62 protein-coding genes (2 of these 62 cut by a window edge) are annotated in these 57,671 nt (G+C 33.3%); 34 read left to right on the top strand and 28 right to left on the bottom strand.

Going from position 1 to position 57,671, the window contains the following annotated elements; translation table 11 throughout:
• Window positions 1-356: the final stretch of a deoxyguanosinetriphosphate triphosphohydrolase gene (locus AC1QSP_RS06580; protein WP_484080313.1), read on the top strand. 1,012 nt of this gene lie to the left of the window's left edge; only the last 356 of its 1,368 coding nucleotides appear in the window; the start codon falls outside the window, past its left edge; the stop codon is at window positions 354-356.
• A 26-nt stretch (window positions 357-382) separates the two neighbouring features.
• Entirely contained in the window at window positions 383-835 is a 453-nt protein-coding gene (locus AC1QSP_RS06575; RefSeq protein ID WP_322969095.1) for a GNAT family N-acetyltransferase, read from the top strand.
• 44 nt (window positions 836-879) lie between these two features.
• Here AC1QSP_RS06575 and rodA read toward each other — a convergent pair whose 3' ends face one another.
• The 6 genes from rodA to sppA form a co-directional block, all read right to left on the bottom strand.
• A complete protein-coding gene (gene rodA / locus AC1QSP_RS06570; protein ID WP_484080312.1) occupies window positions 880-2,424 on the bottom strand; it encodes a rod shape-determining protein RodA in 1,545 nt (514 codons plus the stop codon).
• On the bottom strand, window positions 2,393-4,303 hold the full coding sequence (locus tag AC1QSP_RS06565; RefSeq protein ID WP_484080311.1) for a peptidoglycan D,D-transpeptidase FtsI family protein: 1,911 nt from the start codon (window positions 4,301-4,303) through the stop codon (window positions 2,393-2,395). The genes rodA and AC1QSP_RS06565 overlap by 32 nt, the downstream gene beginning before the upstream one ends.
• Window positions 4,300-4,815 (bottom strand): rod shape-determining protein MreD, encoded by a 516-nt coding sequence (locus AC1QSP_RS06560; RefSeq protein WP_484080310.1) that lies wholly within the window; start codon window positions 4,813-4,815, stop codon window positions 4,300-4,302. Before AC1QSP_RS06560 ends, AC1QSP_RS06565 begins: the two co-directional genes overlap by 4 nt.
• Complete coding sequence (gene mreC, locus AC1QSP_RS06555) at window positions 4,805-5,653, bottom strand: rod shape-determining protein MreC (protein ID WP_484080309.1); 849 nt, start codon at window positions 5,651-5,653, stop codon at window positions 4,805-4,807. The genes AC1QSP_RS06560 and mreC overlap by 11 nt, the downstream gene beginning before the upstream one ends.
• Before the next feature lie 26 nt (window positions 5,654-5,679).
• A complete protein-coding gene (locus tag AC1QSP_RS06550) occupies window positions 5,680-6,705 on the bottom strand; it encodes a rod shape-determining protein (RefSeq protein WP_177708569.1) in 1,026 nt (341 codons plus the stop codon).
• Between the two features lie 167 nt (window positions 6,706-6,872).
• Window positions 6,873-8,642: a signal peptide peptidase SppA gene (gene sppA, locus AC1QSP_RS06545; protein WP_484080308.1), complete on the bottom strand. Its 1,770-nt coding sequence runs from the start codon at window positions 8,640-8,642 to the stop codon at window positions 6,873-6,875.
• 27 nt (window positions 8,643-8,669) lie between these two features.
• Between sppA and folK the strand changes: the two genes are divergently transcribed.
• Window positions 8,670-9,080 carry a 2-amino-4-hydroxy-6-hydroxymethyldihydropteridine diphosphokinase gene (folK, locus tag AC1QSP_RS06540; RefSeq protein WP_484080307.1) on the top strand — a complete coding sequence of 137 codons (411 nt, stop codon included), beginning with the start codon at window positions 8,670-8,672 and terminating at the stop codon, window positions 9,078-9,080.
• Window positions 9,081-9,155: 75 nt separating this feature from the next.
• On the top strand, window positions 9,156-10,559 hold the full coding sequence (locus AC1QSP_RS06535; protein WP_484080306.1) for an OmpA family protein: 1,404 nt from the start codon (window positions 9,156-9,158) through the stop codon (window positions 10,557-10,559).
• An 85-nt stretch (window positions 10,560-10,644) separates the two neighbouring features.
• Here the strand turns inward: AC1QSP_RS06535 and AC1QSP_RS06530 are convergent, their stop codons facing one another.
• On the bottom strand, window positions 10,645-11,175 hold the full coding sequence (locus AC1QSP_RS06530; RefSeq protein WP_484080305.1) for an RNA methyltransferase: 531 nt from the start codon (window positions 11,173-11,175) through the stop codon (window positions 10,645-10,647).
• Between the two features lie 79 nt (window positions 11,176-11,254).
• On the opposite strand from AC1QSP_RS06530, the gene mutS reads away from it, so the two are divergent.
• The 5 genes from mutS (at window position 11,255) to AC1QSP_RS06505 (ending at window position 18,194) form a co-directional block, all read left to right on the top strand.
• Window positions 11,255-13,810, top strand: coding sequence for a DNA mismatch repair protein MutS (mutS, locus tag AC1QSP_RS06525; protein ID WP_484080304.1), 2,556 nt, complete (start codon window positions 11,255-11,257; stop codon window positions 13,808-13,810).
• Between the two features lie 4 nt (window positions 13,811-13,814).
• Window positions 13,815-14,615 carry a M48 family metallopeptidase gene (locus AC1QSP_RS06520; RefSeq protein WP_322969105.1) on the top strand — a complete coding sequence of 267 codons (801 nt, stop codon included), beginning with the start codon at window positions 13,815-13,817 and terminating at the stop codon, window positions 14,613-14,615.
• Between the two features lie 97 nt (window positions 14,616-14,712).
• The gene (acs, locus tag AC1QSP_RS06515; protein ID WP_484080303.1) at window positions 14,713-16,614 is read left to right on the top strand and encodes an acetate--CoA ligase; all 1,902 of its coding nucleotides are present in this window, start codon (window positions 14,713-14,715) and stop codon (window positions 16,612-16,614) included.
• A 174-nt stretch (window positions 16,615-16,788) separates the two neighbouring features.
• Entirely contained in the window at window positions 16,789-17,436 is a 648-nt protein-coding gene (locus tag AC1QSP_RS06510) for an O-methyltransferase (protein WP_484080302.1), read from the top strand.
• The gene (locus AC1QSP_RS06505) at window positions 17,433-18,194 is read left to right on the top strand and encodes a C40 family peptidase (RefSeq protein ID WP_484080301.1); all 762 of its coding nucleotides are present in this window, start codon (window positions 17,433-17,435) and stop codon (window positions 18,192-18,194) included. Before AC1QSP_RS06510 ends, AC1QSP_RS06505 begins: the two co-directional genes overlap by 4 nt.
• 27 nt (window positions 18,195-18,221) lie before the next feature.
• Here the strand turns inward: AC1QSP_RS06505 and AC1QSP_RS06500 are convergent, their stop codons facing one another.
• The 8 genes from AC1QSP_RS06500 to hemH all read right to left on the bottom strand — a co-directional run bounded on the left by AC1QSP_RS06500 (window position 18,222) and on the right by hemH (window position 25,718).
• Window positions 18,222-18,767 carry a hypothetical protein gene (locus tag AC1QSP_RS06500; RefSeq protein WP_484080300.1) on the bottom strand — a complete coding sequence of 182 codons (546 nt, stop codon included), beginning with the start codon at window positions 18,765-18,767 and terminating at the stop codon, window positions 18,222-18,224.
• Window positions 18,757-19,554 carry an alpha/beta fold hydrolase gene (locus AC1QSP_RS06495; protein WP_484080299.1) on the bottom strand — a complete coding sequence of 266 codons (798 nt, stop codon included), beginning with the start codon at window positions 19,552-19,554 and terminating at the stop codon, window positions 18,757-18,759. The genes AC1QSP_RS06500 and AC1QSP_RS06495 overlap by 11 nt, the downstream gene beginning before the upstream one ends.
• Before the next feature lie 63 nt (window positions 19,555-19,617).
• Complete coding sequence (gmk, locus tag AC1QSP_RS06490) at window positions 19,618-20,187, bottom strand: guanylate kinase (protein WP_484080298.1); 570 nt, start codon at window positions 20,185-20,187, stop codon at window positions 19,618-19,620.
• Window positions 20,188-20,194: 7 nt separating this feature from the next.
• Complete coding sequence (locus tag AC1QSP_RS06485; protein ID WP_484080297.1) at window positions 20,195-21,055, bottom strand: YicC/YloC family endoribonuclease; 861 nt, start codon at window positions 21,053-21,055, stop codon at window positions 20,195-20,197.
• 134 nt (window positions 21,056-21,189) lie between these two features.
• Entirely contained in the window at window positions 21,190-22,416 is a 1,227-nt protein-coding gene (hutI, locus tag AC1QSP_RS06480) for an imidazolonepropionase (protein ID WP_484080296.1), read from the bottom strand.
• A gap of 69 nt (window positions 22,417-22,485) precedes the next feature.
• A complete protein-coding gene (locus AC1QSP_RS06475) occupies window positions 22,486-23,535 on the bottom strand; it encodes a DUF3078 domain-containing protein (RefSeq protein WP_484080295.1) in 1,050 nt (349 codons plus the stop codon).
• A gap of 16 nt (window positions 23,536-23,551) precedes the next feature.
• A complete protein-coding gene (locus AC1QSP_RS06470) occupies window positions 23,552-24,652 on the bottom strand; it encodes a DUF3078 domain-containing protein (protein ID WP_484080294.1) in 1,101 nt (366 codons plus the stop codon).
• A gap of 79 nt (window positions 24,653-24,731) precedes the next feature.
• Window positions 24,732-25,718 (bottom strand): ferrochelatase, encoded by a 987-nt coding sequence (hemH, locus tag AC1QSP_RS06465; protein ID WP_322969116.1) that lies wholly within the window; start codon window positions 25,716-25,718, stop codon window positions 24,732-24,734.
• A gap of 111 nt (window positions 25,719-25,829) precedes the next feature.
• Between hemH and ruvB the strand changes: the two genes are divergently transcribed.
• The 3 genes from ruvB (at window position 25,830) to AC1QSP_RS06450 (ending at window position 28,567) form a co-directional block, all read left to right on the top strand.
• Window positions 25,830-26,867, top strand: a complete 1,038-nt coding sequence (gene ruvB / locus AC1QSP_RS06460) for a Holliday junction branch migration DNA helicase RuvB (protein WP_484080293.1) — start codon at window positions 25,830-25,832, stop codon at window positions 26,865-26,867.
• A 190-nt stretch (window positions 26,868-27,057) separates the two neighbouring features.
• The gene (queG, locus tag AC1QSP_RS06455; protein ID WP_484080292.1) at window positions 27,058-28,005 is read left to right on the top strand and encodes a tRNA epoxyqueuosine(34) reductase QueG; all 948 of its coding nucleotides are present in this window, start codon (window positions 27,058-27,060) and stop codon (window positions 28,003-28,005) included.
• Window positions 28,006-28,051: 46 nt separating this feature from the next.
• On the top strand, window positions 28,052-28,567 hold the full coding sequence (locus AC1QSP_RS06450; RefSeq protein ID WP_484080291.1) for a hypothetical protein: 516 nt from the start codon (window positions 28,052-28,054) through the stop codon (window positions 28,565-28,567).
• 47 nt (window positions 28,568-28,614) lie between these two features.
• On the opposite strand, the gene AC1QSP_RS06445 is transcribed toward AC1QSP_RS06450, so the two are convergent.
• Complete coding sequence (locus AC1QSP_RS06445) at window positions 28,615-28,767, bottom strand: DUF5694 domain-containing protein (protein ID WP_484080392.1); 153 nt, start codon at window positions 28,765-28,767, stop codon at window positions 28,615-28,617.
• 183 nt (window positions 28,768-28,950) lie between these two features.
• Here AC1QSP_RS06445 and AC1QSP_RS06440 point away from each other — a divergent pair, with 183 nt between their 5' ends.
• On the top strand, window positions 28,951-29,121 hold the full coding sequence (locus AC1QSP_RS06440; RefSeq protein ID WP_484080290.1) for a LytTR family transcriptional regulator DNA-binding domain-containing protein: 171 nt from the start codon (window positions 28,951-28,953) through the stop codon (window positions 29,119-29,121).
• 31 nt (window positions 29,122-29,152) lie between these two features.
• On the opposite strand, the gene aroC is transcribed toward AC1QSP_RS06440, so the two are convergent.
• Together aroC and AC1QSP_RS06430 are read right to left on the bottom strand one after the other, a co-directional pair.
• On the bottom strand, window positions 29,153-30,211 hold the full coding sequence (aroC, locus tag AC1QSP_RS06435; RefSeq protein WP_484080289.1) for a chorismate synthase: 1,059 nt from the start codon (window positions 30,209-30,211) through the stop codon (window positions 29,153-29,155).
• Window positions 30,212-30,219: 8 nt separating this feature from the next.
• The gene (locus AC1QSP_RS06430) at window positions 30,220-31,293 is read right to left on the bottom strand and encodes a 3-oxoacyl-ACP synthase III family protein (RefSeq protein WP_484080288.1); all 1,074 of its coding nucleotides are present in this window, start codon (window positions 31,291-31,293) and stop codon (window positions 30,220-30,222) included.
• 114 nt (window positions 31,294-31,407) lie between these two features.
• Between AC1QSP_RS06430 and AC1QSP_RS06425 the strand changes: the two genes are divergently transcribed.
• The 10 genes from AC1QSP_RS06425 to AC1QSP_RS06380 all read left to right on the top strand — a co-directional run bounded on the left by AC1QSP_RS06425 (window position 31,408) and on the right by AC1QSP_RS06380 (window position 38,930).
• Window positions 31,408-31,965, top strand: a complete 558-nt coding sequence (locus AC1QSP_RS06425) for a hypothetical protein (protein ID WP_322969123.1) — start codon at window positions 31,408-31,410, stop codon at window positions 31,963-31,965.
• A 23-nt stretch (window positions 31,966-31,988) separates the two neighbouring features.
• Window positions 31,989-32,723: a bifunctional demethylmenaquinone methyltransferase/2-methoxy-6-polyprenyl-1,4-benzoquinol methylase UbiE gene (ubiE, locus tag AC1QSP_RS06420; protein WP_322969124.1), complete on the top strand. Its 735-nt coding sequence runs from the start codon at window positions 31,989-31,991 to the stop codon at window positions 32,721-32,723.
• Between the two features lie 27 nt (window positions 32,724-32,750).
• Window positions 32,751-33,509, top strand: coding sequence for a type IX secretion/gliding motility protein PorT/SprT (porT, locus tag AC1QSP_RS06415; RefSeq protein WP_484080287.1), 759 nt, complete (start codon window positions 32,751-32,753; stop codon window positions 33,507-33,509).
• 31 nt (window positions 33,510-33,540) lie between these two features.
• The gene (locus AC1QSP_RS06410; RefSeq protein ID WP_322969126.1) at window positions 33,541-34,683 is read left to right on the top strand and encodes an acyl-CoA dehydrogenase family protein; all 1,143 of its coding nucleotides are present in this window, start codon (window positions 33,541-33,543) and stop codon (window positions 34,681-34,683) included.
• A gap of 96 nt (window positions 34,684-34,779) precedes the next feature.
• Entirely contained in the window at window positions 34,780-35,640 is an 861-nt protein-coding gene (locus AC1QSP_RS06405; RefSeq protein ID WP_484080286.1) for a fumarylacetoacetate hydrolase family protein, read from the top strand.
• A gap of 175 nt (window positions 35,641-35,815) precedes the next feature.
• A complete protein-coding gene (rplM, locus tag AC1QSP_RS06400; protein WP_322969128.1) occupies window positions 35,816-36,271 on the top strand; it encodes a 50S ribosomal protein L13 in 456 nt (151 codons plus the stop codon).
• Between the two features lie 8 nt (window positions 36,272-36,279).
• Complete coding sequence (gene rpsI, locus AC1QSP_RS06395) at window positions 36,280-36,666, top strand: 30S ribosomal protein S9 (RefSeq protein WP_121933518.1); 387 nt, start codon at window positions 36,280-36,282, stop codon at window positions 36,664-36,666.
• Window positions 36,667-36,790: 124 nt separating this feature from the next.
• Complete coding sequence (rpsB, locus tag AC1QSP_RS06390) at window positions 36,791-37,531, top strand: 30S ribosomal protein S2 (RefSeq protein ID WP_484080285.1); 741 nt, start codon at window positions 36,791-36,793, stop codon at window positions 37,529-37,531.
• A 118-nt stretch (window positions 37,532-37,649) separates the two neighbouring features.
• A complete protein-coding gene (gene tsf, locus AC1QSP_RS06385; protein WP_484080284.1) occupies window positions 37,650-38,474 on the top strand; it encodes a translation elongation factor Ts in 825 nt (274 codons plus the stop codon).
• A 126-nt stretch (window positions 38,475-38,600) separates the two neighbouring features.
• Complete coding sequence (locus AC1QSP_RS06380; protein ID WP_484080283.1) at window positions 38,601-38,930, top strand: T9SS type A sorting domain-containing protein; 330 nt, start codon at window positions 38,601-38,603, stop codon at window positions 38,928-38,930.
• A 251-nt stretch (window positions 38,931-39,181) separates the two neighbouring features.
• Here the strand turns inward: AC1QSP_RS06380 and AC1QSP_RS06375 are convergent, their stop codons facing one another.
• Both AC1QSP_RS06375 and AC1QSP_RS06370 read right to left on the bottom strand, forming a co-directional pair.
• Entirely contained in the window at window positions 39,182-40,234 is a 1,053-nt protein-coding gene (locus tag AC1QSP_RS06375) for an endonuclease (protein WP_484080282.1), read from the bottom strand.
• 81 nt (window positions 40,235-40,315) lie between these two features.
• Window positions 40,316-41,197: a helix-turn-helix transcriptional regulator gene (locus AC1QSP_RS06370; RefSeq protein ID WP_484080281.1), complete on the bottom strand. Its 882-nt coding sequence runs from the start codon at window positions 41,195-41,197 to the stop codon at window positions 40,316-40,318.
• Between the two features lie 197 nt (window positions 41,198-41,394).
• Between AC1QSP_RS06370 and hemA the strand changes: the two genes are divergently transcribed.
• From hemA to AC1QSP_RS06345, 5 genes are all read left to right on the top strand, one after another.
• Entirely contained in the window at window positions 41,395-42,642 is a 1,248-nt protein-coding gene (gene hemA / locus AC1QSP_RS06365; RefSeq protein WP_484080280.1) for a glutamyl-tRNA reductase, read from the top strand.
• Between the two features lie 6 nt (window positions 42,643-42,648).
• Window positions 42,649-43,572 (top strand): hydroxymethylbilane synthase, encoded by a 924-nt coding sequence (gene hemC, locus AC1QSP_RS06360; protein ID WP_484080279.1) that lies wholly within the window; start codon window positions 42,649-42,651, stop codon window positions 43,570-43,572.
• Entirely contained in the window at window positions 43,572-44,249 is a 678-nt protein-coding gene (locus AC1QSP_RS06355; protein ID WP_484080278.1) for a uroporphyrinogen-III synthase, read from the top strand. Before hemC ends, AC1QSP_RS06355 begins: the two co-directional genes overlap by 1 nt.
• A complete protein-coding gene (hemE, locus tag AC1QSP_RS06350) occupies window positions 44,236-45,264 on the top strand; it encodes a uroporphyrinogen decarboxylase (RefSeq protein WP_484080277.1) in 1,029 nt (342 codons plus the stop codon). The genes AC1QSP_RS06355 and hemE overlap by 14 nt, the downstream gene beginning before the upstream one ends.
• 142 nt (window positions 45,265-45,406) lie before the next feature.
• Window positions 45,407-46,204, top strand: coding sequence for a superoxide dismutase (locus tag AC1QSP_RS06345; protein ID WP_484080276.1), 798 nt, complete (start codon window positions 45,407-45,409; stop codon window positions 46,202-46,204).
• Window positions 46,205-46,327: 123 nt separating this feature from the next.
• Here AC1QSP_RS06345 and rplI read toward each other — a convergent pair whose 3' ends face one another.
• From rplI to rlmD, 6 genes are all read right to left on the bottom strand, one after another.
• On the bottom strand, window positions 46,328-46,966 hold the full coding sequence (gene rplI, locus AC1QSP_RS06340; RefSeq protein ID WP_322969139.1) for a 50S ribosomal protein L9: 639 nt from the start codon (window positions 46,964-46,966) through the stop codon (window positions 46,328-46,330).
• A gap of 25 nt (window positions 46,967-46,991) precedes the next feature.
• Window positions 46,992-47,294 (bottom strand): 30S ribosomal protein S18, encoded by a 303-nt coding sequence (rpsR, locus tag AC1QSP_RS06335; protein ID WP_072930426.1) that lies wholly within the window; start codon window positions 47,292-47,294, stop codon window positions 46,992-46,994.
• Between the two features lie 8 nt (window positions 47,295-47,302).
• Entirely contained in the window at window positions 47,303-47,650 is a 348-nt protein-coding gene (gene rpsF / locus AC1QSP_RS06330; protein WP_322969140.1) for a 30S ribosomal protein S6, read from the bottom strand.
• A gap of 389 nt (window positions 47,651-48,039) precedes the next feature.
• Window positions 48,040-48,663, bottom strand: a complete 624-nt coding sequence (locus AC1QSP_RS06325) for a DUF6048 family protein (RefSeq protein ID WP_484080275.1) — start codon at window positions 48,661-48,663, stop codon at window positions 48,040-48,042.
• A 7-nt stretch (window positions 48,664-48,670) separates the two neighbouring features.
• Window positions 48,671-49,225, bottom strand: a complete 555-nt coding sequence (locus AC1QSP_RS06320) for a DUF6452 family protein (protein WP_484080274.1) — start codon at window positions 49,223-49,225, stop codon at window positions 48,671-48,673.
• Between the two features lie 13 nt (window positions 49,226-49,238).
• Window positions 49,239-50,657, bottom strand: coding sequence for a 23S rRNA (uracil(1939)-C(5))-methyltransferase RlmD (gene rlmD / locus AC1QSP_RS06315; RefSeq protein ID WP_484080273.1), 1,419 nt, complete (start codon window positions 50,655-50,657; stop codon window positions 49,239-49,241).
• Between the two features lie 157 nt (window positions 50,658-50,814).
• On the opposite strand from rlmD, the gene AC1QSP_RS06310 reads away from it, so the two are divergent.
• Together AC1QSP_RS06310 and AC1QSP_RS06305 are read left to right on the top strand one after the other, a co-directional pair.
• A complete protein-coding gene (locus tag AC1QSP_RS06310) occupies window positions 50,815-51,462 on the top strand; it encodes a carboxypeptidase-like regulatory domain-containing protein (protein ID WP_484080272.1) in 648 nt (215 codons plus the stop codon).
• Between the two features lie 72 nt (window positions 51,463-51,534).
• Entirely contained in the window at window positions 51,535-52,137 is a 603-nt protein-coding gene (locus AC1QSP_RS06305) for an NAD(P)H-dependent oxidoreductase (RefSeq protein ID WP_484080271.1), read from the top strand.
• Between the two features lie 36 nt (window positions 52,138-52,173).
• Here the strand turns inward: AC1QSP_RS06305 and AC1QSP_RS06300 are convergent, their stop codons facing one another.
• Together AC1QSP_RS06300 and AC1QSP_RS06295 are read right to left on the bottom strand one after the other, a co-directional pair.
• Window positions 52,174-52,833, bottom strand: coding sequence for an SCO family protein (locus AC1QSP_RS06300; RefSeq protein WP_484080270.1), 660 nt, complete (start codon window positions 52,831-52,833; stop codon window positions 52,174-52,176).
• The gene (locus AC1QSP_RS06295) at window positions 52,826-53,128 is read right to left on the bottom strand and encodes a YHS domain-containing protein (RefSeq protein WP_322969147.1); all 303 of its coding nucleotides are present in this window, start codon (window positions 53,126-53,128) and stop codon (window positions 52,826-52,828) included. Before AC1QSP_RS06295 ends, AC1QSP_RS06300 begins: the two co-directional genes overlap by 8 nt.
• 146 nt (window positions 53,129-53,274) lie before the next feature.
• On the opposite strand from AC1QSP_RS06295, the gene ppk2 reads away from it, so the two are divergent.
• The 4 genes from ppk2 to AC1QSP_RS06275 form a co-directional block, all read left to right on the top strand.
• The gene (gene ppk2, locus AC1QSP_RS06290; RefSeq protein WP_484080269.1) at window positions 53,275-54,093 is read left to right on the top strand and encodes a polyphosphate kinase 2; all 819 of its coding nucleotides are present in this window, start codon (window positions 53,275-53,277) and stop codon (window positions 54,091-54,093) included.
• A gap of 2 nt (window positions 54,094-54,095) precedes the next feature.
• Window positions 54,096-54,329, top strand: coding sequence for a putative signal transducing protein (locus AC1QSP_RS06285; RefSeq protein WP_322969149.1), 234 nt, complete (start codon window positions 54,096-54,098; stop codon window positions 54,327-54,329).
• Between the two features lie 86 nt (window positions 54,330-54,415).
• A complete protein-coding gene (gene rplS, locus AC1QSP_RS06280; RefSeq protein ID WP_484080268.1) occupies window positions 54,416-54,769 on the top strand; it encodes a 50S ribosomal protein L19 in 354 nt (117 codons plus the stop codon).
• A 121-nt stretch (window positions 54,770-54,890) separates the two neighbouring features.
• Window positions 54,891-57,671 carry the 5' portion of a SusC/RagA family TonB-linked outer membrane protein gene (locus tag AC1QSP_RS06275; RefSeq protein WP_484080267.1) on the top strand. Its footprint extends 168 nt past the window's final position, so only the first 2,781 of its 2,949 coding nucleotides appear in the window; it begins with the start codon at window positions 54,891-54,893; the stop codon falls past the right edge of the window.

The following is a 57,671-nucleotide window of genomic DNA, read 5'->3' as shown; positions in this document are numbered from 1 at the left end:
ATATTATAAAAGATGAAACGGTAAATGAAACGAAAAAAGTTTTAACTGAAATTCAACGTTTCTCGCGTGAGAATATCTATAATCACCGTTCGGTATTAGAAATTGAAAATGCGGGTTATAATGTAATGTCAGAATTACTTTCTCAATTTATTCCTCCTATTTTAAAGGAAGAATCAGAACGTAAAAATTTTGAGAAAAAAGCATTAAAATTAGTACCTAATCAATTTCTGTATGAAAAGGGGTCGAAATATCAAAAGGTGATGGGAATTTTAGATTATGTATCTGGAATGACAGATAATTACGCAACTGAATTATACCGTCGTATTAAAGGAATAGAAATTGGGATGACCATTTAAAATATATAAAAAATACTAAATATAACATGGACAATGTAGTGATAAGAGCGGCAAGAAAAGAAGATTGTCCTCGTATTTTAGAATTAATTAAAGAATTAGCACTTTACGAAAAAGCACCAGATGAGGTTACTGTAACTTTAGAAGAAATGGAAGCATGCGGTTTTGGGGAGAAACCTGTTTGGGGTTCATTGGTTGCTGAAGTGAATGGTGAGATATTAGGAATTGCGTTATATTATGATCGCTATTCGACATGGAAAGGTCGACGTTTATATTTAGAAGATTTAATAGTTACCGAATCTGCACGTGGTTTAGGTTTAGGTAAAAAACTTTTGGATGAATTGATTGTTTATGCAAAAGAAAATAAATATCACGGAATGGTTTGGCAAGTTTTAGATTGGAATGAACCAGCGATTAATTTTTATAAAAAATACAATGCTGAATTTGATGGAGAATGGGTAAATGTGTCACTCAATTTCTAAACAGAGAAAAAAAAAGCCTCACTAATTATTGAGGCTTTTTTATATTAAATTAAACTTTGATTTTGTTTATAATTGATGATTAAAAAGATTCCGATCAATATTGTAAATCCCCATAATGAACTTCCTCCATAACTAAAGAAAGGCAAAGGAATTCCCACCGTAGGGAAAAGTCCCATTACCATGGCAATGTTTATAAAATAATGGAAGAATAATATAGCTGCTACAGAATAGCCATAGAAACGTGCAAATCGATTCTTTTGCATTTCGGCCAAATAAAATAATCGTCCAATAAATAGAGCATATAAAATGACAAGACCCACACTTCCAACAAATCCCCATTCTTCACCTACCGTACAGAAAATGTAATCGGTCCATTGTTCAGGTACAAAACGCCCCTTTTTAATGGTTCCTTGATTATATCCTTTTCCCAATAATTCTCCAGAACCAATAGCTGTTTTTGAATACAATAAATTATAACCTGAAGTATCTCGGTATTTAGCTTCTCCTTCATACAAAACCATCACACGTTCTTTTTGGTGCTTTGGTAATTTTTCGAAGATAATTGGAGAAATAAAACTTATTGTACTTGTAAATAATAACGCTACAATTGAAGCAATAATACTTACTGTCATAACATTAGCTGCCACTCCCGATTGTAATTTAAAGGGAGATGAGCTGGTTTCTTTTTCATAAGAGAGTTTCATTAATACTACTGGAACTAATGACATAAATGCTCCAACCCCTCCAAATAAAAGAGTATTAAAAAAGATAGGTTCTTCAAAAAATAAAGCACTATTTGGAAATAAATGTCCAAATCCTAAACGTGTTTCTTCATCCAATATTCCTAAAATATATGAAGCACCTATTAAAAGTAAAAAGAACAAAAATAATCCGATTAATACGCCGTAACAAGCATCTTCTATTTCTTTATTGTAATTAAATGATAAAACGATTAATGTGACTACTAATACGATGAATCCAAAAAATAGTAAAACGTAAAAAGGGATTTGAACAATCGATATTAAAAAAATAATTAATGCAATAATAGGACTTAAAATCACCCAAGGATGAAATCCTTCGCGATATAACGGAATCGATAATGAACAGAAAATAATTACTGATCCTAAATCGGGTTGCATTAAAATTAATGCAATAGGAATGATAACGATTAAGGCAATTTTCCCTAGAAAGCCAATGTCTTTTAAGTTTGCATTGGAGTGATTGATCAGATTTGCAATCAATAAAGAAGTCCCAATTTTAGCAAACTCAGCAGGTTGTAAAGAGACAGGACCAAAACTATACCAGGCTTTAGCACCATTAATTTCTTTTCCAATGACTAATACTCCAACGAGCAAAAGAACGGAAATGGCATAAATGACAGGGGAATAGGTCTCAAAAAAATTTCGGTTATTACCACTAAAAATCACCAATGAAAAAATCATGACCATTCCTAGAGAAAACCAAATAATTTGTTTTATCCCACGTTCACTATCCACACTGTAGACGTTCATGATTCCAAAGATTAATAGAATTAATCCAAGAATTATGACAGTCCAATCAATTCCTTGCAACAATCTGTTTTGGCTCAATGCTATCTTTCTTTACTGGTTCTACGTATAATCCTTTTCTCTTCAAATAATTGATCCATTGGCGATGATATTCACCTTGGAAACTTTGATTTTTCATTCGCGTCAACATGCTTTGACGTTTTATCGTATCTGTTAAGTACAACTCTGCCACTAAACTAGACATAGGTCCCGCCCAAGTTGCTCCATAATGCGCATTTTCAACAATTGCTGCCACTACAATTTTTGGATTTTCAGCGGGAGCAATTAACACGAATAAGGAGTGGTCTTGCCCTTGTGAGTTTTGTGAGGTACCTGTTTTTCCTAACTGTGTAAAATCTTTTACTTGTAATGCTCGTGCAGTACCCATGGTAAATACGTTGCGCATTCCTCGTAATATTATTCCAAAGTGTTTTTTATCAACCAATGTTTTTTTAGGAACAATAAAATTTGAATCTTTTATCGGTTGACCTTCTACTTTATGAACTATATGTGGAGTAAAAAAATATCCTTGATTGGCAATTGCTGCAGTGTAATTAGCCATTTGTAACGGCGTCGTATTAATATCACCTTGCCCCATTCCATTAAAAATAATACGGTAAGGGTTCCACACACCTTCACCAAATCGATCATCATAGAAATTACCAGTTGGTATAAGTCCTTTATTTCCTACAGGTAAATCAGTTCCCATAAATTTACCTAATCCAAAACTGTTCATGATGTTTGCCCATTCGTCTATACCAGAATTTAGATTATTAGGATCTTTACGTACAATATCGCGATAGGCTTCAGAAAAATAGTTATTACAAGATTTACCAATAGCATATTCTAATCCTTGAGGAGCATAGTAGCGTCCACAGTGACAACCAATTTTCATTCGACCATATCGGAACCCATGTTTACAAGTATATGTTGTAGAATCAGTCATTGTTCCCATTTGCATTCCAGCAAGAGCTGTCAATAACTTGAATGTAGAACCTGGAGGGTATGTACCTTGAAGAGCACGATCAAATGTTGGTTTACTGATCGAATCATTAATTAAAGCATTACGTTTTTTAGAATCTAAAAAATCACCTGGATTAATGGTTGGAGCAGAAGCTAAAGCTAAAATTTCACCTGATTTAGGATCTAAGGCTACAATTGCACCACGTTTATTTTGGAGCATTTGTTCCGCTAACTCTTGTAAGCGATAATCGATAGTTAAATGAATAGTTTTACCACTTTTTACTGGACGGTCATATTCACCATCTTTATAAGGACCAACAATATTCATTGTTCGGTCAACAATCCAGTTTTTTACTCCTTTTACCCCACGTAATTCTTTTTCATAGGATTTTTCTACACCTGAAATCCCTACAAAATCTCCTGGTTGGTAATACGTCGAATCTGTTTTGATATATGCAGGACTCGCTTCATTGATATATCCTAAAATATTACCAGCGGTCTGAACCATATATTTACGTTCTGGACGTTTGATAATGCTGAATGCTGGATATAAGTAGAGCTGCTCTTGCATACGAGCATAATCTTCCCTTGATATATTTTTTTTGAAAGGATAAGGTGATAACTTCTTATAACTATCCGATTCAGTAATTGAAGTAATAATTGAATCAAATTCTTGCGTAGTCACATTTACCAATGCACAAAATTTCTTTTTATCAAAGTCTTCTGAAATTTTAATTGGAATAACATTGAGTTCGTAAGAATAGGTATTTGATACTAATAATTTACCATTACGATCCAAGATATCTCCACGGTTAGGGTAGATGATTTCTTGCTTAATGGATGTATTAAAAGCATTTAATTTGTATCGATCTGTGAATAATTGTAAGTATGCTAAACGACCTATAAAAAGAAAGACTATAAATAGGATCATGACATACACGACCGCTAATTTTTTCATACCGAAATTTTATTTTTGAATAAAATCTTATAAATAATAACAAAAATAAATGTAATACCAGAACTAATTAAGGCATTGTTTAATACGGTTAAAATTCCTGTGAATTTGAAATTTTCTAACAGTAGTAAGATCGAGTGATGAAAAAGAATAATGATGGCCATATAGAAAATCCATTGCGAAATGCTAAACGTATTAAAATTAAAATACTCCATTTCGAAATTGACTTTTCCTGAAAGCAATTTAATGATTAAATTACGATAGAAGGCAACAAAAGTTAATGTAAAAGCATGTATTCCTCCCGTATATTCTAGGATATCAATCATTAATCCCATAAGAAATGCAAGAAAAACGAAAAGATATCGGTTGGCATAAGGAGGATAAAATAGGATAAAAACAATATAAATGTACGGCTGATAGCTTCCAAGAAAATTAATATGGTTAAATATAAAAACTTGGGCTAATGCTAACAGAATGATGCTTGCAATATTTACAAATAAATCTTTATTGTACATTGTTGATAATTGTATCCGATTTTTCGACTTGTTTTATTTCAATCTTGTTTAGGTTTGTTACCACGTAAGCGTGTGATAAATTTCCAAAATCTTGTTTTAGTTTTACTTGAATTTTTAATTCACCTGTTACATTGTCATTCGCTTTGCTTACAACAGTACCGATCATTAAGCCTTCAGGGAAAACGGGCGATTTTCCATCCGTTTCGATGGTATCACCTTTATTAACCTTGATGTATTTTGGTATTTCTGTTAATTGCGCAAAACGGGCATCTTTACCATCCCAAACTAATGTTCCGAAATATTCATTGCCTTTGATACGCGCATTTACTTTGATGTCTTTATTCAGTAAAGAAATTGCACGAGAGTAGTTTGCTCCAGCATATGTTACAATTCCTAAAACACCCTTATTGGAGATTAAACCATCACCTTTTTCAACCCCATGGTTACGACCTTTATCAATCGTAATATAGTTTTGTGTTTTGATGATTGAATTGTTAATCACATCAGCAGGTACAAAAGTATACGTTTGCTGATAACCTAAAGAATCCGTTTTTGTAAATTTCTTTGTACGCGCATTCTTAATTCCTAAATGAACTAAGCGTTCACGTAACATAGCATTTTCTTCTTGTAATTCTTGATTTGTAGCAGGTAAGTTGATAAAATTTGTAATGGCTGAAATTTTATCATTTGTAAATCCTGTAAAAGAAGTACTTGCTTCAGCAAGTAATGTTTCGTGATAAATATTTTTTCTAAAAATAAGAAACAATGCAAAACATTCTAAAAAGATAAAAATAATAAATACACCATTTCTTCTAATAGCATTTAGAATATATTGCATTGCTCTAGATCTTTATTTTAAAAATATTATTTCATTAAGAATGTAAACTTATCGATGTTTTTTAAGGCAATTCCTGTACCACGTACAACTGCTCTTAATGGATCATCTGCTAAGAAAACTGGTAAACCTGTCTTTTTAGAAATACGTTGGTCTAAACCTCTTAACATAGAACCACCACCGGCCATATAAATACCCGTGTTATAAATATCAGCTGCTAATTCAGGTGGAGTTTGAGATAATGTTTCCATCACACCATCCTCAATACGTAAAATGGATTTATCTAACGCACGAGCAATTTCTTTATAGTTTACAGTGATTTCTTTTGGTTTACCCGTGATTAAATCACGACCTTGTACCGGCATGTCATCAGGAGCGTGTTCTAATTCCTCAACGGCAGCACCCACTTCAATTTTCACACGTTCAGCAGTACGTTCACCAATGTATAAATTGTGATGTGTTCTTAAGTAATAAGCTATATCGTTAGTGAAGACATCACCTGCAATTTTTACAGATTTATCACATACAATTCCTCCTAAAGCTACGACAGCAATTTCTGTTGTACCTCCACCGATATCAATAATCATGTTCCCTTTTGGTTGTTGGATATCAATACCAACCCCAATTGCAGCTGCCATTGGTTCGTAAATTAAACGAACATCTTTGGCGTTGACACGAGCACATGAGTCTTTAACAGCACGTTTTTCAACTTCAGTAATACCAGATGGGATACAAATCACCATACGTAAAGATGGTGAAAATAATTTCCCTTGAATTCCTGGGATTTTTTTGATGAATTCTGTTAGCATAAATTCCGATGCTTCGAAATCAGCAATAACCCCATCCTTTAACGGGCGGATGGTTTTGATATCATCGTGAGTTTTACCTTGCATGTGTTTTGCTTGTTCTCCAACAGCAATCACTTTATTTGTTCTTCTATGTATAGCGACAATCGATGGACTATCTACAACGACTTTATTATTATGAATAATTAGCGTGTTCGCAGTTCCTAAATCGATTGCAATTTCTTGCGTGAAAAAATCGAATAATCCCATTTTTTAGATAATATTCTGGTATTTATTTAACGAATTACAAAAGTATGATAAATTTAGTCATTTATAATACTTCTAAATGGATTTATTTCGGTATAAATCCTGCGCTAAAGTAAAAAGTTTTCAACAAAAAAAAATGGTTAAAATAATTTTAACCATTTTTTAAGTTTTTAATAGATTTTTATATCGAAGGGTAAACGTGCCTGAACTCCTTTTTGTTCATTCATTAATTTTAGGTTTTCATAAACCTTAGCAGCATCAGTACCAAGTTCTTCCTTGATTTTAGATGTAATAGAATTTCCTTGTAATTTCTCCATCAATTCTTCAAAACTATCTTTTCTTTTTGGGAAAGCTTCGGAAGAATAATTTTCTAATTTCGCCAATTTCGCTGCATAGGAAATGGCATCTTTTAAATTTCCGAATTCATCAACTAATCCGATTTTTTGTGCACTTAAACCAGACCAAACACGTCCCCCTCCAACAGCATTCACTTGATCGAATGTCATTTTACGGTTACGCGCTACGTGATTCACAAATTTTTCATACACCAAGACGACTGATTTATTCATTAATCGATTGGTATCATCCGATAAAGGATTGAATATCGACTTTAATTGGTCGGCATTGGCATTGGTCTTTACACCGTCTGTTGTAATTCCAATATTATTCACTAATGTTTTCGCGTTTGGAATCATTCCGAAAACGCCAATAGAACCTGTAATGGTATTTGGTTGTGCAAATATACGATCAGAATCTTGTGCAATATAATATCCACCAGAAGCAGCTACATCACCAAAAGAAACAACAATTGGCATTTTCTTTTTAAGACGGCTTAGTTCAAATAAAATTTCTTCTGATGCATTTGCACTTCCGCCTGGTGAATTTACACGTAATACTAATGCTTTAATGTTTTTATTTTTCGAAATTTCTCGAATTGCTTTAACATAGGTTTTCGATTGAATTCCATCAAATCCATCTCCTTCAGTGATGGCACCCGAAGCATACAATACAGCAACTTTATCTGAAGCATTTGTTTCAGCAAATGAAGTGTAGTAATCTTCTACTGAAACAAGATGTTTAGCTAATATTTCATCAGTGGTTTTACTTTTACTTTCTTTTAATTTTAGACGATTAAAAATAAGTTCATCATATTCGGCTTCGTGAATAATTTTATCATATAACTTATGTTTCAAACCTGATTCAGGAATATAAGAATATAAACTGTCTGTAATGGTTTGAAAAGTAATAGGATCTATTTTACGAGATTTAGAAATATCATTTGAGATATTATTCCATAGATCTCCTAATAAAGCATTCAACTGAATTTTATTTTCTTCAGATAAGTCAGTTCTAAAATAGGGTTCAACCGCACTCTTAAAATCACCGTATCGTATCACTTGGAAATCGACACCATATTTGTCACCGGCGTTTTTATAGAACATGACATCAGAACTCATCCCTTGTAATAAAATTCCTCCCAAAGGATTTTGATAAACTGAATCAGCAACTGAACTTATATAATAGGAAATTTGAGTGGCATTGTTTGAATACGCATAGATGAATTTTCCAGATTTTTTAAAATCTAATAACGCGTTTCTGATGTCATTTGCTTGAGTTAACCCCCCATTAAATGCTTCAATTTTTAAACTGATTCCTTTAATTTTATCGTCCGTTTTTGCATGTTCAATAGAAGCCAAAATATTTTCTAAATAGAAATCTTCAGATTCTTCAAATGAAAATAGTGAAACTTCATTATCCATACTACTCTCTTTAATTGGACGATCAAAGGTTAATTCAAGAACCGCTTCCTTTTGAATAGAAGGTGATGTTGTGCCTAAAGTAGACAAGATAAGTAATGCAATCAATAAAAATGCAAAAATACTAAGGGTAACCATGTTTCCCACAATTGTGGATAATACTCGACCTAAAAAACTTTTCATTTATAAAATTTAATCTAATTTTGTTATATGTCGTTATATAATACTGTTTTGTTACTTGGAACTAATCTAGGTGACAAAAAAAATAATTTAGAAGTAGCTAAATCCCTTATTACACAGCAGGTAGGAGAGATTGTTAAAGTTTCAAATATTTTAGAAAATGAAGCCGATGGATTTACTTCGGATGAATTATTTTTAAATCAGAAACTTTTAGTTACAACTAAATTAAGTCCTATACAATTGCTAAAGGTAATAAAAACTATCGAAAAAAATATGGGTCGAACATACACTCAACCTCGTGATGGAGAGAAATACGTCGATCGAATTATTGATATTGATATTTTGCGATATAATAATATTACTTTTTTAAGTGAGTCGTTAACAGTACCTCATCATCAATTGGTTACAAGAGCTTTTATAAAAGAATTATACTTTAATTAAGATTTTGTTAGAATATTTTATTATTTTTGTAAAATAATTCCAATTAATTTATTGTGTAAATAACATTAAAAACCTATGAAAAAATATTTATTGACTTTTTCATTGTTGAGTATATTTACTGGTTCCGTTTTTGGTCAAACAGAACAGAAAAGACACTTTACAAATGAAGACAGAAAATTCAACGATTGGTCTGTTTCGATCTATGGAGGTGGAAATCTATTACAAAACTCTGACCTTACTTCTTGGTCAGGAGGATGGTTCACACCAGGATATGATTTACAATTTCAAGTAAATAAACAAATTTCACACGCTTTTGGACTTTCGTTACAATATCAATATGGTAACACAAGACAGAAAGCTTTAGTGGATGATATGTATATTTCTAAATATAGAGGATATGTTTGGGGAAAAACTGAATATAACGGAATTTCATTATTAGGAGATTTAAATGTTTCTAATTTATGGCGCCGAGTAGATAATACTTCTCAATTTAGATGGTCTTTACACGCCTATGCAGGGGTTGGAATTTTAGGTTACAAAGCAGAAAGAAATTTTTATAACGGTAGTGGAACTAACTACATTACAGTTACTGACCAAAAATTATCTGATAAATCTGTTTATTCTCAAGTAGGTTTAGGATTACGTCACAAAGTATCTAATCGCATTGATTTAGAATTAAAATCAATGTATATCATGACAGGTGATGAAGAATTCGATGGATCAGGAAAATCATGGCCAGGATACTGGACGGCTGCTGATACTGAAGAAGGCCGTGATGATAATATGTTAACGCTTTCATTAGGTTTACACGTTAAAATTGGTAAACATCCAGAAGCTTTACAATGGTATCCACCAGCAGGAGGAGCAGGTATCGCTGGATTATCTGATAATACATTATTTGAATGTGTGGATGCAGATGGTGATGGAGTATGTGATCAATGGGATAGATGTTTAGACACACCAGCTGGTGTTCGTGTGGATGGATCAGGATGTTCATTAGATTCAGATGGAGATGGTGTTCCAGATTCAGAAGATAAATGTCCTACTATTCCAGGACCTCCAACAAATGGTGGTTGTCCAGAGAAGTTGGTTCAAATTTCTGGTGATGAAGTGGCTTTATTAGTAACTTCAGCTTTAGAAGGAGTAGAATTTGATTACGATTCAGATCGTATTCGTGAAGCTTCTTACGGAAAATTAAATAATGCTGCTGAAGTGTTAAAAGCAAATCCATCATACAAATTCTATGTTGAAGGACATACGGATGCTGCAGGTGGAGTAGAGTATAACCAAAAATTATCAGAAAGACGTGCTGCTTCAGTAATTCGTTACTTAGCGAATAAAGGTGTAGATACATCGAACTTAACTCCAGTAGGAAAAGGAAAATCGGAATTAAAACACGTAGAGTGTAATCCAGTTTCTAATTGTCCAGCTTGGAAAAACTTAGAAAACAGACGAGTGATTTTTAAAGAAATTAAATAATCTCGTTTTATAATAAATCAAAAAGCCTGAAGATTTCTTCAGGCTTTTTTTATGTTTAAAATTTTTAGCGTTTTAGGAAGAATTATTATTTCATAAATCCTTCATACCATTTCCATAAAATTATTCCTGTACAAACAGAAACATTTAGTGAATGTTTAGTCCCTGATTGTGGAATTTCAATACAAGTATTACACTGATCAATGATTGATTGTTGTACACCATCCACTTCATTTCCCATTACAATAGCATATTTTTGTGTAGTATCGACTTCAAATTCATTTAGTAAAACAGAACCCTCAGTTTGTTCAATAGTTACGATTTGATAACCATCTTGTTTTAATTGAGCAATTAATTCATTCGAATCTTTTACATATTCCCAATCGACAGAATTCTCTGCGCCAATTGCAGTTTTATGGATTTCTTTATGTGGAGGAGTTGCTGTAATTCCACACAAGTAGATTTTATCAATCAAGAATGCATCCGAAGTTCTAAATACGGCACCTACATTATGCATACTTCTTACGTTATCTAAAACTACCACGATCGGATGTTTTTCAATCGCTTTATATTCGTCAGCCGATACACGACCCAATTCATCTAATTTAAGTTTTCTCATCACTTCGAATTTATTTAACTTAGCCTTTCTAAAAGCATAATAATTGACAAAAGTAGTAAAGAATAAGGAAACTCCTCTAATGAAACAATATAACGCCATCAAGGCAAAATATCCTGATGCATTATTGTTGTTTAGAGTGGGAGATTTTTATGAGACATTTGGACAAGATGCAGTCAAATCTTCACAAATTTTAGATATTGTTTTAACGAAGCGTGCGAATGGTTCAGATAATAATGAATTGGCTGGATTTCCACACCATTCATTAAATACCTATTTACCAAAATTGGTTAAAGCAGGACTTCGTGTGGCGATTTGTGATCAATTAGAAGATCCTAAAATGGTGAAAGGGATTGTAAAGCGAGGAGTGACAGAATTAGTTACCCCAGGAGTAGCTTTACAAGATGAGGTGCTTTCATCGAAATCAAATAACTTTTTGATGGCTGTTCATCAAGGTGATAAAGCGTATGGAATTGCTTTACTTGATGTTTCAACAGGTGAATTTTTAACCGCTGAAGGACAAGAAGAGCAAGTGGCTAAAATTATTCAATCCTTCCGTCCAAGTGAAGTAATTTATCAAAAACGTGTCAAGTATAATTTTTCAGAAGTTCAAAGCAAGTTCTTGTTGGATGATTGGGCTTTCCAATACGATTATGCGGTTGATAAATTAACGGCTTTATTCAAAACGAAAAACTTAAAAGGATTTGGTATAGAGAATCTAAAGGATGGTATTATTGCTGCGGGGGCAATTTTAGCTTATCTGGATGAAACTCACCATTTCGATATTCAACACATTACATCAATTCAGCGTTTGAATCAAGATCATTACGTATGGATGGATCCTTTCACCATTCGTAACTTAGAATTGGTTTATTCTCCTCATCCTAAAGGTGTAACTTTATTGAATATTTTAGACGATACATGTACACCAATGGGAGCTCGACTTTTGAACCGTTGGATGGTCATGGTCTTAAAAGATTTAAAAGCGATTCATAATCGTCAAAATATTGTAGATTACTTTTATAAAAATTCTGACGTTCGATATGATTTGCGCGAACAATTAAGTCAGTTAACGGATTTAGAACGTTTAGCAGGTAAAGTATCAACCGGTAAAATTACACCACGTCAATTGTTACAATTGGGGCAAAGTTTACAAATCGCTCGTTCAATAAAATCAATTGCTTCAAAATCTAGTATCAAAGAGGTTTCGGACTTATTTGCGAAAATTGAAGATTTAGAACCATTAAATCAAAAAATATTTGATACACTTTCAGATGAACCTCCTCACCAAATTGTAAAAGGAAATGTAATTCGAGAAGGTGTATCCGAAGAATTAGATCAACTACGTAAAATCCAATTTTCAGGAAAAGATTTCCTGGATCAAATGTGTCAACGTGAAACGGAACGTACTGGAATTTCATCTTTAAAAATTGCCTTTAATAATGTGTTTGGATATTACATCGAAGTGCGTAATACACACAAAGATAAAGTACCTTCAGATTGGATTCGTAAGCAAACGTTAGTGAATGCTGAACGTTACATTACAGAAGAATTAAAAGAATACGAAACGCAAATCTTAGGAGCTGAAGAGAAAATTTTAGCAATAGAAAATCAGTTGTTTATTGATTTAATCCAAGAAATTATTACCAAGCTGATGCCTATTCAACAAACGGCTAAAGCAATTGCATATTTGGATGTTTTATCAAATTTTGCTGAAATAGCGGAGAAAAATTCATACATCAAACCTGAAATAACTGATGGTTATGATTTGAAGATAACAGAAGGACGCCATCCAGTGATAGAACAGCAATTACCTTTAGGGGAACAATATGTTTCGAATAATGTATTATTAAATCCAATCGATCAACAAATTATAATGATCACGGGACCAAATATGTCAGGTAAATCTGCATTATTACGTCAAACAGCTTTAATTGTATTAATGGCTCAGATGGGGTGTTTTGTCCCTGCAACAGCTGCTGAAATCGGAATTATCGATAAAGTTTTTACACGTGTAGGAGCTTCAGATAACATATCTTCGGGAGAATCAACTTTTATGGTTGAAATGAATGAAACAGCGAGTATTCTCAATAATATTTCGGAACGAAGTTTGATTTTACTTGATGAAATTGGACGCGGTACTTCTACTTATGATGGGATTTCGATTGCATGGGCAATTGCAGAGTTTTTACATCAAAGTAATATGAAACCAAAAACATTGTTTGCAACCCATTATCATGAGTTGAATGAGATGTCGAAATCGATGGAACGTATTAAGAATTTTAATGTGAGTATCAAAGAAACAAAAGATACGATTTTATTCTTACGAAAATTAGTTCCTGGGGGTAGCGAACATAGTTTTGGGATCCATGTTGCCAAAATGGCTGGTATGCCCAAACATGTGGTAACAAGAGCCAACGAAGTATTAAAAATTTTAGAACAAACCAAATCAGACGATCAATTGGGAAATAAAACGGAAAAATTGACGGAAGAAAATATGCAATTAAGCTTTTTTCAGTTGGATGATCCCATTTTAGAATCGATTCGCGAAGAAATTATGAATACTGATATTAATACTTTAACACCGGTTGAAGCATTAATGAAATTGAATGAAATAAAAAAGAAATTAGGTAAATAGAACTATGAAAAAATTACTATTAGCAGTTGGTATGATCGGATTGATATCTGCTTGTACAACAAATGCAGTAACAGGTAGAAAAGGAATTAATGTGGTTTCCAACAGCCAAATTTTCCCTCAATCTTTTGCGCAATATCAAGAAGTTTTAAAATCAGCTCAAGTTGAAACAGGAACAGCTAATGCTAAATTAGTTCAAACTGTTGGTGAACGTATCAAATATGCAGCTGAGAAATACTATGCTGAAAAAGGATTATCAGCTCAATTAGATGGTTATCAATGGGAATTTAAATTATTAAAAGCCGATGAAGTGAATGCTTGGTGTATGCCAGGTGGAAAAGTGGCTGTATATACAGGTATTTTACCAATTACGAAAACAACTGATGGTTTAGCTGTTGTAATGGGGCACGAAATTGGTCATGCATTAGCAAATCACTCAGCAGAACAAATGTCTCGTCAATATGGTATGAGTGTATTAGGCTCTGTAGTTGGTTCTGCAGCTGGAAATACATCTTGGGGATCTGCTTTTGAACAATATTATCCCGTTGTTGGTCAAGTAGGATTATTATCTTATTCACGTAAAATGGAATTAGATGCAGATTTAACAGGATTATATTTAATGGCGATGGCAGGGTATAACCCAAATGAGGCAATTCCATTCTGGGAAAGAATGTCTGCAGCAGGAAATGGAGGAACAGTTGAATTCTTGAGTACTCACCCTTCGGATGCTACACGTATTGCAAAAATTAAAGAAGCTTTACCTACGGCTATGGCTTATTATAATGCAAGTCCATATAAAGGAAAATAAGAATAGTTTTTATTCATAATGAAATATTTAAAAAGGATTAATTTGATAAATTAATCCTTTTTTTTATTTTTAATAAAACCACAAAATATAAAAATAAATGTTAGATGTAAGAATTAACTCATTTTCTGAGTATAAAAAAGCATACCGAGAAAGTGTAGAAAATCCAGAAGCTTTTTGGGACAATATTGCCGAACAATTTGTTTGGAGTAAGAAATGGAATAAAACATTATCGTATGATTTTTCTAAACCTGAATTCAAATGGTTCGAAGGAGGACAATTAAATATTACAGAAAATGTATTGGATCGTCATTTAGAAAAAGATGGGAATAAAACAGCCATTATTTGGGAACCCAACAATCCTTTGGAAGAATCACGAATCATAACGTATCGTCAACTGCATGCAAAAGTTTGTCGTTTTGCCAATGTGTTAAAAAATAATGGGATAAAAAAAGGAGATCGTGTATGTATCTATATGCCGATGATTCCAGAATTAGCCATTGCCATGTTAGCTTGTGCACGAATTGGTGCAGTACATTCGATCGTGTTTGCCGGGTTTTCTTCTTCTGCAATTGCTTCGCGTATTAACGATGCGCAATGCAAATTAATCGTTACAGCCAATGAAGTTTATCGCGGGGAAAAACCGATCAACTTAAAAGGAATTGTAGATGAAGCTTTGAAAGATTGTCCGTCGATACAAACATGTATCGTTTATCGTCGTGCACTAGAACCTACTTTAATGGTAGGAGGGCGTGATAAATTTTGGATGGACGAAATGGCAAAAGCTAATGTAGATTGTCCTGCAGAACAAATGGATGCCGAAGATCCTTTATTTATTTTATATACCTCAGGCTCTACAGGTAAACCTAAAGGTATGGTACATACTTGTGGTGGATATATGGTGGGTTCAGCCTATACTTTCGATAATGTATTTCAGATGGATGCCAATGATATCTATTGGTGTACAGCAGATATTGGTTGGATTACAGGACATAGCTATATCATTTACGGACCATTATTATGTGGCGTTACAACGGTTATGTTTGAAGGTATACCAAGTTATCCTGATTTTGGGCGTTTTTGGGAAATTGTTGAAAAACTAAAAGTGACTCATTTTTATACGGCACCTACTGCTATTCGATCTTTAGCAAAAGAATCATTAGAATTTGTAGAAAAGCATGATTTGTCTAGTTTAAAAGTGTTAGGTTCGGTAGGAGAGCCTATCAATCAAGAAGCATGGCATTGGTATAATGATTATATCGGTAAAGGCAATTGTCCAATTGTTGATACCTGGTGGCAAACAGAAACTGGTGCAATTATGATTTCACCTTTAGCAGGGATTACGTCAACACGTCCAACTTTTGCTACTTTACCTTTGCCAGGAATTCAGTTGATGTTGATGGATGAAAATGGGAATGTAATTGAAACAAGTACTGAAAAAGCGGAAGGACGATTAGCAATAAAATTTCCTTGGCCATCGATGGCTCGAACAGTATACGGTGATCACCAACGATATAAAGAAACCTATTTTTCAACATTCGAAAACGCTTATTTTACAGGGGATGGAGCATACCGTGATGCTATGGGGTATTATCGCATTACTGGGCGTGTAGATGATGTTGTTATTGTATCTGGACATAACTTAGGAACAGCTCCAATCGAAAATGCCATCAACGAGCATGACGCAGTTGTAGAAAGTGCGGTCGTAGGATTTCCACATGATATCAAAGGAAATGCTTTATATGCTTACGTGATTTTATATGATGAATTTGAGCCATCTGAACAATTAATTAAAGAGATTAAAGATGAGGTGGCTCAATCAATCGGTGCAATTGCAAAACCCGATAAAATACAGTTTGTAAAGGGCTTACCAAAAACCAGAAGTGGTAAAATTATGCGACGTATCTTAAGAAAGATTGCTTCAGGTGAATCAGATTTTGGAGATACTTCGACATTATTAAATCCAGAAATTGTTGAGGATATTAAAAATAATGCACTTTAATATAGGATAAAAAGAGTTGATTCATGAATCAACTCTTTTTTTATGTTTTATAAGCAGAATTAATTTAAATCATACCCAAATTTGCTTCATAATGCTTGTATTTCGTTTATAATGCCTAATTTATAGTCGTTATTCACAACGATTTTCTTATTTTTGTAGACTTTTTTAAACGGTATGATTAATATTTCTCCAATTTTAGAAACATATTTAGATAACCACGCGAATCAAGAACCAGAAATTTTATCACGCTTACGTGTTGAAACTTATCAATGTACAACACAACCGCACATGATTTCGGGCGAATATCAAGGTCGTTTATTAAGTTTAATCTCTAAAATTTTATTTCCGAAAACCATTCTTGAGTTAGGAACATTTACAGGATACGCTACGCTTTGTTTAGCAGAAGGTCTTGTTGATGGAGGTAAAATTATCACAATGGATAAAAATGATGAATTAGAATATTTATGCCGTAAATATTTTGATGAATCTGATTATGCAGATCAAATTGATTTTCGAGTAAATGATGCCCGTGAAGAATTAAATACCATTGAAGAAAATTCAGTAGATTTAGCTTTTGTTGATGCTGATAAAGAATCATATCCGTATTATTTTGAAAAAGTTTTAACCTTATTACGTCCGGGTGGAGTGATGTTAGTAGATAATGTCCTTTGGTATGGAAAAGTAATGATGGTGGAAGAAGATAAGAAAGATCCTTCGACTAAAATTCTTAAAGAATTTAATGATATGGTAACTGCTGATCCACGCGTGGAATCAATTATTTTACCTATTAGGGATGGTATCACTTTAATTCGAAAAAAATGAAGCATGCCATCTGTCAAGTAAGTGTTTCTCCATTACGATCAGAAGCACGTGATTCCTCTGAAATGGTTTCTCAAGTTCTTTTTGGAGAGAAAGTAGAAATTTTAGAAGAATTAGAAAAATGGTCAAAAATTCGGTTAACTTTCGATGGGTATGAAGGTTGGGTAGATCCAAAACAATTTTTGATTGTATCGGAAGAAGAATTTAATCAACCATCGGATGAGAAATTTGCAATCAATGCTTATAATCAAGCTTCAGAAAATGGGTTACCATTTACATTGACTTTAGGAGCTGAATTACGTGCCTTAAAAGATAATAAAATCACAATTGCAAATAAATGTTTTGAATACTATGGGGTTTATACCTCTGGTTTAAAAACGAAAGAACGTTTAGTAGAATTAGCAAAATTATACCTCAATGTTCCTTACTTATGGGGTGGAAAATCTACATTTGGAATCGATTGTTCTGGTTTAACGCAACAAGTTTATAAAATAGGAGGTTATCAATTGCCACGTGATGCTTATCAACAAGCGGAGTTGGGTGAAGTATTAAGTTTTGTAGAAGAAGCAGAACCAGGAGATTTAGCTTTTTTTGATAATGCTGATGGTAAAATAATTCACGTCGGTATTATTTTGGGGGATTATAAAATTATCCATGCACATGGAAAAGTTCGAATTGATCCTTTTGACTCGAACGGAATTTTTAATACTGATTCCCAAAAGTATTCTCATAAATTGCGATTTATCAAAAAAATTATATAAAAAAACACTTCAAAAGAAGTGTTTTTTTTATGGAATAAGATGTATGATTTTTTCTCCTTGAAAGGATTTTACTTCGTCAATTAGAAGTTCATCTACAATATCTGTTGATGTAGTATAACGAATTCCTATTCCACAATCATTTGTAGAATTATTCCAATAATTCAACCAAATAGTTTTTGAACTTTTAGCTTCAATTGTTCCAACTTCTGTATTTTGGCAACCTGTAAGAAAAATATTTTCTATGGTTTCATCGGAATTATTATCGATGATAATTTTTGAAGAATTAATCATTGCTATACCTATTACTGTGAATAACGTAATGGCAAATAACGAAACAAAATGCCAAACTAATGGATTAGATTTTTCTTTCGGATTATGATTCTGACGATTTGCAGCAATTAATCCACTAATCATGATGGTTACTACAATTAACGCTACTCCTAATCCAAAAAATAACCCTCCTATGGCATAAGTCATATTATAGGTGAAAAACAATGCAGCAAGAAAAATAATTCCACTAATAATTGTTCCAATTGCAATTTTTTTTGCAATACGAACATTGTTATTGTACATGTACATCATGACGATTTAAGATATGATTTATAAATTGTTTTGATTTGTTTAAGGTAAATTCAGCTTGTTCTTTATGGGGATTATGTCCACAATCTTTTATCAAATAATCAATAACCAATGAAGTCACATTGGATTTGATTTTATTCACTTGTTCTATTGTACCAAATTCATCATTTTCACCTTGAAATATTAATAGGGGAGAGGTGATTTGTTGAATATCTTTTTCAATGTTCCAATGGCGATATGATGGATCTAACCACGTTTCCATCCACATTCGAAACAACATTTCCGTTTTATCTCCATGATATTTAGCAACGCGTTCAGCAAGGTTTGTTGTTTCTAAAGCTTTTTTCGCTTCACGAATTCCTTGTAAGGTTTCTTCTTCAACAAAAACATGAACGCCTTCTACAATCGTAGCGAGTACATGATGTGGATATTTTGCAGCATACCAAAGCGAAATGGTAGCTCCATCGCTGTGTCCAAAAAGGATGATATGATTTAGCTGAAGTTGAGAAACAATTAGATGCAAGGTTTCAGCACCCATTTCCAGATAATTAGTAGGACGTTTTTGGATTTGAAAGGGTGATGATTCTCCATGACCTTCACGATCATAAATCACGGCATTGCATTGACATGCTTCAGCTAATTTTAATGGAAAATCTCGCCATAGTTTTACGGATCCTAACGAATCATGCAAAAAAATAAGGGTGGGACGATGGGGGGCTGTTTGGTAGTGTTGAATATGATATTGAAGACCATTCACTTCAATTAATTTCGTTTCTAACATCTCTTGTGAATTTGAAACGAATATAAAAAAAGACGTTCAATTGAACTGAACGTCTTTGCTTATTTATTTTGAGATAAAATTCTGAATAACTTCTAAAGTTTTCTTTTTAGCCGTTTCTAAATCATCGTTTAAGAGCATAATATCGAATTGAGGCGCAGTTTCCATTTCGATTCCTGCTTTATCAATGCGTTGTTTCAATTTATCCTCACTTTCAGTATTACGAGAAATTAAACGTTCTTTTAAAACTTCTAATGATGGTGGATTAACGAAAACGGTTAAACATTGTTCACCATATAATTTTTTGATGTTTAAAGCGCCTACCACATCAATATCAAAAATTACTGAATTTCCATTTTCTGTGATACGTTCTACCTCAGATTTTAACGTCCCATAGAAATTGTTGGTGTACACTTCTTCGTACTCTACAAATTCATTATTGTCAATTTTAGTTTTAAATTCTTCTGGTGTGATGTAATAATAATCTTTCCCATGAACTTCACCTTCTCTTTTTTCACGCGTTGTACAAGAAATTGAAAATTGGATGTTATCCATTGTTTCTAAAGCATGTTTTACCAACGTCGTTTTTCCCGCTCCTGAAGGTGCTGAGAATACGATTAATTTTCCTTTAGTCATTTTAATATTATAAAACGTTTAATGATTGTTCTTTAATTTTTTCTAATTCATCTTTCATTTGAACTACAATTTTTTGCATGTCCGCATGATTTGATTTAGAACCCAACGTATTAATTTCACGACCAATTTCTTGAGAAATAAATCCTAATTTTTTACCGTTTGATCCCTCTTCGTTGATTTGTTGTATAAAATATTCACAATTGTTCTTTAAACGAACTTTTTCTTCTGTAATATCTAATTTTTCCAAGAAATAAATCATTTCTTGTTCATATCGGTTTTGATCGATTTCTGCTTTTAATTCCTCTAAACGTTTTGTAAATCGTTCTTTAATGGTTACAATACGTTCGCCTTCAAATTGATCCACTTGTGTTAATAATTGAAGAATATTTTCTACATAACTTGTCAATTCTTTTTCAAGAACAGCACCTTCATCAGCACGGTAAGTATTTAAAGCATTAATGGCTTCGATAACAGTTTCTCGTATAGCAGACCATTCTTCATCCGATAAGTCTTCTTGCGAAAAATTCATTACATCAGGCATACGCATGACAACTGGTAATAAATCAGCTTCAGATACATCTGGTGTAATTTGTTTAAAGTCCGCTATGTATTGCTTAATTAAATCTGCATTAAGTTTCTGTGTTCTAGCTGCTGGATTTAATTCTACTTGCATCGCGAAATCAACTTTTCCTCGTTGAACTTTTTCAGAAATAATATTTCTAATTTCTAGTTCTTTTTCACGGTAATACGATGGGATACGTGTATTTAAATCCAACGTTTTACTATTTAAGGAACGAATTTCTATCGTTATTTTTTTTTCTGGTAATTCTAATACAGATTTACCGTATCCTGTCATTGATGCGATCATATCATCGAAAATATTATAAGGTGTAAAATTACAATATTTTACAAGATTTCTTTAGCAAGTGTCGTATTTATTAATGGTTTAAAATAAAATAAGGCCCGTAAAGGCCTTATCTATATTTAGGATTCCTATTTAAATTAATGAATTCGATTTCCATTCTTCCAAACCATCGAAGGTTGTAATTGACCTTGATGATATATGATGTTTTGAAAATCTGTGGTTGGAAATGCAACAAAATCGGCTTTTTTACCAGTGCTTAATATCCCGCGATCTTCTAAATTTAAAGCTTTAGCCGCTCTAAATGTAATTCCAGCCAAAACTTCAGCTGTTGATAATTTTTGAAAAGCAGCCAAAATTGATGCTTGAGTGAGTAAGTCTCCCATAGGAGCAGAGCCAGGATTCCAATCGGAAGCAATGGAAACACAACATCCACGATCTAGTAATTTTCGAGCAGGTGCAAATTGCATTCCTAATCCAATTGATGCACCGGGTAATACAGTGGCAACAACATCTGAAAAGGCTAATTCTCGAACTTCCTTTTCATCCGAAAATTCCAAATGATCTGCACTTAATGCTTTATGTTTTATCGCCAATTGGCTACCACCTGTTGTAAATTGATCCGCATGAATGGTCAATTCAAAACCTTGTTTTTTAGCTTCAGTCAAATAATAATCACCTTCTTCCACTGAAAAAGCAGATTGTTCCACAAAAATATCCACACGCTTTGTGAGCTGTCTTTCTTTCAAGATAGGAAAAACTTTTTCAATCAATTCTCTTAAATATTCATGATTGGAACCAGTAAAATCTTGGGCTTTCATATGAGCACCAAGAAAAGTAGGAATCAAATCGATTTCACATTCTTGATTTGCTAAATTAATTCCTTCTAACATCTTAAGCTCACCTTCTACAGAAAGCGCATAACCACTTTTAACTTCAGCAGTCGTTGTTCCTTTACGAATAAGTTGTTCTGCGTTAGAAAGGGTTATGTCCTTTAATTCATCCGCAGATTTAGATCGGGTTTGAGTTACTGTAGACCAAATTCCACCGCCACTTTCAGCAATTTCTAAATAGGTTTTTCCATTCAATCGCATGGCAAAATCTTTAGCACGATTGCCACCAAAACAAATGTGTGTATGCGAATCTACAAACCCAGGTAAAAGGACTTGGTCGCCTTCAATTTCTTCCAAAGTTGCGTCATGATATTGTTCATTTAAGTTATGGTATGCTCCTACAGCAATTATAAGATCATTGTCTGTTACAATACCAGCATCTGTGATGATTTCGAGCTGTTCATCTTTTAAAGCTCCTTTTAAAGGTAAATGGGCTAATGTTAAAAGTTGTTTGAAAGGTCCGATTAATTTCATTTTGTGTTTTGTCTTATTGCGTTAAAAATACAAATAAAAAAACCTGCATCCATAGAAGCAGGTTATATTTTATTGTGTTACCAAACTGGTTTGATATAAAAGAGGATCTTTTCTTAGTTCATTATGTTGGGCAAGAGTTATATCTTCGTCCATGGAATCAAATAACGGTTGCTCATGAATGATTGTACGCGCAGTCGTTTCAGGCTTTGGTTGATTGTCAAATTTATAATTAAAACCAATACCTAATGTTTGTTTGATTTGAGTTTTCTTGATCTGGTCTTCATCGTACAATAAGTTAATAGCGACTTGTGCTGAAACAAAACGATTCACTTTTAAATCCAATAATCCCCAATAGGCAATATCCATATTTTGAGGTTGATCTAAATAATTGGCAAAAATTCCTAAGCGATTATCGTATGTAATGCCTTCCATAATCTGAAATTTGTATCGTGCACCGAGATAAGCTCCTAATTCAAAAAAAGAAGAATCGCCATCATTTTTTAACCCATAATTTCCAGCAAATTGTAAATCTTCATCTAAGACAAATGTTACTCGTGCAGTTAATGGATGAATATTAACTTGGAAGTTATCGTTCGGTTTATAGTCCATCCCAATTCCAAAACTTAAATATGCAGGAGCCATAAAACTAGAAATTTTAGTTTTTGGATCCGTACTATAATCATATCCTGCAGTAAATTGTGTCTTAAAATTAAGGGCTGCAGCTAAATACCAATTGTTACCTACATTGTATCCATAGGATGAATTCAGATCAATAATATCATTGGTTTTACGTGCTTCTTCACCTTTATTGGCTTGTACACCATAACCTAGGAGGATTCGGTTATCCCAAATGTGTTTTCCTTGAGTTAAGTTAAATTCATAATCTAAATTTCCATTCAGAGCGATTGAATTTACTCCACCGGCCATCCAATTGGAAAATGCACTTTGAGAAAACAATAATGAATTATTACCTGCAATAAACCAGCCTTCAGTACGGCCATCAAATTTTTTTTCTTTCAGATAACGTTGACTATCGGTCGTCACGCTTCCATCTTTCACAGCTTGTGAAAACACAAAATTGGTTGCAAGTAAAGAAAGAACGAAAGTTATTTTTTTCATAGTTGGTGATTGGCTTTTAAAAGAATTCGTCCAATACCGTTTCAGATTTTAAGTAAATAGAAGATTCATCCACTTCATCCTTCTCAAAAACTTTACGATAAGACTTCATATCTAATGGTTTGTGATTTTGAATATACGGATAAATTTCTATATTTTTTATAGGTTCAATCGGTTCTTTCTTCTTCTTTTTCTCTTTCTTTTTCGTACTATCAATTTTGTACGTCAGACCTATCCCTAATGTTTGTTTAAATTGCGTTTTTTTGATTTGATCTTCATCATATGCAACGTTAATTGTAAGTTGGGTCGTCATGAAGTTGTTAATCTTCATGTTGAGAACACCAGAATAGACCAAATCGACATTTAATGGTTTTTTGGAATAATTTGAAAAGATTCCAATGTTGTTGTCATACGTTACATTTTCAAACACTTTAAACTTGTAACGGGCACCAACATATGCACCAATCTCAAAGTACATCACATCACCATCTTCTTTTAATCCATAAGTACCTTTTTTTCGTAATTGTTCATCAGCTACAATTGTTGTTCTCGATGTAATAGGATGAATGCTTAATGAAAAATCGGCAGTAGGATTGTAATTGGCCCCGACCCCTAATGTAAGATATGCAGGTGCAAACAAGTTAGATTTTAAAGTTTTAGGCGTTGTCCCATAATCGTATCCAGGAGCAAATTGAGATCTTAAATTAGTAGAAGCCGTTAAATACCAACTTTTTTTCCATAGATAACCGTAGGATGAAGTGATATTAATATTATCCGATGTTTTACGTGTTCCATTGGTTTTATTATCCAAGAAACCGTATTCAAGAATAAAGCGATTGTCCCAAAGATTTCTTTTTTTACGGTAATTGAATTCATAATCAACTTTTGCAATAAAAGAGACTGAATTTTCCCCTCCAGCAATCCAATTGGAAAGAGTATTTTGATTGACCGTTAATGTATTAGTTCCGTAGATTTCCCATCCTGATTTTCGTCCTGTTGTATCCACTTTTGATTTTAAATACTTTCGACCATCAATGATTAGATTCCCGTTGGTATCTAAAAATTGGGCAGAAGAGCAGATGGATAAAAAGACGAATAGTATCGAAATTAGGAACTTCATTCAAAAAAAATATCTTTGTTTAAAATCGTATAATTTCAAACAAAGATATTTAATTATTTTAATGAGGCTTGGATTGGAATTAATTATTTTGCCAACCTTTAAACCATTTTACTAAAGTATCAATCCAATCTTGGCGATCATTTAAACATGGGATGTATGTGAATGATTCACCACCGGCATGTAAGAACTCTTCACGGCCTTCCATCGAAATTTCTTCCAATGTTTCTAAACAATCGGCTACGAAGGCTGGTGTACATACTGCTAATTTTTTCACCCCATTATTCTCTGGGAAATGTTCCAATGTTTCATCAGTATAAGGTCTAATCCAAGGATCTTTTCCTAAACGTGATTGGAACGAAGTATAGTATTTATCTTCTGGTAATTCTAAATATTCAGCGACCAATCGAGAGGTTTCTAAACATTGATTACGATAAGTCTCGATAGGTAATCCACTAATTTTTGCAGATTTTAATGCTTTTTTATCGTGACGTTCCGGAATTCCATGATATGAGAATAATAATTTATCGTATTCTTCTGGCAAATGATCTTTAATCGAGTCACCTAAAACCTTTACATAATCTGGGTGATTATAGAACGCTTTGATAAATTGTACATTAATGTCTTTGAATTTCTTTTTCTGAACTTCTAATACTTTATCCGCAACGGTTTCAGTAGTAGACATTGTATATTGTGGATATAAAGGAACAACTAAAATATCGCGAACACCTTGGTTGTATAATTCTTGGATTCCGAATTCGATTGATGGATTTTTATAACGCATCGCTAAACCAACAGGAATATCCATTTGATCTTGAATTCTTTTTTGTAAAATTTTAGAATATACGATTAAAGGAGAACCTTCATCTGTCCATATTTTCTTGTAGGCTTCAGCAGAATTAATTGGTCTTTTGGGTAAGATAAATAATTCTACAATCATTTTTCGAATGATCCAAGGCGAGTCAATTACTTTGGCATCCATTAAAAATTCTCGTAGATATGTTCTTACATCTTCAACATTAGTAGAGTCTGGCGAACCAAGATTTACTAATAATATTCCTTTACTCATAATTTCTTTTTATCTAAAAAAATATTGCGTTCTTTGTAGTCGTAAAATTACGAAGGAATAATTAAATTCTATCGAAAACGATTATCATTATAATTTATATCATTATTAACTATGTCTGATTTATTAAATCCAGATAAAGAATTTTATCCAGATGATGATTTAAACCACGAAAATACCGTTCGTCCCCAGACTTTTGATGACTTTGCGGGTCAAGAACATATTTTAGAAAATTTAGAAATTTTTGTAAAAGCTTCTAAATTACGTGGAGAAGCATTGGATCATGTGTTATTGCATGGACCTCCAGGTTTAGGAAAAACAACTTTAGCGAATATTATTGCCAACGAATTAGGGGTTGGAATTAAAATTACATCAGGTCCAGTGTTGGATAAACCAAGTGATTTGGCTGGTTTATTGACCAATTTGGAAGAGAATGATGTGTTATTTATTGATGAGATTCATCGTATGTCACCTGTTATTGAAGAATATTTATATTCTGCAATGGAGGATTTTAAAATTGATATTATGATTGAGTCTGGTCCAAATGCACGTTCTATTCAAATTGGTTTAAATCCATTTACATTAATTGGAGCAACCACACGTTCAGGATTGTTAACAGCACCGTTAAGAGCGCGTTTCGGAATCAATTTCCGTTTCGAATATTACAATGTCGAATTATTGAGTTCCATAGTTGAACGTTCGTCAGGAATTTTAGGAACGCCCATTGATTTGGAAGCAGCCATCGAAATTGCAGGACGCAGCCGTGGTACACCTCGTATTGCAAATGCATTATTACGTCGTACACGAGACTTTGCACAAATTAAAGGAGACGGAACTATTAACAAAGCCATTGCAGAGTTTTCGTTAAAAGCATTAAAAGTAGATGACAATGGATTGGATGAAATGGATAACCGTATTTTATCAACCATCATCGAAAAATTTAAAGGTGGACCAGTTGGTATTACAACATTAGCGACTGCAGTAGGCGAGAATGGAGGAACGTTAGAAGAGGTATACGAGCCTTATTTAATTCAAGAAGGTTATTTGATGCGTACGTCTCGTGGTCGTATTGCAACAGAGAAAGCGTACAAACATTTAGGGATTAATTATCGCGGTCAGAATCCAATGCAAACGGATATTTTTGATTTGTAGAATCGTCTAAGTTTATCGTTTTGAAAATAGTAAAAGTAATTTGTTACCTTTAAACTTTTCAGTCATTCAGAGCTTGTCAAAGAAAAAATAAGAGACCAAAGAATAATTTTCGATTTGGAAAAAAGAATATTGAATCGAGAATGGAAATATAAATCGATTTTTCAAAAATTTATAATTCATCATTATTAAAATGCATCTTCAAACAGAAGAACATATCAAAACAGAAAGAACCCAACGTATTAAAGCGAAAGCCGAAGCGTTGGGTTTTCTTTCTTGTGGAATTGCCGAAGCCGAATTTTTAGAGGAAGAAGCGCCTCGATTAGAATCATGGTTGAATCAAAATTATCATGGCGAAATGAGTTATATGGCGAATCATTTTGAGATGCGTTTAGATCCACGTCTATTAGTGGATGGCGCAAAATCGGTGATTTCCCTTTCCTATAATTATTATCAAGATTTAAATCGAAATCCTGAATCTTATAAAGTTGCCATGTATGCCCAAGGGGAGGACTATCACTTTGTGGTGAAAGAAAAGGTGCGCGAATTATTGGATTTTATCCAGGATGAAATAGGAGAGGTGAATGGAAGAGCATTTACCGATTCGGCCCCGATTATGGAACACGCCTGGGCGCGAAAAGCTGGTATTGGTTGGGTCGGAAAAAATTCATTGACCTTATCCAAACAAAAAGGTTCGTTTTTCTTTTTAGCCGAATTAATCTTGGATTTAGATTTAGTTTATGATCAACCCATGGAAACGGATCATTGTGGGAAATGTACCCGATGCATTGATGCTTGTCCGACTGAGGCGATTTTACCTAACCGTGTGGTGAATGGAAGTCAATGTATTTCGTATTTCACGATTGAATTGAAAGATCAAATTCCAACGGAAATGAAAGGGAAATTCGATGATTGGATCTTTGGTTGTGATGTTTGTCAAGAAGTTTGTCCTTGGAATAGATTTTCGCTACCAACGAAACAAGAACGATTTATTGGTCACGAAAAGATCAATCAAATGTCAAAAAAAGAATGGGAAGAAATCACCGAAGATGTATTTCGCGAAATCTTTAAAAAATCTCCGGTTAAACGCACTAAATATGTTGGTTTACAACGAAATATAGAATTTTTAAAAGAGAAATAAGTTGTTTTGGTTTATCATTTGATAATGTAGAATTAAACATTAGAAAATGAAAAATTTAATCAACCTATTTACTATTCTATTTTCAACAATCGTTTTTGCTCAGGTATCAACTACACGAATTAACGATTTTCGACTTGGAATGAAAAAGTCCGAATTAGAAAAAATTGTCGGTAAAACTATTCTTGTTAAATTAAATGATGGTTATCCAGTAGAAACTTCACATGTCGTTTACAAAGGCATTGTTTATGAAGTAAACTTTACTAAAGCTTATGATGATAATGGAAACGAATTAAAAGATTTTACAGTTTATTCCGTAACCTCTCAGGATCGTACACTTAAAACTCTTTCAGGAATTTCTATAGGAAGTTCGTTAGATGAGGTTTTAAATAAATATAAAAATAATAATATTTCGATTTATGATTCTTGGACTGAAAATTCTAAAAGAGATAAATCGACACGTTTGTTTTCCATTAACGATGATGAAGCAGGAACGCAATTAATTTTAACGATTAAAAATGGACGCGTTTCAGAATTTTATGTAAGTTACAATGAAGGATGTTAGTCTGAATAATGATATGTAAAAAATCCCAACTGAAAAGTTGGGATTTTTTATTTTAAATATTGTAATGCATTTACTTCTTTAAATTTTGGTGATCTTCTTAAGAAATCTTTAAAATACGCTGTGTGCGTTGCGCCCATTAAAATAAAAATTCGGTCATCTTTTGTGATTGGTACATAATTTAGATTCGCAAACATCATCAGATTTCTGTTGTAAATTTAAATTCTTATTTAAGAAAAAAATTCAAACTCCTAAAGATTATCTATTTGTGAAATCCGAAGGTCGTCAAGTGAAAATTGTTTTTGATGAAATCTTGTATATCGAAGGTTTGAAAGATTATTTAAAAAATTATTACCAAAAATTCGAAGTTATTGGTTTTAGAAACGATGAAAAGTTTCGAAGAACGTTTGCCATCTAATTTTAAACGAGAGCATCGTTCATATTTAATCAATACGAATCATTTAACTGCGATTGATGGAAATTCGGTTTATATAAAAGATAAATTGATTCCGGTAGGAGAAACTTATCGTAAAGAATTTAAAAATATGAACTTATGAAAAAAGCACTTCATTTGAAGTGCTTTTCGATTTATATATTTCTTGTTCTTTGGATTAAAACCATATCGGCAAGTGTCATTGCTGCTAAAGCTTCCACGATAGGAACAGCTCTTGGAACCACACAAGGATCGTGACGACCTTTTCCATGCATTTCAACCATATCGCCATTTGCATTGAGTGTCGTTTGTTCTTGCATTAATGTTGCAACTGGTTTGAAAGCTACTTTAAAATAAATATCCATTCCATTCGAAACTCCACCTTGAATTCCTCCAGAGAAATTTGTTTTAGTTGTTCCATCTGGATTGAATTGATCATTCATTTCTGAGCCTTTCATTGCAGTTGAAGCAAAGCCTTCACCGTATTCAAAACCTTTCACTGCATTGATGGATAACATCGCTTGTCCTAAACGAGCATGTAATTTATCAAAAATTGGTTCACCTAAACCAACAGGCACGTTCTGAATAACACATGTTACTTCGCCACCAATGGTATCACCTTCTTTTCGGATTTCTTTAATTCGCTCAATCATTTGTTCAGCAACAGCTAAATCAGGGCAACGAACTGCCGTTTCTTCGATTTTAGAAAAATCATATTTCGAGTAATCGTTGTCTAATTTAATCGCTCCAACACCGCTGACATAAGCCGTGATTTTGATATCAGGAATAATGTGTTTAGCAACTGCGCCACCCACAACCCAATTGGCTGTCTCGCGTGCAGAAGTTCTTCCACCTCCACGATGATCGCGGATTCCATATTTTTTGTCGTAAGTGTAATCCGCATGCGATGGGCGATAAACACCTTTGATATGATCGTAGTCGTGCGATTTTTGATTATCGTTTGGGATAATAAAACCAATAGATGCTCCTGTTGTAAAGCCATCCATAATACCCGATAAAAATTGTACAGTATCCGGTTCTTTACGTTGCGTTACAATAGCAGACTGTCCTGGTTTACGACGATCCAATTGTTGTTGTATCCATTCAAAATCCAATTGGATTCCACTTGGTACTCCATCAATCACGCCGCCTATTGCCACACCGTGGCTTTCTCCAAATGTTGAGATTTTAAATAATCTTCCGAATGAATTCAAATGATAACTTATTTTTTGAATTTATAAATCACCGCGTTTACATTCATTGTTGCTCCAACAGAAGCCATAATAATTGTATCATCGGTATTAAATCGATGAGGTTGTAATTGACCTTTCGCAATTAAATCAAACATTGTAGGAACAGTCGCTACCGAAGTGTTACCTAAAAATTGAACCGTCATAGGATCGATATTTTCAGGGGCTTTTTTTCCGTAACTTTTGTATAAACGTTCAATCATAGCATGATCCATTTTAGCATTGGCTTGATGCAATAAAATTTTATCGATATCATCAATATCTAAATTTGTATCATCCAATAAAGCCTTTAACGCTGGGGGAACATTCTTTAAAACAAATTCGTAAACTTTACGACCTTTCATCTGAATGTTTTTGGTTGATGCAGTGTAATTCGGGTTCAAAGACATTCCATTCTTCAAGAATTCAATTTCCTCACCAGTGTAGCTTAAAGTTTCATGATTTAAAATACCATATTTATAATCATCTTCTTTTGCTTCTAAAACAACAGCTCCAGCTCCATCTGCAAAAATCATAGCTGATCGATCATATGGATCAGAGGCACGAGATAAGGTGTCAGAACCAATAACTAAAACTTTTTTAGCGATAGAAGCTTGAATAAATTGGTGTGCTAAAATTAAACTTTCTACCCATCCTGGGCATCCAAAGGTCATATCATAAGGGATACATTTTAGATTTTTGATGCCTAAGTTGTGTTTTACTTTCGCAGAAATAGAAGGCATAATATCAATTTGGCGTCCAATTGGATCAATATCTCCAAAATTGTGCCCTACGATAATGTAATCTAATTCTTCAGGATTGATTCCTGATTCTTCAATAGCTTTTTTTGCAGCAATAGTAGCGATATCCGAATTTAATAAATCGTCTTCAACATAACGACGTTCTTTAATTTCTGTGATATCCTCGAATTTTTTTGTGATTTCTTGAACTGGTTTTTCTATTCGCTCACCTTTTTCATCGTAAAATTCGTATGTGTGGAAATACTCATTCTTGATGATTCTATTTGGTAAGTAATGCCCTGAACCAGTAATTACTGAATTTATCATATTAATGATTTCAAGTCTAATATTTCGAACAAAGGTAAACATTTCATCAAATTATAAAATAAAAATATGCGGTAACTCATTTTGAGTTTGACAAACAAGCATTAATTTAGCAGAATGAAAAAAAATCCATCATTATTAGGTTTATTAATTATTTTGGGAGTTCTAGGCGTTATTGTCATTATATATAACTTGTTTTTAAGTAAGAAAGATGGGTATATAATTGATAATCCAACGGAACAAATCATCAAAATGTCGATCAATCAACAAGAATATACAATTGCACCTCAACAACAAGTACGTCTTGATTTGGAAAGAGGGAAGCATAAAATTGCATATGAATTTGGAAATAAAAAGGTAGATACAGTGATCGAAATCAGAAGACCTTCTGGTGTAATTAATCCAACACTATCAGACTATTATGTCTTTACTCGCCCATATGGGGTGCGAAAAAACAAAGATTCAATTTTTACATCGCATCATATAGCAATTGATAATAAAGCATATTTAGGAATGATCACGAAGGAAGATGATTTATACATCGAAGATTTTTATTATAACTTGGATCAAGATTATCCTAAGATTTTCTTGAAAAGTGATGAGAAAAAAACTGATCTTTCAAAAATCTTTAACAAAGAAGATTTTAAACAATTCTATTTCGAAAACTACGAGTAATCACAAAATATAAGAAAACGATAATGGCAAAACACGATAATATCACTCCATACGATTCATCTGATTTAACAAAGAAAAAACAAGTAGAACAGATGTTTGATAACATTTCTCCGAAGTACGATTTATTAAATCGTATTCTATCTGGAGGAATTGATATCCAATGGAGAAAAGATGTCATTAAAATGGTAAAAGCAGCTAAGCCTCAAACCATTTTAGACATTGCGACAGGAACAGGAGATTTAGCCATTATGATGGCTAAGAATACCTCGGCTCAAATTACAGGTTTAGATTTATCTGCTGGTATGTTAGAAGTAGGGCGCAAAAAAGTACAAGCAGAGGGATTAACTAATCGTGTGGAAATGATCCAAGGTGATTCGGAAAATTTACCTTTTCAAGACAATACATTCGATTGTGTAACAGTATCATTCGGGGTTCGAAATTTTGAAAACTTAGAAAAAGGGTTATCAGAAATTCGCCGTATTTTAAAACCAGGTGGAACGTTTATAATTTTAGAATTTTCGTATCCAACAAGTTTCCCTATGAAGCAATTGTATACATTTTACTCAAAAAATATTTTACCTGCAATCGGGAAATTAATTTCAAAAGATCAGAGTGCTTATACGTATTTACCTGACTCTGTAGCAGCATTCCCACATGGTGAGGAAATGAAAAATATTTTAAAAAGTGTAAAATTTAATCAACCAATTGATAAAAAACTTACATTTGGAATTGCAAGCATCTATAAGAGTATAAAATAATATGGCTTGTAATACGTTGAACACTATATGAGAAAGAATTTACTAACTGCAATTGCTTTAATTACAGCCACTTTGGTAAGTGCGCAATTTAGACCAAACTCCGATAGAGAGTGGAATAGAACAGAGCAGGATGAAAAAAAGTTTTCATTTGGATATTACTTAGGGACAAATATTATGTCGTATAAAGTTTCTCCAAAAGCTCAAAATGATCATTTACCTAACGCGACATCCGATGACGATGGAGTGAACGATCATGGATTAGTTTATTTACAACAAGAATCTAAACCAGGATTCTCAGTTGGTTTAATGGGTAAATTGAGACTAACCGATAATATTGCTGTTAAAGTAGAACCAGGAGTACATTTTGCTCAAAGAAAGTTATTATTTCAAGTAAGGGATTTTGAAAATCCTGAAATCTATGAAAGAGAAGTTAAATCTACATATTTAGATATTCCGTTATTATTAAATTTTACAGGAGATCGTTGGTTTAATACTCGTCCATACCTTCAAGGAGGTTTCGGATATACCAATAATTTACAATCCAACGAGGATAAAGAAGATGATAACGGACAAGGTGTTTTCCGTACCAATACACATAATTTCAACTGGCAGGCTGAAATGGGAATTGAAATCTATTTCAAACGTTTCAAATTAACGCCTTCTGTAAAAGGAATATTCTTCTTCAATAACGAATTGGTTCCGGATAAAGCAGAGACTGTTGGTTTTGCGAATACATTAAATTCGTTACAAACTCGTGCAGTGGTCTTTTCATTGAAATTTGAATAATCACATTTAAAACCATAAATAAAATATAACCATGAACTTTGATTTAAACGAAGAGCAATTAATGATCCAACAAGCTGCTCGTGATTTCGCTAAAGCTGAATTATTGCCAGGTGTAATCGAGCGCGACGAAACTTCAACATTTCCTTATGATGCTGTAAAGAAAATGGGAGAGTTAGGATTTTTAGGAATGATGGTAGATCCTAAATATGGAGGTTCGGGATTGGATAGTGTCTCTTACGTCATTGCAATGGAAGAAATTGCAAAAGTAGATGCCTCTGCTGCAGTAGTAATGTCTGTAAATAATTCATTAGTATGTGCAGGGATGGAAAAATACTGTTCTGAAGAGCAAAAACAAAAATATTTAGTGCCTTTAGCTTCTGGTCAAGTGATCGGAGCATTTTGTTTATCTGAGCCTGATGCAGGATCGGATGCTACATCTCAAAAAACTACTGCGGTAGATATGGGAGATTACTATTTATTAAACGGAACAAAAAACTGGATTACGAATGGTGGAAATGCATCAACGTATTTGGTTATCGCTCATACTCATCCTGAAAAAGGACACAAAGGAATCAATGCCTTTATTGTCGAAAAAGGTTGGGAAGGTTTTGAAATTGGACCGAAAGAAAATAAAATGGGAATTCGTGGATCGGATACACACTCTTTATTCTTTAATGATGTAAAAGTTCCAAAAGAAAACCGTATTGGTGAAGATGGATTCGGGTTTACATTTGCGATGAATGTCTTAAACGGAGGACGTATCGGAATTGCTTCTCAAGCTTTAGGAATTGCACAAGGAGCTTATGAATTAGCATTAGAATATGCTAAAATTCGTAAAGCGTTTAAAACAGAAATTATTAATCACCAAGCAGTAGCTTTTAAGTTAGCTGATATGGCGACAAATATTTCTGCCGCACGTATGTTATGTTATAAAGCAGCCGCTGAAAAAGATGCTGGACAAGATATTTCGGTATCTGGAGCAATGGCAAAGTTATTCGCTTCCACTACAGCAATGAATGTTACTACTGAAGCAGTACAAATCCATGGAGGAAATGGGTATGTACGCGAATACCATGTAGAACGTATGATGCGTGATGCTAAAATTACTCAAATTTACGAGGGAACATCTGAAATTCAGAAGATTGTAATTTCTAGAGGTATCGCTAAAGGATAGTTATAAAAACTGAAATTTATCATATAAAAGGGATTCTGATTTAGAATCCCTTTTTCTGTTTGTATATTTGCCCCCTGGAAAAAATTTATCAAAGTCATGAAAATCTTTAGATTCGGACCAAAGGGTCAAGAAAAATCAGGAGTTATTATTAATGATAAGAAGTACGATGTGTCAGCTTCAGGAATCATTTATGATGAAAACTTCTTTGGAAATGAAGAGAAACAGAAACAATTAGAAGATTATATCGCGCAAAACATGGATGCTTTACAAGAGGTGAGCGATGATGTACGTATTGGTACACCATTAACTCGTCCAGGTAAAATTGTTTGTGTGGGATTAAATTTTGAAGATCACGTAAAAGAAACAGGTTTACAACAACAAGCGGAACCTATTATGTTCATTAAAGCGAATCAATCGTTTAATGGTCCTCAAGATGGAATTATGCAACCTTATGGTTCAACAAAAATGGACTGGGAAACAGAATTGTGTGTAATCATTGGTAAAAAAGCAAATAATGTGACGGAGGAAGAAGCTATGGACCACGTATACGGATATGCTTTAATTAATGATATTTCTGAGCGAGCGTTCCAAACAGAAAGAGGTGGAACTTGGGATAAAGGAAAAGGGTGTGATACATTTGCGCCAGTAGGACCTTTTATTGCAACAAAAGACGAAATTGAAGATGTAAATAATCTACGTGTTTGGTTAAAGTTAAACGGTGAAATGATGCAAGATGGAAATACAAAAGATTTCATCAATCGTATTCCAAAATTAATTTCTTACTTATCTCAATTTATGTCATTCTTGCCTGGAGATATTATTTCTACGGGTTCACCTGCAGGTTCAGGAATGGGGAAAGAGCCACAAATTTGGTTAAAACCAGGAGACATCATCGAGTATGGAATCGATGGTTTAGGTTCTACAACGCAAGAGATTTTACCATTTCGTAAAGATTAATCGGATTATATCAAATAAAAAGAGTAATTTTGCAAACGATTAATTCGTGATTGGCGCAAAATGTGGTCGAATTTCTATTAAATTTTGAATTGTTCTTTTACAATTCAAAAGGAATTCTTACATTTGCACCCCGATCGGATTGTCGGTAATTTATAAAATATTAAAAATCAAGATAGTGGACACGTTAAGTTACAAAACTACATCAGCCAACAAAGAAACTGCTCAGAAAGAATGGGTAGTTGTGGACGCTTCTGACTTATCATTAGGTCGTTTAGCGTCAGGTGTTGCGAAGCTTATTAGAGGAAAGCACAAAACGAATTTCACTCCTCATGCAGATTGTGGAGATAATGTAATCGTTATTAATGCTGAGAAAATTCAATTAACAGGAGGTAAATGGGATGATAAATTATACATCCGCCACACTGGTTACCCAGGAGGTCAAAGATCTTTAACTGCAAGAGAAGTTTTTGCTAAAGATCCAGCTCGTTTAATTGAGAAATCAGTTAAAGGGATGTTACCAAAAAACAAATTAGGTAGCAAATTATTAACTAATTTACACGTATTTGTAGGTTCAGAGCACAATCACGAAGCTCAACAACCAAAACAAATCGATATTAACGAATATTTATAATTAATTCTATGGCAATAGTTCATAAAATCGGACGTAGAAAAACTTCTGTAGCTCGTGTATATTTACAAGAAGGGAATGGAGAAATCTTCATTAACGGACGTGAGTTAGCAAACTACTTCCCAACTGCAGTATTACAATACAAAGTTGAACAAGCTTTTATCTTAACAGGTACTAAAGATAAATACAATGTAGATATCAAAGTATTTGGTGGAGGTATTACAGGACAAGCTGAAGCAATTCGTTTAGCGATTTCTAGAGCTTTATGTGAAATTGATGCAGATTTCCGTTTAACATTAAAACCAGAAGGGTTATTAACTCGTGATCCTCGTATGGTTGAACGTAAGAAATTCGGTCAGAAGAAAGCACGTAAGAAATTCCAATTCTCTAAACGTTAATTATTTCAATTTATTAAAAAATCCATTTTCCGTTGGTTTAGCATCTAAACAGTTAAGGCGAGATCTGTTCGACCACTTTTCTGTTGCTTGTTGAGATAACGGAACGTAAACTAAAAAAAAGAAAATGGCAAAAGTAAATGTAAAGGACTTATTAAATGCAGGTGTGCATTTTGGTCACTTAACAAGAAAATGGAATCCGGCTATGGCTCCTTATATCTTTATGGAGAAAAACGGAATCCACATCATCGATCTTCACAAAACTGCAGTGAAGTTAGATGAAGCATCTGAAGCTTTAGGAAAAATTGCTGCATCTGGACGTAAAGTTCTTTTCGTTGCAACTAAAAAACAAGCAAAAGATGTTGTAGCTAAGCATGCTGAAGAAATCAACATGCCTTACATTACAGAACGTTGGCCTGGTGGGATGTTAACTAACTTTGTTACTATCCGTAAAGCAGTTAAAAAAATGAACTCAATCGATCGTATGAAAAAAGACGGTACGTTTGAGACACTATCTAAAAAAGAAAGATTACAAGTTGATCGTCAAAGATTATCATTAGAGAAAAACTTAGGTTCTATCGCTGATATGACTCGTTTACCTTCTGCTGTATTCATCGTAGATATTGTACGTGAGCACATCGCAGTTGCTGAAGCTAAAAAATTAGGTATTCCAGTATTCGCTATGGTGGATACTAATACTGATCCTCGTTTAGTGGATTTCCCAATTCCTGCAAACGATGATGCTTCTAAATCTATCGATATCATCTTATCTACTGTAGCAGATTCAATCAAAGCTGGTTTATCAACTCGTAAAGCTGAGAAAGAAAAAGCAAAAGAAGATAAAGGAGCTGAAACAACAGAAGCTTAACATTAACTTGATGATCAATTCATCGATATAATATACATTGTAGCTCCTACATCTTTTGATGTATGAGCTACTTTTGTTTGAATTTTAAAGTAAAAAATAATAAATAAAAAATATTACTATGAGCTACAAAGCAACAGCCGCTGAGGTAAGTAAATTAAGAAACGCAACTGGTGCGGGAATGATGGACTCTAAAAAAGCTTTAGAAGAAGCTGGTGGAGATTTTGACAAAGCAGTAGAGGTATTACGTAAACAAGGTCAAAAAGTAGCTGCTAAAAGAGCTGACCGTGAGTCTACTGAAGGTGCAGTTATCGCTAAAATTAACGCTGACGCAACTAAAGGTGTTGTTATCGCTTTAAACTGTGAAACTGACTTCGTAGCTAAAAACGAAGCTTTCGTAGCTATGGCTAACGAAATTGCTGACTTAGCTTTAACAGTTAACACTAAAGAGGAATTATTAGCTTTACCATATGCTGGAATTACTGTAGCTGAGAAATTAACTGAGCAAACAGGTGTTATCGGTGAGAAAATCGAAGTTGGTGCATTCCAAGTAATCGAAGGTGCTTTAGTTAACGCTTACATCCACGCTGGAAACAAAATTGGTGCTGTAGTTTCTTTATCTGCTAATGTAGAAGGTGCTTCAGAAGTTGCTCGTGACGTTGCTATGCAAGTTGCTGCAATGAACCCAGTAGCTTTAGATGAGACTTCAGTTGAGCAATCAGTTATTGATACTGAGTTATCAATCGCTCGTGAGACTTTAGCTGCAGAAGGTAAACCAGAAAACATGATCGAAAACATCGCTCAAGGAAAATTACAAAAATTCTTCAAAGAGAATACATTAGTTCACCAAGCTTCTATTAAAGATGGTAAAACTTCTGTTAAAGATGTAGTAAAAGCAGTTAACGCTGACTTAACAGTTACTGGATACATCCGTTACAGCTTATAATAAATCGTAAGATTTTATAAATATATCATAAAGTGATCTCAAATCGAGGTCACTTTTTTTATTTGGTATAAGTTTTGGATTTGTATAATTAATATAATTGTTTATATTTGTTAGGATTACACGCTTATGAAATACATTCTACTATATATTACATTTTTGATTTTATCTTTTTCAGCAGTTCAAGCGCAACAAAGTGCATGGAGCAATACTGATCAAAATAATACATCATTATACCCTAATCCAGCTTCAAGTCAAGTTAACATTAAGTTTTCTCAACCGAATAAAGTTAGCTATGTCGCCATTTATTCTTTAATAGGGAATGAATTATTAAATAAAAAAGTAGATCAAAGTCCTAACTTTAAATTGAATATTCAAAATTTAAAGAAAGGGAAATACATAGTTCGTGTATTTAATGCTGATGGTTCAACAGAAGCATTGTCATTAATTAAAAATTAATTTTTCAACAGAAATATATAAGGTAAACGAAAGTTTACCTTTTTTTTATGCATAGCTGATTGCTAAAAAAAAAACTCTCTTTGAGTCAATTTAATATTCTTTTATAAAGAAAAGTAGTATGTATAATATGCAGGAAATAGATGAAATTTTAACAATGAAGTTATTTCATTAAGTATATCAACTTCAGACTTCTTGGAAATCAATCATAAAAAAGCTGTCAATTTTGACAGCTTTTTTCCTTCCTATTTAAATTATTTTTTTATTAATTTTTTCGTAACGATTTTTCCATTTTCTAGATGAATGGTTACAATGTATGTACCTGCAGGCAATTCTGCGATAGAAAATGTACGTTTTAAATTGGATTTAATTAATGCTCCGCTAATATTATAAAGGTTAGCAGATTTAAAGTTTTTTACTTCAATCGTAGCGATATCCGAAGTAGGATTCGGTGTGATGTTAACGCTTATTTCTTCTGGGATATAGTTTGTAGTAGATAGTTCAACCCAATTATTTTGTGCAACATCACCACCCCATGTTAAAGTCGCAAGATAAGGATTATCGATAAAAGGATTACGATTCCCTTGCAATTCAGAGATCACTTCATTACGTACCATTTCGATTTCAGATGGTGGATCCATAGCATTCCATTTTAGGAATAAATCGGGCATTCCTGGTGAAAAGGTATTCGTTCCTTCCCAAGCTACTCGATTAGGGTCACATATTTGAGAATCGGCATCATTGTAACGAATGTACATATACATCATGATACGAGCAACATCTCCAATCCATTCGTCACCTGGATAAAAGGCATAATTTCCGACTGTATACGCATTCCCTGAACCGTCAATGTAAGGACGATTGCTTCGCGAACTGTTCATTTGACGATCCACAGCTCTTAAATTGTGGGCATCTGTACCAGCACTTCTACTTGTTGTAATTAAAGCGGGTTCTGCTAATGATTTAGGAAAAACATGTTCTCTTTCCCAACGTCCTTCACAACTTCCGCATCCTCCATTATTGGTTAATGATTTATCGCGGCTGCGATGATTTTTTGCAACACTATTATCATCAAATCCGTAGATTAATAATACATTATTGCTATTTTCAGGATCTAAATCTGATACAACTAAAGCATCCCATACACCTGGCGTATACGTTAGTTTGTTGCGATGTGTAGCGATAACTAAATCGCTTAAATCTCCTTGTAGTTCTGTGTTGCTAACAGTAAAATCGATTCCGTCATAATATGCCGGAATTTGTGCACTAACACAAAAGGGTAATAGTAAAAATAAAAATTTTTTCATTTAATCGTTTGTAAATCGAGCAAATGTAAAATTTTTTATGAGATAAAATTATGATATTTAATTGTTTATAAATAATTTTTATTACATTAAAGTTTTAGTGAACTGTTTTGGAGTAATGCCATACTTTTTCTTAAATGCTGATATAAAATGAGATGGGTTTTCATATCCAATTTCAAAAGCAATATCTTTTACTTTCATTTGACCTTCTTCTAATCGAGCTTTGGCAAACTCTAATTTTTTATCCAATACAAAACCATACACTGTATTATTGTATAATTTTTTAAACCCATCTTTTAAAAGATATTCGGAAATCGAATATTTCTCACTTATTTCTTTCAGCGTTGGAGGATGGATCAAATTTTCTAAAAGCATATTTCGAATTTCCTTTATTTTCTTAGCTTGAATATCATTGGAAATAAAAGGGTTTTGATCTGTTTCTTCAATAGTAGGACTTGAAAAATAAAGGGTAAACAACTCGTACATTTTACCAATTAAATACAATCGTTCAAATTCTGGAGCCATTTTCATTTCTTCGATTTGTGATAATGCCAATTGAATTGGAGTAGTAAATATTTTTTCTTGATAGAATTGATTGAGATTAATATTCGATATAAAATTATCTTGTATGCCATGTTCGGCAAACAATTGATATAATTTTTCAATGGATAAAACCACAATACAAACCTTACTATCAGCATTAATATTTAAGTTTAAAGGAAGATCTAACGACGGATAATAAAATAAAAAGCTTCTTCCTTCTACGAGATTGATTTTATAAATACCATTATTAAAATTAAATGTTAAGGACCCCTTGGTACAGAAATAAAATTGTATATATCGTTTGTCAATTCCTTTCAGAATGGTTTCAGTAGATGCTGTATTATTGTCTAATAGAGCGATGAATACATCCTCAGAAACTTTATATTCTTTTATTATACTTTTATGGGTATTTTTTATATTCATAACATTTAATGAGTTTCGTCATATAAATAAGTGAAATTTCATACGATTCACTCTAAATAACGGATTTAGAACAAATTTAAGTATTAATTTATAATAATTCTAAAAAAGACTAAATTAACTTTTAGCGTTATTTTTTATGTTTAAAGGTATTTTCTCCTAAATGATTTGAAGTACTTTTGTATCAGTTTTTACAGATAATGACAATTAGAGGAAATAAAGAAGAACAGAAATTTTACGTGGTAGGAATTAGCTATGAAAAAGCTGATGCCGTTACACGTGGTAAATATACGTTTTTCCCAGAGCAGGTAGAAGCATTTACCAAAGATGCTCAAGACAATGGTCTTGAAAATTTCTTTGTAGTATCTACATGTAATCGTACAGAGTTCTATGGTTTTGCTGATAGCGAAGATCAGATTGTAGAACAATACTGTAAGTTTACAGAAGGTGATGCGAATGAGTTTCGTCAATTTATGATGGTTAAAGAGGGGGAGGATGCGATTACGCATTTGTTCCGTGTATCATCAGGTTTAGAAAGTCAAATTTTAGGTGATTTTGATATTATTGGACAAATCAAGATCTGGTTTGTACGTTTCAAAAAAATGGGCGCTTCAAATGCTTTTCTAGAGCGTTTGGTGAATACAGCGATTCAGATTTCAAAGAAAGTAAAAAATGAAACTTTCTTAAGTAATGGTTCTGCTTCAGTAGCGTATTCAGCTGTCAATTTTATTCAAAAAACACAACCTGATTTAGCAGGTAAAAATATTTTATTATACGGTATAGGTAAAATTGGACGTAATACATGTACCAATTTAGTGAAACATTATCCTAATACTAAAATTACTTTAATCAATCGTACAAAGGCAAAAGCAGAAGCAGTTGCCCTGAAACACGATGTAGAAGTAAAAGATCATAGCGAACTTCAAGAAGAGTTAAAAAATACAGATATTTTAATTGTAGCTACAGGAGCATCTTTCCATACAGTTACAGAAGATATGATTCCTTTTGATAAGGAAATGACGATTATCGACATGTCAGTTCCAGAAAACGTAGTTCATACATTAGCATCACGTGAGTCGATTCAATTAGTGAATGTCGATGGACTATCAAAAATGGTAGATGATACAATCGCTCAGCGCCGTAATGCGGTGCCTGAGGCGATTGCAATTATCGAAGAGTATTCAAATGAATTCTACGAATGGTTAGAAAATCGTGAGTTGGTGCCTGCAATTCAATCGTTCAAAAGTCGTTTAGAATTTCTACAACAACATGAATTAAATAACTTAAGAAAGGATAATATCGAGGTATCTGAAAACGAAATCATGTTAACGAATAAGTTAATGCAAAAGATCACTAATCAATTTGCTTCTTTCTTAATCGAGAATCGTGACGATTCAAAAGAAACGATCGAGTTAATCGAGAAAATGTTTCATCTAAAACAAGCTTAATTCAAAATGAAAACGATAAAAATTGGAACTCGTCAAAGTCCATTAGCACTTTGGCAAGCCAATAAAGTGGCTTCTTTGCTAGAGGCAAAAGGATGTGATGTAGAAATTGTTCCAATTACTTCAGAAGGGGATAATAATTTAAAACAACCTATTTATTCTTTAGGTTTAACCGGAGTTTTTACACGTTCGTTAGATATTGCTTTAATTAATGATAAAGTAGATATCGCCGTACACTCTTTAAAAGATGTACCAACCATCTTACCAGAAGGATTAGAATTAATCGCATACCCAGAACGTGCTAATTCTCACGATATCTTAGTCTATAAATCAGAAGAAATTTTTCAAAAAGAACACCGTACGATTGCGACAGGTTCTTTACGTCGTAAAGCATTCTGGAACCATAAATATCCAAACGATACAGTTGTTGATTTACGTGGGAATGTACAATTACGTTTACAGAAATTAATCGATAACGATTGGGATGGGGCTGTATTTGCTTTTGCAGGATTAGATCGTGCTGAAATTTTAGAAGAATTAAAAGCAAAAGGTCTTCATTATAAAATCATCGATTGGATGGTGGCAGCACCTTCACAAGGAATTTTAGGAATTGTTTCAAAACAAGGTTTCGAAATGCCTAATTTAAATGATGAGGAGTGTGAAATCTATGCGACTGTTGAACGTCAATTTTTAAATGTTTTAGAAGGAGGTTGTACAGCACCAATTGGAGCCTTGGTAGAACCAAAATCAGAAAATACTTATTCTTTTAAAGGAGCAGTTCTTTCAATTGATGGTCAAGAAATGTTGACCATTGAAGAAGAGTTTTCAAAAGAAGAATATCAAAATAAAGGTCGTGAATTTGCGGAAGCGTTAATCGCTCAAGGTGCAGGTGAAATGATCACAAAAATTAAAGAAGAAATCGGACAACGATAATGATTAAAAGTATATTGTTTACAAAAGAAATTGATAAAGGTTGGTTGATCGAGCAATTGGGTTCGGATGTATTCATTGAAACCATTCCATCTTTACAGATTTCTTTAACGGATCAACAGGAGATTAATTCTCAATTGAATCCAAACAGTAAACAATTTTTAATTACTAGTCAGAATTCAGTACAAGCCATTAAAGGTTTACAATTAGAAGGCGATTTTTATGCTGTTGGTAAAAAGACTGCACAAAAATTAAGAGAGGTAGGCTTCAACGTCGTTTTAGAAAAAGATTATGCGCAAGAATTGGCAGATGAAATTTTAAAACGCAAAGTAGGGAAGGAGTGGAATTTCTTTTGTGGAAATACTCGAAGAGATGTTTTAGTTGATGTGTTATCATGTCATGGACATCATTTAAATGAGATTATCACCTATCAATCTCAACCTATTGAAAACAAAATGAGTCAAGTATTTGATGCGTATGTTTTCTTTAGTCCTTTGTCTTTTCAAGCCTTTGTTAAAAACAACCAAATTCCATCGGAATCCATTATTTTTACCGTAGGAAAAACAACGACTCACGCAGTCGAACAAGTTTATAAACATCATACCATCATCACCGCAAATATTCCATTGGTCGAGGTGGTTGTTAACCAGATAAAAGATAGCATAAATGATAAAAAATGATTTGCTTTTAAGAGCATTAAAAGGAGAAGAATTACAACGTCCACCGGTATGGATGATGCGTCAAGCAGGACGTTATTTACCAGAATTTATTGCTTTAAGAGATAAGTATGATTTCTTTACACGTTGTCAAACGCCAGAATTAGCAGCTGAAATTACAGTACAGCCAATTCGTCGTTTTCCTTTAGATGCTGCAATTATTTTCTCAGATATTTTAGTTGTTCCTCAAGCGATGGGAATGGATTTCGAAATGAAACCAGGCGTAGGTCCATGGTTAGAAAATCCAATTCGTACATTACAAGATGTAGAAAACATTCCAGTTGTAGATGTAGAGGAAGAGTTAGGATACGTTTATGCTGCAATGGATTTAACAAAGAAAGAATTAGATAACAATATTCCATTAATTGGATTTGCTGGTTCACCTTGGACAATTTTATGTTATGCCGTAGAAGGTAGAGGGTCTAAATCATTTGATATTGCAAAATCATTCTGTTTCAAAAATCCTGTAGCTGCTCATATGTTGTTGGAAAAAATTACACAAACAACAATTGATTACTTATTAAAGAAAGTAGAACACGGAGCTAATGTAATTCAAATCTTCGATTCTTGGGGAGGTATGTTATCACCAGCGGATTACGATGAATTCTCTTGGAAATATATTGAAAGAATTGTGGATGAAGTATCGAAAGTTGTTCCTGTTACAGTTTTCGCTAAAGGATGTTGGTTTGCCTTAGAAAAAATGGCCGATTCTAAAGCTTCTGGATTAGGCGTAGATTGGACGATTACACCTGAGTTAGCACGTCAATTTACAGGAAATAAGAAAACCTTACAAGGTAACTTTGATCCATCACGTTTATTATCGACACCAGAAACGATTCAAAAAATGGTGAAAGAAATGATCGATGGTTTTGGTACAACAAAATACATTGCGAATTTAGGTCACGGTATTTTACCGAATGTGCCTGTAGAAAATGCACAAGCATTTATTGAAGCAGTAGTAAATTATAAGAAAGATTAAGATAAATATTCTCATATTTTTTTAAAGAGCTCTTAAGGAGCTCTTTTTTTATGGTTTTAACATAAAATTGATGAATATCTCTTTCATATTCAGAGTTATTTACTATATTTTAGCAATAATAAATCACATCATACAATATCTAATGAAAAAACATATTTATATAGCCGCAATTTTAACAGCTGCCTTTGCTTTGCAATCTTGTGATAATAAGAATAATAAAGCGGCAGATACAAATGGATCGGTAGATTCTGTTACTGTTGTTGATTCAGCTAATCTTACACCAGAACCTATTGGGAGTCCAACAGATGTTAAAGCTGATCCAGGTGTTTATCAAATCAAACCTTTAAAATACGGGTACGATGAATTAGCTTCATACATTGATGCTACGACGATGGAAACGCATTATGGTAAACATTATTTAGGTTACATTAATAATTTAAATAAAGCGCTAAAAGAGGCTAATATTTCAGAATCAAACATTGAGAAATTATTAAAAAATGATCAGGCTATTGCGGATAAGGCAATTCGCAATAATGCAGGTGGTTTATACAATCACATGTTATATTTCGACATCATGTCTCCAACTCCAAACCAATTGGATGATAAGAGTGATTTATTAAAGAAAATCAATGAATCATTTGGTTCAATTGATGAATTGAAAGCGAAATTAAAAGAAGCTGCAACGAAACAATTTGGTTCAGGTTGGGCTTGGTTAATTGTAAAAGAAGATGGTACATTAGCCGTAACTTCAACTGCTAACCAAGACAATCCATTAATGAGTGTTGTAGAAGAAAAAGGAACGCCAATCCTTGGAATTGATGTTTGGGAGCATGCCTATTATTTAAAATATAAAAATTTAAGAGCAGATTATGTTGATGCTTTTTTCAATGTATTGGATTGGAAAGAGGTGGATAACAACTATAAGAAAGCAATAAAATAATTGAATCGTTATTGATTGATAAAAAAATGCCATACAATTTCGTATGGCATTTTTTATTGAGTTGAGTATAAAAAAAATCCCCAATCATACGATTGAGGATTTTGAAGTATAAGGAATAATAAATTATTCTTCAGTTGCTGCTTCTTCAGTAGAAACTTCTTCTTTCACTTCTTTTTTCTTATCGTTTGCATAGATAGGGTTATCGAAGTTGAAGAAAGATCCTTCTTCTGTGTTAGCTTTAGCTGCTTTTTCAGCATCTAATTTAGCCATCTCTGCTCTAGTTTTAGCAGCTTCTTCAGCAGCTTTAATAGAGTCAGCATCTGGAACTACTGTGAAATCGAAATCAACTTCAACCGTTCTGTGGAAACGTACTTTAGCAGTATATTTTCCTAAACGTTTAATAGTGTTTCCAGGGATTTTGATGTTTTTCTTCTCAATCTCAACACCAGCTTTAACTAATGCTTCAGCTAAGTCAGCATTGTTAACAGATCCAAATAATTTGTCTCCGTTACCAACTTTAGCTTCTAAGTTAATTACTAATCCTTCTAATTTAGAAGATTTAGCAGTAGCGTCTGCGATTAAAGATTCTTCTTGAGCTTTACGAGCTTCTAAAACTTCGTTTAATTCTGCAACGTTTTTAGGAGTAGCTACAGTAGCTAAACCACGTGGAATTAAAAAGTTACGAGCGTATCCAGGTTTTACTGAAACAATTTCAAATTCAAAACCTAAACCATCTACATCTTGTTTTAAAATTACGTTCATGATAAAATTTCTTTTAGGTTTTTAATTATTTTAATTGGTCACCGATGAATGGCATTAATGCTAAGTGACGAGCTCTTTTAATAGCTTTAGAAACTTTTCTTTGGTATTTTAAAGAAGTTCCTGTGTAACGACGAGGTAAGATTTTACCTTGCTCGTTTACGAATTGTAATAAGAAATCAGCATCTTTATAGTCAACATACTTGATTCCAAATTTTTTGAAACGACAATATTTTGAATTTGATTGTGTTTCGATATCTAATGGAGATAAATAACGGATTTCTGATTCGCTACCTCCTGCTGCTTTTTTTGCTAAATCGTCGATTGCCATAGCTTTGATTACTTGTTAGAGTTAGACTTTAATTTAGTTCTGCGTTTTTCAGCCCATTCAACACCGTGTTTGTCTAATTTCACAGTTAAGAAACGGATAACACGCTCATCACGCTTGTAAGCTACTTCTAACTGAGATACTAAGTCAGCATTTTCAGTTTTGAACTCTACTAAGTGGTAGAATCCATTTCTTTTGTTTTGAATTGGGTAAGCTAATTTTTTTAATCCCCAATTTTCAGTTGCAACGATTTCACCTCCGTTTGAAGTTACAAAATCGTTGAATTTTTTAACTGCTTCCTCTACCTGAGAATCAGATAGAACGGGAGTTAAAATGAAAACAGTTTCGTAATTTGTCATTTTAAACTACTTTAATTATGTTAATACTAATTTTTACGAGGTGCAAATATAGGGATTATTTTTGAATTGATTGACCTTCAGTTATAAATTTTAAATGGCTCATTTTCGGATTTGAGTAAAATGATGAATTTTTATTGATTTTAAATTATTTTTTAAAATTGATTTTAAATGTTTGTTTATTAAAAAAACTATGTTAAATTTGTCAGCATAAAAGGCTAATGGCTTTTTCATAGGTTTAGGTTGGTTAAGGTTAAACTCTCACGTAAGTGGGGGTTTTCCTTTTTTTAAGGCCCTTGACTAATGTGTTTTAAATTTGCATCATATATTTGAAAAATAAAAAGGTCGGAATATTTATTCCGACCTTTTTATTTTTATACAATTTTTTATTTTTAAAACAATTTATACGATATGCCCCAGAAGATTGGTAAATTAAATGGACCATTATTTCTTCCATAACCAGGAATAACTAATGGATCAATATTTTCTTGTTTCTTACTTCCTAAGTATACTGCAGGATGTATAGAGAAATCACCATAAAGATTTTTGTACAATTGGATTCTACCTCCAACTACAATTTCTGCCCAATAGGATGCTACACGAGCTTTATCCATACTGCCAAATCCAATTATTTCGCTGGCATTAATGTCTCGAATGGGATATTGATTAATGGTTTGATTGTAAGAAGCGTATGCAAAGCGCGCACCTAGATAAAATCCATTGGTATAATTTGATTCTTCTTGACTGAAAAACCAATTCGCACCGATTTTTATCGAAGTACCGTCCACATCCACTTTCCATTGTCCCTCATCATATTTATTCTTTTCGTAACCTAATTCAACAATGGCTACCCATTTTTTATTCAATTGATATGCCAATGAGGCTTGAGCGCCTTGTTTATCAGAATAAATGGATTGGATTGGAGTGGCAAAATCGACTGCAATATATAAATCACTAACTTTTTGAATAGGTTTTATACTATCAGTAGTAATCGCAACAGAATCGTTTTGAGCCAATAAAGAATTAGTTGCTACGAGGCTCAGCAAAAATGATAAAATTAGTGTTCGTTGCATTGTCTATAGTTGTATTTACAGTTTCGATTCCCTTAATCCAATTGTCTGATGTCGCAGTGATTGAAGCGTCTTTAAAATAGATACCAAATCCGCAGCCCTTTGAGTCATATTTATTATCAAACGTATAATTTACATACAATACATCAATGGGTGCAATATGATCTGTGAAAATGGTATCTGTTCCCATAATTTGAAAGGTGCGATAATCATTTCCTTGTTTCAAAACATATTTAACCGAATTGGAATTCGTAATTTGAATCGGTAAATTAAATTTTGATTTTTTAGTAAAACTTCCTTTTTCAATCAGTAAAGTATCATTAGCAAAAGCTTCATAATAAATAACTGAATCTGCTAAAGGTGTGATAGAGTCAGTATATTTGACTTCAATCGTGACAAACGGTGCATCTGTTGGTAAACAAACATCATCGGGCTCACAACTCGTTAGAGAAGCAAGACCGATGATAGATGCCGTTAATAAGCTATTTTTTAGAAATTGACGATTCATTCAATGGTCGAAATTAAATTCTTTCTAAAACTACGATATTTTCTACGTGATGTGTCTGTGGGAACATATCAACAGGCTGAACTTTAACAATTTTATATTGTTCTTTCATCAAATCCAAATCACGAGCTTGTGTAGCTGAGTTACAAGATACATAAACCACACGCTTCGGGTTCATAAATAAAATATTTTCAACCACTTTTTTGTGCATTCCGTCACGTGGTGGATCAGTAATGATAACATCCGGAATACCGTGTTGCTCGATAAATTCTTGGTTTAACACATCCTTCATATCACCACAATAGAAATCACAATTCGTAATTCCATTACGCTCTGCAGCAGCTTTAGCCGCTTCAATAGCTTCTGGAACCGATTCAATTCCTACAACTTTACGCACTTTTTTCGATACGAATTGAGCAATTGTTCCTGTACCTGTATATAAATCATATACTAATTCATCTCCTGTTAATCCAGCAAAATCACGCGTTAATTTGTATAATTCATACGCCTGCTCTGGATTGGTTTGGTAAAACGATTTTGGACCAATTTTAAAGTTTAAATCCTCCATTTGTTCCATAATATGATCCTCACCTGCAAAAACTTGGATATCTAAATCATATACAGAATCATTCTGTTTTGGATTGATTGCATATAATAAAGAAGTAATCTCTGGGAATTTGTCTAATAAATTCTGTAAGAATGCTTCTCTGTTTTCTTTTTCCTCACGGTAGAATTGTACCAATACCATTAATTGTCCGTTTTGTGAAGTACGAATCATTAAGGTACGTAAGAAACCTTCTTGATTGTATAAATCAAAAAAGTCTAATCCATGCTCTACAGCATAGCGTTTCGCTTCTAGTCGAATGGCATTCGAAGGATCACGTTGTAAATGACATTTTTTTATGTCTAATACTTTAGACCATGCGCCAGGAATATGGAATCCTACAGCATCACGATCATTAAAATCGTTCCCTGAATTAATTTCATCTAATGTTAACCAACGCGCATTCGAAAAAGTAAATTCTAATTTGTTACGATAATAATATTGCTCTTTTGATCCAACGATGTAATCGGTTTCGTTTTCGATGTCTTTAAATCCTCCAATACGAACTAAGTTATTGACCACTTCATCGTGCTTGAATTTTAATTGAGCATCGTAACTCATATCTTGCCACTTACATCCTCCACATACGCCAAAATGTTCACATTTTGGTTCTACACGATATTCAGACTGCTTATGGAAAGCTACAGCTTGACCCTCAAAATAGCTGCTTTTCTTTTTTAATACATGTACGTCTACTACATCTCCAGGTATAGCCCCTTTAATTAAAACGGTTTTACCTTCTTCCGTTTTACCTACAGAAACGCCTTTAGCTCCTGCGCGTAAAACTTCGATATTATTCAAGATGATTTTTTGTTTCACTTTTCTTCCCATTCTGCAAAGATAATCATGTAATTGAAATATTGAATTATTTCAAAAACAGATTACTACCAAAGCCTATAAACATAACGTTTAAATGTTAAACTGTTCAATGACAATAGATTATGTTGAATTAAATTGTTAATTTGGTCAAAATTAAACATTTGTAAATATGAGAAAATTATTACTTTATAGTATGTTTTTGTTATCGATGCCATGGATTAATGCGCAATATGTAGAGCCAGAAAAAAAAGACAAAGAAGAAATGATTCGAAAGCAAAATGAGAAAATTATCTTTCCTTCCCAGAAATTTGATTCTGTTGCGGCTAAAAATATGTTAGCCATGGGAAAAGGTAAAATTTCAGGAGTAGCTTTCACAAGGGTACGTGAAGATAAAAATTTTGGATTAAAGACAGGACCAAAAGTCTATGCGAATAAATTAAAAATTATTCTATTTCCAGTAACTTCATATTTTAATGAATATTATACATTATGGAAAGATAAATCAAAACATAACCCTAAAAGAAACACATTTGTACAGATGGTTCCAGAAGCTTATCGTTACCGATTAGAGTCGATTACTAACAGTAGTGGAGAATTTACATTTCCTGATATGCGACCAGGTAAGTATTACATCTTCGCAACTTTAGATTATTATACCACTCATTCGGGAAGTAAATACACAGGAAGTGGATATGACAATTACGGAAGAATTGACTATTATGAACCGTATACGTATCAAAAGAATGGCAGCGAATTTTTAGAACTTTTTGTGGAAGTGAAACAAGAGGGTGAAGTTGTGAATGTGAAGTTAAAATAGAGCCAAATCAAATAAAATTGCTTTAATTATTTAATTGCTCCCTAAATTTGTAGCTTTTATTAGTTACAAAAAATGAAAAATATATTAATAGTCAACGGAGCTATACGTTTTGCTCATTCAGGTGGAACCTTTAATTCTTCTTTAGTAGAATGGACTACTACGATTGCAGAGAAATTAGGAAACTCTGTGAAAATTGTCAATGTACAGGACGAATTTGATCCGATGCAAGAGGTTGAAAAATTCAAATGGGCCGATGTCATTATTTATCATACTCCAATATGGTGGTTTCATTTGCCAAGTCGCTTTAAATTTTATTTGGATGAAGTGTTAACAGCAGGATATAATAATGGGATGTACAAAAGTGATGGACGCTCCCACGTTAATCCAGCCATTAATTACGGAACAGGAGGATTAATGCAAGGAAAATATTATATGGTAACTTCAACATGGAATGCACCAGAAGAAGCTTTTACCTTAGAAGGTGAATTTTTTAAACAAACTTCTGTGGATGATGGTGTTTTATTTGGTTTTCACCGAATGAATGACTTTTTAGGTTTAACGCGTTTGGATGGCATGCATTTTCACGATTTAGAAAAAAATGGTTCTGAAGAACGTATTTTGAAGTATAAGACATCGTATCAAACTCACTTAGAGCACGCCTTAAAAGCATTATAATAAAGAATAAATCCAATAGATTTCTATTGGATTTTTTTATTCTTCTAATAATTTTTTAATGTCTTCAATAACCAAAGGTATATCCGGATGAAAAGTTCCGTTTAACGATGGCTTTGTACCTTCGGGATCGGAATAGTTTAATCCAGAATAATATAATTTAGGAATACCATGGGCATTGGTACGTGATCTAATTTTACCTTGTTTATCCACTAAAGCAAACTGGCCACTGTGATCGAGACTTTTCGTTTCATCTTTAGCATCTCCTAGGTAAATATTAAATTTTTTACTGACTTCTTGGATATAGTCTCTATCCGCAGTAAGCATATACCAATGAGGTGATTTTGCTTGGATTTGCTTATAATGTTGTAACAAGCGCTCAGGAGTATCCCTTTTAGGATCAATCGTGATAGAAACAATTCCAAAATCCGGATGATGGATTGAATCTTCGATGATTCGTAAATTTTGTTTCATCACTGGACATATAGTTGGGCAACTCGTAAAAAAGAATTCCACCAAATACACTTTGCCCAACATATCACGATTAGAAAATGATTCGCCATATTGATTGGTCATTTCAAATGAAGGGACATCCATCACTTTTACTAAACCATTATTACTTGTTTTTGAGTTATTCCAAAAGAAAAAACCAACTACAAGCACAACAATTGTAATGACTCCTAATAATTGTTTATTCATTCACGTATTCTTCAGGGTTTTCTAAGAATTTTTCTTTACACATTGTATTACAAAAACCATATGTTTTCCCTTTATAATTTGCTGTATCTTTTAAATGTGTCGCATTATCCATTCCACAAATTGGATCTAATTCGTTGACTACTTCAACATTTAACTTATTTCCCTTCGTCATCGCTTCAGTTGGGTGATCTTCAGCAACAGTTACTTCTACATCGTTAGATGTATTTTGGTCCTTAGAACAAGAAAATGCCATTAAAGAAAATGCAGTAATCGAAAGTAGGGTAATTGTCTTCATCCTTCATTATTTATTAAGGAAACAAAGTTAGATTCATTTTTAGGATTAAAAAATGATTTAACACATTCAGAAGAGTAAAAACAAATTTATTTCCAATACTTTAAAAACTTTACGCTAACTTAGAGTGGTAACCAATTGAAACAATAATGGCAGAATTTGATTTACATGATTTAGAAAAAATAAATAACAAACAAGAAATCATTGATTTTTTAGTCGATCATAATATTATCACAGAAAAGAAGTTTAAAAAACAACTGGCCTACGAAAAAGAGCTAGCTTATCTACAAGCAGAAATGGTTAAATTACAATCGCATGTTATTGATCATAATGATCGTGTTTTAGTTATTTTTGAAGGTAGAGATGCCGCAGGGAAAGGAGGTACAATTTCTCGAATTGTACAGAATATGAATCCCAAAAAATACCGAATTGAGGCATTACCAAAGCCCACCGCACAAGAAAGTGGTCAATGGTATTTTCAACGTTATTTTAACCATTTACCTAACGCTGGTGAAATTGTATTTTTTGATCGTAGCTGGTATAACCGTGCTGTTGTAGAACCCATATTTGGTTTTTGTACAGATCAAGAATATGATTTATTTATGCGACAAGTGAATGATGTTGAACGACTACTAATTGAAGATGGAATCAATGTAATTAAAATTTACTTATCGATATCGAAAGAAGAGCAAGCTGCACGATTAGAAGAAAGACGCTCTGATCCATTGAAACATTGGAAAATGGGAAGCTTAGATCAACAAGCTCAAGACAAATGGGATGATTATACCAAATATATCGAATTATTGTTTGAAAAAAGTTCTTCAGCTTTAGCTCCTTGGATAGAAGTAAAAACAGATAGTAAAAAGAAAGCGCGATTAGCGGTAATGAAACATATCTTGTGTAAGATACAAAACTATTCCGTTGAGGGATTAACGGATGATATCGATGTGATTATAAAACACCAATAAGTATGGAAGAAAGTATGTTTAAAATTTTAGCAAAATTTAATACCGTAATCGAAGCCGAAGTGGTTCAATTAATTCTTGAAGCCGAAGGAATATCGAGTGATGTTTTGGATAGTAATTTGGCTTTTTCATTAGGTCCTACAAGTATACAAGGGATTCGTTTACAGGTGAAAACAGAGGACTATGAGCGCGCTTTAGAAATTTACAATAATCGAAATAATGATTTGGAAAATCAATAATTATCATTAATTTTGCACTCGTATTGATTAACCTCTGGCGAAAGACGTGCATGTTATTCAAAATAAATTAATTCGAATTATTACAAATGGAAAATTTAGTAAAATACGTACAAGAGAAATACGTAGCTAAAAAAGAATTCCCAGCTTTCGCTGCTGGTGATACAATCACTGTTTATCAAGAAATTACTGAGGGTGGAAAAACTCGTGTTCAGTTCTTTAAAGGGGTAGTTATCCAAAGAAGAGGACAAGGAACTACAGAAACTTTCACAATTCGTAAAATGTCAGGTGATGTAGGTGTAGAGCGTATCTACCCAATCAACATGCCAGCGTTACAAAAAATCGAAGTTAACAAGAAAGGTAAAGTACGTAGAGCTCGTATCTTCTACTTTAGAGCATTACGTGGTAAAAAAGCTCGTATCAAAGACGCTTTCTACAAATAGTAATCGCTTTTTTGAAAAGTATAAAAACCGTTCGTTTATCGAACGGTTTTTTTTATGGCTTAAAAATTCAAAATTTGTGTACATTTATGAATAATTAACAAATATTAACACAAATTAACGAATGAAGAGATTTCATATAAAAGTATTTAGCTTACTATCATTGCTTGGTACTTTTTCCTATGCCCAAACAACGGGGATATTAAAGGATTCTTACGGAATACCTGAATCCGATGTAGAAGTAATGATCAAAGGAACAGATCGTGTCGTTTATACCGATTTAGATGGAAAATTTGATATCGACGCTAAAATTGGAGATATATTATTAATAAAAGGCAAGGAAATCACCGTAGCATCTAATGATTTAGGGGATTTATCAAGCCTTTTTTTGTTGGATGAAGAGTCCGATTTAATCGATTTACAAACAGCTGTAGTTACTGGATATTCTACACAGCGAAAAGAAGAAGTTACTGCTTCAGTTAGTGTGGTTAATGCAAAAGATTTAGTAGATAGCAAATCTCCAAACGTAACGAACTTGTTGCAGGGAAAAGTTGCAGGTTTACGTATTACTTCAGGATCAGGACAACCGGGAGCGACAGCTTCGATGCGAATGAGAGGGCGTACGAGTATTAGTGCAGATACAGAAGCGTTATGGGTAGTGGATGGTGTAATATTTCATGGAACACCAAATCTTAATCCCAATGATGTAGAAACAATTTCGGTGTTAAAAGATGCTGCCGCTACTGCTCAATATGGTTCTCGAGGAGCGAATGGAGTCATTATCGTTACGACAAAACGTGGAAAAGGGAGTGGACTAACCATCAATGTGGATTACAATTCAAGTTGGAATAAATTCAATCTAGGAAACTTTGAGGTCATGAATGGAAGTGAATTGTATCAATTATTCCAAGGCATGAGAGGTGCTCCCGATATGCCAGCAGAATTACAAAATACAAATTTTGATTGGGTAAAGAATGGAACACAAATCGGTACGGTACAAGATGCAAATGTGAGTTTATCATCAAACTCAGAAAGTACAAACTTGTATTCAGCGATTAATTATTATAAAGAAGAGGGTACAATTAAAGGTTTGGAATACGAACGTTTATCGGCTCGTCTTAATATTGATCATAAATTAAGTAAGCGCTTAACATTTAAACCTAAATTAAACGCAACATATACGACCACAGAAAATAGAGAACATTCATTATACCAAATGTATCTCAACATGCCATGGGATAATGCGTTCTTAAGTAATGGAAGACCTGTAGATCCTCGTGAAGATGAAAGGGTAGGGAATATTTCTAAATGGTATGGACGTGATTATTCGAATTATTATTATGATTTACAAACCAATTATAGTACGTCCGAAATTTTTGATATTCAAGCCAATTTAGATTTTCAGTGGAGAATTACCGAAGATTTAAGTTTTGAATCAACAAACAACCTTCAATTTTATAACAATACTTCTTTAACATATGTTGATCCAAAGTCTATTTCAGGGATCGCATTTGATGGATCAGTGTACCAATATTCGGATCGTCGAATACTTCGATTATTCAATCAGATGTTACGTTACAACAAGAAATTTAATTTACACTCTTTGGGTGCATACATTGCGTACGAATACTCAGATTATGATTATAAAAATTTAAGTGGAACAAAGCAAGGAATTATTCCGGGGTCTGAAATTTTAGATAATGGGGCAAATCCTTTTGCAGCAGGGGGTACACGTAACGATTATGCTTTTCAAGCTGGTTTAGCACAAGTGAATTATGGGTATGATGGGCGCTATTTTGCTCAAGCATCTTATCGATTAGATGGTTCATCCCGATTTGGTAAAGAAAATCGTTATGCACATTTCTATGCCTTTTCAGGAGGATGGAATATTAGTAATGAAGCCTTTTTAAAAGATTCGGAAGTGATCTCGAACTTAAAATTAAGAGCATCTTATGGTGTGGTAGGTAATGCCGGAGGTAACGATGGAAATTACTACAGACAATATGGGTTGTATAATTTATCAGGACAATACAATGGTCAACCTGCTTTAGTTCAAGGACAATATAAAAATCCAGGCGTTACTTGGGAGACAACTAAAGATGCAAACGTTGGAATTGAAGTGGGATTATTCAATCGAATAAATTTGACTTTAGATCTATACAATAAAAATACAGATGACTTATTGCACTATGTAAGGTTCCCAGATACATCGGGTTGGTCTGGATATTGGGATAATGTCGGACGTGTGAATAACAAAGGAATCGAGTTTGGATTTAATGCATCAATTTTCAAATCTTCATCAGAATTCCAATGGAATATAGGATTCAATATCGCTAAAAATGTGAACGAAGTGAAGGAAATGTATAATGATGCACAAATTTATACCGATCAGATTTCAAAAGGATATTTAAAACGAATCGAAGTAGGTTATGATATTGATACCTGGTACATGAGAAGATGGGCCGGAGTTGATCCTGAAACTGGAAAACCATTATGGGAAAAAGTAGATGAAACGACAGGTGAAGTTACTAAAGTGAGTGATTTTAACAGTGCAACATTACAACGTATCGGTAATACAACACCTGATTTTAATGGGGGGTTTTCTTCTGCTTGGTCATATAAGGGATTTACATTGTCTGTTGATTTTGTGTATTCTAAAGGAGGTCTAGTCTACAATGTGGGACGCGAATTATTTGATTCTGATGGGGCATATCCATATTATAATCAGATGAGGTTACAAGAAGGATGGTCACGTTGGACGCCAGAAAATAGAGATGCCACACATCCTGAACTAATTTTTAATAATTCGTCGAATTCCAATAATATTTCGAGCAGATACTTAGAAGATGCTTCATTTTTAAGAATGCGTAATGTTCGTTTAGGATATCATTTTAATGGTGAAATT

Source organism: Faecalibacter sp., from assembly GCF_057177045.1.
The sequence above is the reverse complement of the archived record's forward strand: the minus strand, read 5'-3'. Positions and strand labels throughout refer to the sequence as shown.

Excerpts from the sequence above, each read along its gene's own strand:
- AC1QSP_RS06575 (WP_322969095.1), top strand. The coding sequence starts at position 383 with ATGGACAATGTAGTGATAAGAGCGGCAAGAAAAGAAGATTGTCCTCGT.
- AC1QSP_RS06565 (WP_484080311.1), bottom strand. The coding sequence starts at position 4,303 with ATGAAAAAATTAGCGGTCGTGTATGTCATGATCCTATTTATAGTCTTT.
- AC1QSP_RS06560 (WP_484080310.1), bottom strand. The coding sequence starts at position 4,815 with ATGTACAATAAAGATTTATTTGTAAATATTGCAAGCATCATTCTGTTA.
- mreC (WP_484080309.1), bottom strand. The coding sequence starts at position 5,653 with ATGCAATATATTCTAAATGCTATTAGAAGAAATGGTGTATTTATTATT.
- AC1QSP_RS06550 (WP_177708569.1), bottom strand. The coding sequence starts at position 6,705 with ATGGGATTATTCGATTTTTTCACGCAAGAAATTGCAATCGATTTAGGA.
- sppA (WP_484080308.1), bottom strand. The coding sequence starts at position 8,642 with ATGAAAAGTTTTTTAGGTCGAGTATTATCCACAATTGTGGGAAACATG.
- folK (WP_484080307.1), top strand. The coding sequence starts at position 8,670 with ATGTCGTTATATAATACTGTTTTGTTACTTGGAACTAATCTAGGTGAC.
- AC1QSP_RS06535 (WP_484080306.1), top strand. The coding sequence starts at position 9,156 with ATGAAAAAATATTTATTGACTTTTTCATTGTTGAGTATATTTACTGGT.
- AC1QSP_RS06530 (WP_484080305.1), bottom strand. The coding sequence starts at position 11,175 with ATGAGAAAACTTAAATTAGATGAATTGGGTCGTGTATCGGCTGACGAA.
- mutS (WP_484080304.1), top strand. The coding sequence starts at position 11,255 with ATGAAACAATATAACGCCATCAAGGCAAAATATCCTGATGCATTATTG.
- AC1QSP_RS06520 (WP_322969105.1), top strand. The coding sequence starts at position 13,815 with ATGAAAAAATTACTATTAGCAGTTGGTATGATCGGATTGATATCTGCT.
- acs (WP_484080303.1), top strand. The coding sequence starts at position 14,713 with ATGTTAGATGTAAGAATTAACTCATTTTCTGAGTATAAAAAAGCATAC.
- AC1QSP_RS06510 (WP_484080302.1), top strand. The coding sequence starts at position 16,789 with ATGATTAATATTTCTCCAATTTTAGAAACATATTTAGATAACCACGCG.
- AC1QSP_RS06505 (WP_484080301.1), top strand. The coding sequence starts at position 17,433 with ATGAAGCATGCCATCTGTCAAGTAAGTGTTTCTCCATTACGATCAGAA.
- AC1QSP_RS06500 (WP_484080300.1), bottom strand. The coding sequence starts at position 18,767 with ATGTACAATAACAATGTTCGTATTGCAAAAAAAATTGCAATTGGAACA.
- AC1QSP_RS06495 (WP_484080299.1), bottom strand. The coding sequence starts at position 19,554 with ATGTTAGAAACGAAATTAATTGAAGTGAATGGTCTTCAATATCATATT.
- gmk (WP_484080298.1), bottom strand. The coding sequence starts at position 20,187 with ATGACTAAAGGAAAATTAATCGTATTCTCAGCACCTTCAGGAGCGGGA.
- AC1QSP_RS06485 (WP_484080297.1), bottom strand. The coding sequence starts at position 21,055 with ATGATCGCATCAATGACAGGATACGGTAAATCTGTATTAGAATTACCA.
- hutI (WP_484080296.1), bottom strand. The coding sequence starts at position 22,416 with ATGAAATTAATCGGACCTTTCAAACAACTTTTAACATTAGCCCATTTA.
- AC1QSP_RS06475 (WP_484080295.1), bottom strand. The coding sequence starts at position 23,535 with ATGAAAAAAATAACTTTCGTTCTTTCTTTACTTGCAACCAATTTTGTG.
- AC1QSP_RS06470 (WP_484080294.1), bottom strand. The coding sequence starts at position 24,652 with ATGAAGTTCCTAATTTCGATACTATTCGTCTTTTTATCCATCTGCTCT.
- hemH (WP_322969116.1), bottom strand. The coding sequence starts at position 25,718 with ATGAGTAAAGGAATATTATTAGTAAATCTTGGTTCGCCAGACTCTACT.
- ruvB (WP_484080293.1), top strand. The coding sequence starts at position 25,830 with ATGTCTGATTTATTAAATCCAGATAAAGAATTTTATCCAGATGATGAT.
- queG (WP_484080292.1), top strand. The coding sequence starts at position 27,058 with ATGCATCTTCAAACAGAAGAACATATCAAAACAGAAAGAACCCAACGT.
- AC1QSP_RS06450 (WP_484080291.1), top strand. The coding sequence starts at position 28,052 with ATGAAAAATTTAATCAACCTATTTACTATTCTATTTTCAACAATCGTT.
- AC1QSP_RS06440 (WP_484080290.1), top strand. The coding sequence starts at position 28,951 with ATGAAAAGTTTCGAAGAACGTTTGCCATCTAATTTTAAACGAGAGCAT.
- AC1QSP_RS06430 (WP_484080288.1), bottom strand. The coding sequence starts at position 31,293 with ATGATAAATTCAGTAATTACTGGTTCAGGGCATTACTTACCAAATAGA.
- AC1QSP_RS06425 (WP_322969123.1), top strand. The coding sequence starts at position 31,408 with ATGAAAAAAAATCCATCATTATTAGGTTTATTAATTATTTTGGGAGTT.
- ubiE (WP_322969124.1), top strand. The coding sequence starts at position 31,989 with ATGGCAAAACACGATAATATCACTCCATACGATTCATCTGATTTAACA.
- porT (WP_484080287.1), top strand. The coding sequence starts at position 32,751 with ATGAGAAAGAATTTACTAACTGCAATTGCTTTAATTACAGCCACTTTG.
- AC1QSP_RS06410 (WP_322969126.1), top strand. The coding sequence starts at position 33,541 with ATGAACTTTGATTTAAACGAAGAGCAATTAATGATCCAACAAGCTGCT.
- AC1QSP_RS06405 (WP_484080286.1), top strand. The coding sequence starts at position 34,780 with ATGAAAATCTTTAGATTCGGACCAAAGGGTCAAGAAAAATCAGGAGTT.
- rpsI (WP_121933518.1), top strand. The coding sequence starts at position 36,280 with ATGGCAATAGTTCATAAAATCGGACGTAGAAAAACTTCTGTAGCTCGT.
- rpsB (WP_484080285.1), top strand. The coding sequence starts at position 36,791 with ATGGCAAAAGTAAATGTAAAGGACTTATTAAATGCAGGTGTGCATTTT.
- tsf (WP_484080284.1), top strand. The coding sequence starts at position 37,650 with ATGAGCTACAAAGCAACAGCCGCTGAGGTAAGTAAATTAAGAAACGCA.
- AC1QSP_RS06380 (WP_484080283.1), top strand. The coding sequence starts at position 38,601 with ATGAAATACATTCTACTATATATTACATTTTTGATTTTATCTTTTTCA.
- AC1QSP_RS06375 (WP_484080282.1), bottom strand. The coding sequence starts at position 40,234 with ATGAAAAAATTTTTATTTTTACTATTACCCTTTTGTGTTAGTGCACAA.
- AC1QSP_RS06370 (WP_484080281.1), bottom strand. The coding sequence starts at position 41,197 with ATGAATATAAAAAATACCCATAAAAGTATAATAAAAGAATATAAAGTT.
- hemA (WP_484080280.1), top strand. The coding sequence starts at position 41,395 with ATGACAATTAGAGGAAATAAAGAAGAACAGAAATTTTACGTGGTAGGA.
- hemC (WP_484080279.1), top strand. The coding sequence starts at position 42,649 with ATGAAAACGATAAAAATTGGAACTCGTCAAAGTCCATTAGCACTTTGG.
- AC1QSP_RS06355 (WP_484080278.1), top strand. The coding sequence starts at position 43,572 with ATGATTAAAAGTATATTGTTTACAAAAGAAATTGATAAAGGTTGGTTG.
- hemE (WP_484080277.1), top strand. The coding sequence starts at position 44,236 with ATGATAAAAAATGATTTGCTTTTAAGAGCATTAAAAGGAGAAGAATTA.
- AC1QSP_RS06345 (WP_484080276.1), top strand. The coding sequence starts at position 45,407 with ATGAAAAAACATATTTATATAGCCGCAATTTTAACAGCTGCCTTTGCT.
- rplI (WP_322969139.1), bottom strand. The coding sequence starts at position 46,966 with ATGAACGTAATTTTAAAACAAGATGTAGATGGTTTAGGTTTTGAATTT.
- rpsR (WP_072930426.1), bottom strand. The coding sequence starts at position 47,294 with ATGGCAATCGACGATTTAGCAAAAAAAGCAGCAGGAGGTAGCGAATCA.
- rpsF (WP_322969140.1), bottom strand. The coding sequence starts at position 47,650 with ATGACAAATTACGAAACTGTTTTCATTTTAACTCCCGTTCTATCTGAT.
- AC1QSP_RS06320 (WP_484080274.1), bottom strand. The coding sequence starts at position 49,225 with ATGAATCGTCAATTTCTAAAAAATAGCTTATTAACGGCATCTATCATC.
- rlmD (WP_484080273.1), bottom strand. The coding sequence starts at position 50,657 with ATGGGAAGAAAAGTGAAACAAAAAATCATCTTGAATAATATCGAAGTT.
- AC1QSP_RS06310 (WP_484080272.1), top strand. The coding sequence starts at position 50,815 with ATGAGAAAATTATTACTTTATAGTATGTTTTTGTTATCGATGCCATGG.
- AC1QSP_RS06305 (WP_484080271.1), top strand. The coding sequence starts at position 51,535 with ATGAAAAATATATTAATAGTCAACGGAGCTATACGTTTTGCTCATTCA.
- AC1QSP_RS06300 (WP_484080270.1), bottom strand. The coding sequence starts at position 52,833 with ATGAATAAACAATTATTAGGAGTCATTACAATTGTTGTGCTTGTAGTT.
- AC1QSP_RS06295 (WP_322969147.1), bottom strand. The coding sequence starts at position 53,128 with ATGAAGACAATTACCCTACTTTCGATTACTGCATTTTCTTTAATGGCA.
- ppk2 (WP_484080269.1), top strand. The coding sequence starts at position 53,275 with ATGGCAGAATTTGATTTACATGATTTAGAAAAAATAAATAACAAACAA.
- AC1QSP_RS06285 (WP_322969149.1), top strand. The coding sequence starts at position 54,096 with ATGGAAGAAAGTATGTTTAAAATTTTAGCAAAATTTAATACCGTAATC.
- rplS (WP_484080268.1), top strand. The coding sequence starts at position 54,416 with ATGGAAAATTTAGTAAAATACGTACAAGAGAAATACGTAGCTAAAAAA.